68 protein-coding genes and 1 pseudogene (2 of these 69 only partly in view) are annotated in these 52,221 nt (G+C 63.0%); 35 read left to right on the top strand and 34 right to left on the bottom strand.

Going from position 1 to position 52,221, the window contains the following annotated elements:
• Positions 1-646, bottom strand: the 5' portion of a protein-coding gene (locus tag V1279_RS13495) for an ROK family protein (protein ID WP_334436422.1). Its footprint begins 68 nt before the window's first position; only the first 646 of its 714 coding nucleotides appear in the window; its start codon is at positions 644-646; the stop codon falls past the left edge of the window.
• Between the two features lie 221 nt (positions 647-867).
• On the bottom strand, positions 868-1,512 hold the full coding sequence (locus V1279_RS13490) for an FMN-binding negative transcriptional regulator (RefSeq protein ID WP_334436420.1): 645 nt from the start codon (positions 1,510-1,512) through the stop codon (positions 868-870).
• 120 nt (positions 1,513-1,632) lie between these two features.
• Here V1279_RS13490 and V1279_RS13485 point away from each other — a divergent pair, with 120 nt between their 5' ends.
• A complete protein-coding gene (locus tag V1279_RS13485) occupies positions 1,633-2,031 on the top strand; it encodes a tRNA-binding protein (protein ID WP_334436417.1) in 399 nt (132 codons plus the stop codon).
• Between the two features lie 97 nt (positions 2,032-2,128).
• Entirely contained in the window at positions 2,129-2,302 is a 174-nt protein-coding gene (locus V1279_RS13480) for a hypothetical protein (RefSeq protein WP_334436416.1), read from the top strand.
• 150 nt (positions 2,303-2,452) lie between these two features.
• On the opposite strand, the gene V1279_RS13475 is transcribed toward V1279_RS13480, so the two are convergent.
• Positions 2,453-2,722, bottom strand: coding sequence for a DUF2312 domain-containing protein (locus V1279_RS13475; RefSeq protein ID WP_334436414.1), 270 nt, complete (start codon positions 2,720-2,722; stop codon positions 2,453-2,455).
• Positions 2,723-2,832: 110 nt separating this feature from the next.
• Between V1279_RS13475 and pdxY the strand changes: the two genes are divergently transcribed.
• The 3 genes from pdxY to V1279_RS13460 all read left to right on the top strand — a co-directional run bounded on the left by pdxY (position 2,833) and on the right by V1279_RS13460 (position 5,871).
• Positions 2,833-3,681 (top strand): pyridoxal kinase PdxY, encoded by an 849-nt coding sequence (gene pdxY / locus V1279_RS13470; protein WP_334436410.1) that lies wholly within the window; start codon positions 2,833-2,835, stop codon positions 3,679-3,681.
• A gap of 94 nt (positions 3,682-3,775) precedes the next feature.
• On the top strand, positions 3,776-4,840 hold the full coding sequence (hisC, locus tag V1279_RS13465; protein WP_334436407.1) for a histidinol-phosphate transaminase: 1,065 nt from the start codon (positions 3,776-3,778) through the stop codon (positions 4,838-4,840).
• A 104-nt stretch (positions 4,841-4,944) separates the two neighbouring features.
• Complete coding sequence (locus V1279_RS13460; RefSeq protein WP_334436405.1) at positions 4,945-5,871, top strand: ketopantoate reductase family protein; 927 nt, start codon at positions 4,945-4,947, stop codon at positions 5,869-5,871.
• On the opposite strand, the gene V1279_RS37815 is transcribed toward V1279_RS13460, so the two are convergent.
• The 4 genes from V1279_RS37815 to V1279_RS13440 all read right to left on the bottom strand — a co-directional run bounded on the left by V1279_RS37815 (position 5,868) and on the right by V1279_RS13440 (position 9,011).
• The gene (locus V1279_RS37815) at positions 5,868-6,452 is read right to left on the bottom strand and encodes a septal ring lytic transglycosylase RlpA family protein (protein ID WP_442894764.1); all 585 of its coding nucleotides are present in this window, start codon (positions 6,450-6,452) and stop codon (positions 5,868-5,870) included. The two genes, V1279_RS13460 and V1279_RS37815, sit on opposite strands and share 4 nt — an antisense overlap.
• Positions 6,453-6,661: 209 nt before the next feature.
• A complete protein-coding gene (locus V1279_RS13450) occupies positions 6,662-8,068 on the bottom strand; it encodes an adenylate/guanylate cyclase domain-containing protein (RefSeq protein WP_334436401.1) in 1,407 nt (468 codons plus the stop codon).
• Positions 8,069-8,248: 180 nt separating this feature from the next.
• Positions 8,249-8,527 (bottom strand): hypothetical protein, encoded by a 279-nt coding sequence (locus V1279_RS13445; protein WP_334436398.1) that lies wholly within the window; start codon positions 8,525-8,527, stop codon positions 8,249-8,251.
• A gap of 277 nt (positions 8,528-8,804) precedes the next feature.
• Complete coding sequence (locus V1279_RS13440; RefSeq protein ID WP_334436395.1) at positions 8,805-9,011, bottom strand: hypothetical protein; 207 nt, start codon at positions 9,009-9,011, stop codon at positions 8,805-8,807.
• 117 nt (positions 9,012-9,128) lie between these two features.
• On the opposite strand from V1279_RS13440, the gene V1279_RS13435 reads away from it, so the two are divergent.
• A complete protein-coding gene (locus V1279_RS13435; RefSeq protein ID WP_334436391.1) occupies positions 9,129-9,353 on the top strand; it encodes a hypothetical protein in 225 nt (74 codons plus the stop codon).
• A gap of 86 nt (positions 9,354-9,439) precedes the next feature.
• Here V1279_RS13435 and V1279_RS13430 read toward each other — a convergent pair whose 3' ends face one another.
• From V1279_RS13430 to V1279_RS13415, 4 genes are all read right to left on the bottom strand, one after another.
• Positions 9,440-9,622 carry a hypothetical protein gene (locus V1279_RS13430; RefSeq protein WP_334436388.1) on the bottom strand — a complete coding sequence of 61 codons (183 nt, stop codon included), beginning with the start codon at positions 9,620-9,622 and terminating at the stop codon, positions 9,440-9,442.
• Positions 9,623-9,742: 120 nt separating this feature from the next.
• A complete protein-coding gene (locus V1279_RS13425) occupies positions 9,743-10,093 on the bottom strand; it encodes a hypothetical protein (protein WP_334436385.1) in 351 nt (116 codons plus the stop codon).
• A gap of 195 nt (positions 10,094-10,288) precedes the next feature.
• Positions 10,289-10,879 (bottom strand): NADPH-dependent FMN reductase, encoded by a 591-nt coding sequence (locus V1279_RS13420; protein WP_334436383.1) that lies wholly within the window; start codon positions 10,877-10,879, stop codon positions 10,289-10,291.
• Positions 10,880-11,054: 175 nt separating this feature from the next.
• The gene (locus V1279_RS13415; protein ID WP_334436380.1) at positions 11,055-11,411 is read right to left on the bottom strand and encodes a hypothetical protein; all 357 of its coding nucleotides are present in this window, start codon (positions 11,409-11,411) and stop codon (positions 11,055-11,057) included.
• 324 nt (positions 11,412-11,735) lie between these two features.
• Between V1279_RS13415 and V1279_RS13410 the strand changes: the two genes are divergently transcribed.
• The 3 genes from V1279_RS13410 to V1279_RS13400 all read left to right on the top strand — a co-directional run bounded on the left by V1279_RS13410 (position 11,736) and on the right by V1279_RS13400 (position 13,409).
• Entirely contained in the window at positions 11,736-11,969 is a 234-nt protein-coding gene (locus tag V1279_RS13410) for a DUF6894 family protein (RefSeq protein ID WP_334436378.1), read from the top strand.
• Positions 11,970-11,978: 9 nt separating this feature from the next.
• On the top strand, positions 11,979-12,161 hold the full coding sequence (locus V1279_RS13405; protein WP_212418706.1) for a hypothetical protein: 183 nt from the start codon (positions 11,979-11,981) through the stop codon (positions 12,159-12,161).
• A 246-nt stretch (positions 12,162-12,407) separates the two neighbouring features.
• Positions 12,408-13,409 carry a hypothetical protein gene (locus V1279_RS13400; protein WP_334436373.1) on the top strand — a complete coding sequence of 334 codons (1,002 nt, stop codon included), beginning with the start codon at positions 12,408-12,410 and terminating at the stop codon, positions 13,407-13,409.
• A gap of 118 nt (positions 13,410-13,527) precedes the next feature.
• Here the strand turns inward: V1279_RS13400 and V1279_RS13395 are convergent, their stop codons facing one another.
• Entirely contained in the window at positions 13,528-13,713 is a 186-nt protein-coding gene (locus tag V1279_RS13395) for a hypothetical protein (protein ID WP_334436371.1), read from the bottom strand.
• Positions 13,714-13,957: 244 nt separating this feature from the next.
• On the opposite strand from V1279_RS13395, the gene V1279_RS13390 reads away from it, so the two are divergent.
• Positions 13,958-14,191, top strand: a complete 234-nt coding sequence (locus V1279_RS13390) for a DUF6894 family protein (RefSeq protein ID WP_334436369.1) — start codon at positions 13,958-13,960, stop codon at positions 14,189-14,191.
• Between the two features lie 9 nt (positions 14,192-14,200).
• Complete coding sequence (locus tag V1279_RS13385) at positions 14,201-14,365, top strand: hypothetical protein (protein WP_334436366.1); 165 nt, start codon at positions 14,201-14,203, stop codon at positions 14,363-14,365.
• A gap of 34 nt (positions 14,366-14,399) precedes the next feature.
• On the opposite strand, the gene V1279_RS13380 is transcribed toward V1279_RS13385, so the two are convergent.
• Positions 14,400-15,188, bottom strand: a complete 789-nt coding sequence (locus tag V1279_RS13380) for an SDR family NAD(P)-dependent oxidoreductase (protein ID WP_334436363.1) — start codon at positions 15,186-15,188, stop codon at positions 14,400-14,402.
• Positions 15,189-15,349: 161 nt separating this feature from the next.
• Here V1279_RS13380 and V1279_RS13375 point away from each other — a divergent pair, with 161 nt between their 5' ends.
• Positions 15,350-15,784: a hypothetical protein gene (locus V1279_RS13375; protein ID WP_334436360.1), complete on the top strand. Its 435-nt coding sequence runs from the start codon at positions 15,350-15,352 to the stop codon at positions 15,782-15,784.
• A 27-nt stretch (positions 15,785-15,811) separates the two neighbouring features.
• Here the strand turns inward: V1279_RS13375 and V1279_RS13370 are convergent, their stop codons facing one another.
• On the bottom strand, positions 15,812-16,051 hold the full coding sequence (locus tag V1279_RS13370; protein ID WP_334436357.1) for a hypothetical protein: 240 nt from the start codon (positions 16,049-16,051) through the stop codon (positions 15,812-15,814).
• A gap of 495 nt (positions 16,052-16,546) precedes the next feature.
• Positions 16,547-17,296, bottom strand: coding sequence for an SDR family oxidoreductase (locus V1279_RS13365; protein WP_334436354.1), 750 nt, complete (start codon positions 17,294-17,296; stop codon positions 16,547-16,549).
• Between the two features lie 162 nt (positions 17,297-17,458).
• Between V1279_RS13365 and V1279_RS13360 the strand changes: the two genes are divergently transcribed.
• Entirely contained in the window at positions 17,459-19,540 is a 2,082-nt protein-coding gene (locus tag V1279_RS13360; protein ID WP_334436352.1) for a methyl-accepting chemotaxis protein, read from the top strand.
• An 8-nt stretch (positions 19,541-19,548) separates the two neighbouring features.
• Here V1279_RS13360 and V1279_RS13355 read toward each other — a convergent pair whose 3' ends face one another.
• The gene (locus tag V1279_RS13355) at positions 19,549-20,226 is read right to left on the bottom strand and encodes a nitroreductase (protein ID WP_334446373.1); all 678 of its coding nucleotides are present in this window, start codon (positions 20,224-20,226) and stop codon (positions 19,549-19,551) included.
• A gap of 35 nt (positions 20,227-20,261) precedes the next feature.
• Positions 20,262-21,137 carry an MBL fold metallo-hydrolase gene (locus V1279_RS13350; RefSeq protein WP_334446371.1) on the bottom strand — a complete coding sequence of 292 codons (876 nt, stop codon included), beginning with the start codon at positions 21,135-21,137 and terminating at the stop codon, positions 20,262-20,264.
• Positions 21,138-21,296: 159 nt separating this feature from the next.
• On the opposite strand from V1279_RS13350, the gene V1279_RS13345 reads away from it, so the two are divergent.
• Positions 21,297-22,271, top strand: a complete 975-nt coding sequence (locus tag V1279_RS13345) for a glycerophosphodiester phosphodiesterase family protein (protein ID WP_334436350.1) — start codon at positions 21,297-21,299, stop codon at positions 22,269-22,271.
• Between the two features lie 108 nt (positions 22,272-22,379).
• On the opposite strand, the gene V1279_RS13340 is transcribed toward V1279_RS13345, so the two are convergent.
• A complete protein-coding gene (locus V1279_RS13340) occupies positions 22,380-24,002 on the bottom strand; it encodes an ABC-F family ATP-binding cassette domain-containing protein (RefSeq protein WP_334436347.1) in 1,623 nt (540 codons plus the stop codon).
• Positions 24,003-24,241: 239 nt separating this feature from the next.
• Between V1279_RS13340 and V1279_RS13335 the strand changes: the two genes are divergently transcribed.
• The 3 genes from V1279_RS13335 (at position 24,242) to V1279_RS13325 (ending at position 25,707) form a co-directional block, all read left to right on the top strand.
• On the top strand, positions 24,242-24,691 hold the full coding sequence (locus V1279_RS13335; protein ID WP_334436345.1) for a DUF2267 domain-containing protein: 450 nt from the start codon (positions 24,242-24,244) through the stop codon (positions 24,689-24,691).
• A 278-nt stretch (positions 24,692-24,969) separates the two neighbouring features.
• Entirely contained in the window at positions 24,970-25,470 is a 501-nt protein-coding gene (locus V1279_RS13330) for a hypothetical protein (RefSeq protein ID WP_334436342.1), read from the top strand.
• A 12-nt stretch (positions 25,471-25,482) separates the two neighbouring features.
• Positions 25,483-25,707, top strand: coding sequence for a hypothetical protein (locus V1279_RS13325; RefSeq protein ID WP_334436340.1), 225 nt, complete (start codon positions 25,483-25,485; stop codon positions 25,705-25,707).
• A gap of 27 nt (positions 25,708-25,734) precedes the next feature.
• Here V1279_RS13325 and V1279_RS13320 read toward each other — a convergent pair whose 3' ends face one another.
• Positions 25,735-26,112: a response regulator transcription factor gene (locus V1279_RS13320; protein ID WP_334436338.1), complete on the bottom strand. Its 378-nt coding sequence runs from the start codon at positions 26,110-26,112 to the stop codon at positions 25,735-25,737.
• A complete protein-coding gene (locus V1279_RS13315) occupies positions 26,109-26,984 on the bottom strand; it encodes a S1C family serine protease (RefSeq protein WP_334436335.1) in 876 nt (291 codons plus the stop codon). Before V1279_RS13315 ends, V1279_RS13320 begins: the two co-directional genes overlap by 4 nt.
• Positions 26,985-27,275: 291 nt before the next feature.
• On the opposite strand from V1279_RS13315, the gene V1279_RS13310 reads away from it, so the two are divergent.
• Genes V1279_RS13310 through V1279_RS13300 form a run of 3 tightly spaced genes read left to right on the top strand, consistent with a single transcriptional unit; the run spans position 27,276 to position 30,886 of the window.
• A complete protein-coding gene (locus V1279_RS13310) occupies positions 27,276-29,528 on the top strand; it encodes a TonB-dependent siderophore receptor (RefSeq protein WP_334446370.1) in 2,253 nt (750 codons plus the stop codon).
• Positions 29,529-29,555: 27 nt separating this feature from the next.
• Positions 29,556-30,689, top strand: coding sequence for a PepSY-associated TM helix domain-containing protein (locus V1279_RS13305; RefSeq protein WP_334446369.1), 1,134 nt, complete (start codon positions 29,556-29,558; stop codon positions 30,687-30,689).
• A complete protein-coding gene (locus V1279_RS13300; protein WP_334436332.1) occupies positions 30,686-30,886 on the top strand; it encodes a hypothetical protein in 201 nt (66 codons plus the stop codon). The genes V1279_RS13305 and V1279_RS13300 overlap by 4 nt, the downstream gene beginning before the upstream one ends.
• Here V1279_RS13300 and V1279_RS13295 read toward each other — a convergent pair.
• Both V1279_RS13295 and V1279_RS13290 read right to left on the bottom strand, forming a co-directional pair.
• Positions 30,883-31,587, bottom strand: a complete 705-nt coding sequence (locus V1279_RS13295) for a GrlR family regulatory protein (RefSeq protein WP_334436330.1) — start codon at positions 31,585-31,587, stop codon at positions 30,883-30,885. The two genes, V1279_RS13300 and V1279_RS13295, sit on opposite strands and share 4 nt — an antisense overlap.
• 89 nt (positions 31,588-31,676) lie before the next feature.
• Positions 31,677-31,826, bottom strand: coding sequence for a hypothetical protein (locus tag V1279_RS13290; protein ID WP_141686549.1), 150 nt, complete (start codon positions 31,824-31,826; stop codon positions 31,677-31,679).
• Positions 31,827-31,963: 137 nt separating this feature from the next.
• On the opposite strand from V1279_RS13290, the gene V1279_RS13285 reads away from it, so the two are divergent.
• Entirely contained in the window at positions 31,964-32,407 is a 444-nt protein-coding gene (locus V1279_RS13285) for a DMT family transporter (protein WP_334436327.1), read from the top strand.
• A 3-nt stretch (positions 32,408-32,410) separates the two neighbouring features.
• Here the strand turns inward: V1279_RS13285 and V1279_RS13280 are convergent, their stop codons facing one another.
• From V1279_RS13280 to V1279_RS13270, 3 genes are all read right to left on the bottom strand, one after another.
• Positions 32,411-33,097, bottom strand: a complete 687-nt coding sequence (locus V1279_RS13280) for a substrate-binding domain-containing protein (RefSeq protein WP_334436324.1) — start codon at positions 33,095-33,097, stop codon at positions 32,411-32,413.
• 5 nt (positions 33,098-33,102) lie between these two features.
• Entirely contained in the window at positions 33,103-33,807 is a 705-nt protein-coding gene (locus V1279_RS13275; protein ID WP_334436321.1) for a GrlR family regulatory protein, read from the bottom strand.
• Positions 33,808-34,002: 195 nt separating this feature from the next.
• Positions 34,003-35,040: a glutamine synthetase beta-grasp domain-containing protein gene (locus V1279_RS13270; RefSeq protein ID WP_334436318.1), complete on the bottom strand. Its 1,038-nt coding sequence runs from the start codon at positions 35,038-35,040 to the stop codon at positions 34,003-34,005.
• A gap of 571 nt (positions 35,041-35,611) precedes the next feature.
• Here V1279_RS13270 and V1279_RS13265 point away from each other — a divergent pair.
• Positions 35,612-35,809 carry a DUF2735 domain-containing protein gene (locus V1279_RS13265; protein ID WP_334436315.1) on the top strand — a complete coding sequence of 66 codons (198 nt, stop codon included), beginning with the start codon at positions 35,612-35,614 and terminating at the stop codon, positions 35,807-35,809.
• Positions 35,810-35,901: 92 nt separating this feature from the next.
• On the opposite strand, the gene V1279_RS13260 is transcribed toward V1279_RS13265, so the two are convergent.
• Together V1279_RS13260 and V1279_RS13255 are read right to left on the bottom strand one after the other, a co-directional pair.
• Positions 35,902-36,219 (bottom strand): MliC family protein, encoded by a 318-nt coding sequence (locus V1279_RS13260; protein WP_442894763.1) that lies wholly within the window; start codon positions 36,217-36,219, stop codon positions 35,902-35,904.
• Positions 36,220-36,326: 107 nt separating this feature from the next.
• Positions 36,327-37,910 (bottom strand): CYTH and CHAD domain-containing protein, encoded by a 1,584-nt coding sequence (locus V1279_RS13255; RefSeq protein ID WP_334436312.1) that lies wholly within the window; start codon positions 37,908-37,910, stop codon positions 36,327-36,329.
• 294 nt (positions 37,911-38,204) lie between these two features.
• Between V1279_RS13255 and V1279_RS13250 the strand changes: the two genes are divergently transcribed.
• Positions 38,205-38,396, top strand: a complete 192-nt coding sequence (locus V1279_RS13250; protein ID WP_334436309.1) for a hypothetical protein — start codon at positions 38,205-38,207, stop codon at positions 38,394-38,396.
• 395 nt (positions 38,397-38,791) lie between these two features.
• Positions 38,792-39,547: a tyrosine-protein phosphatase gene (locus V1279_RS13245; RefSeq protein WP_334436306.1), complete on the top strand. Its 756-nt coding sequence runs from the start codon at positions 38,792-38,794 to the stop codon at positions 39,545-39,547.
• A gap of 26 nt (positions 39,548-39,573) precedes the next feature.
• Here V1279_RS13245 and V1279_RS13240 read toward each other — a convergent pair whose 3' ends face one another.
• Together V1279_RS13240 and V1279_RS13235 are read right to left on the bottom strand one after the other, a co-directional pair.
• On the bottom strand, positions 39,574-40,260 hold the full coding sequence (locus tag V1279_RS13240; RefSeq protein ID WP_334436303.1) for a hypothetical protein: 687 nt from the start codon (positions 40,258-40,260) through the stop codon (positions 39,574-39,576).
• Positions 40,261-40,335: 75 nt separating this feature from the next.
• On the bottom strand, positions 40,336-40,536 hold the full coding sequence (locus V1279_RS13235) for a hypothetical protein (RefSeq protein WP_057839937.1): 201 nt from the start codon (positions 40,534-40,536) through the stop codon (positions 40,336-40,338).
• A gap of 250 nt (positions 40,537-40,786) precedes the next feature.
• On the opposite strand from V1279_RS13235, the gene V1279_RS13230 reads away from it, so the two are divergent.
• The 3 genes and pseudogenes from V1279_RS13230 to V1279_RS13220 all read left to right on the top strand — a co-directional run bounded on the left by V1279_RS13230 (position 40,787) and on the right by V1279_RS13220 (position 41,979).
• Positions 40,787-41,467, top strand: coding sequence for an SDR family oxidoreductase (locus V1279_RS13230; RefSeq protein ID WP_334436300.1), 681 nt, complete (start codon positions 40,787-40,789; stop codon positions 41,465-41,467).
• Between the two features lie 61 nt (positions 41,468-41,528).
• On the top strand, positions 41,529-41,729 hold the full coding sequence (locus V1279_RS13225; RefSeq protein ID WP_247837877.1) for a hypothetical protein: 201 nt from the start codon (positions 41,529-41,531) through the stop codon (positions 41,727-41,729).
• Positions 41,726-41,979, top strand: a pseudogene (locus tag V1279_RS13220) (ParE family toxin-like protein). The gene V1279_RS13225 and the pseudogene V1279_RS13220 overlap by 4 nt, the downstream one beginning before the upstream one ends.
• Before the next feature lie 147 nt (positions 41,980-42,126).
• Here the strand turns inward: V1279_RS13220 and V1279_RS13215 are convergent.
• On the bottom strand, positions 42,127-42,690 hold the full coding sequence (locus tag V1279_RS13215) for a GrlR family regulatory protein (RefSeq protein WP_334436296.1): 564 nt from the start codon (positions 42,688-42,690) through the stop codon (positions 42,127-42,129).
• Positions 42,691-42,878: 188 nt separating this feature from the next.
• Between V1279_RS13215 and V1279_RS13210 the strand changes: the two genes are divergently transcribed.
• The 3 genes from V1279_RS13210 (at position 42,879) to V1279_RS13200 (ending at position 44,276) form a co-directional block, all read left to right on the top strand.
• On the top strand, positions 42,879-43,556 hold the full coding sequence (locus V1279_RS13210; protein ID WP_334436292.1) for a DUF2161 domain-containing phosphodiesterase: 678 nt from the start codon (positions 42,879-42,881) through the stop codon (positions 43,554-43,556).
• A gap of 30 nt (positions 43,557-43,586) precedes the next feature.
• On the top strand, positions 43,587-43,886 hold the full coding sequence (locus V1279_RS13205; RefSeq protein ID WP_334436289.1) for a putative quinol monooxygenase: 300 nt from the start codon (positions 43,587-43,589) through the stop codon (positions 43,884-43,886).
• Positions 43,887-43,973: 87 nt separating this feature from the next.
• Positions 43,974-44,276: a hypothetical protein gene (locus tag V1279_RS13200; RefSeq protein ID WP_334436286.1), complete on the top strand. Its 303-nt coding sequence runs from the start codon at positions 43,974-43,976 to the stop codon at positions 44,274-44,276.
• A 66-nt stretch (positions 44,277-44,342) separates the two neighbouring features.
• On the opposite strand, the gene V1279_RS13195 is transcribed toward V1279_RS13200, so the two are convergent.
• Positions 44,343-44,963, bottom strand: coding sequence for a GNAT family N-acetyltransferase (locus V1279_RS13195; protein WP_334436283.1), 621 nt, complete (start codon positions 44,961-44,963; stop codon positions 44,343-44,345).
• Between the two features lie 258 nt (positions 44,964-45,221).
• On the opposite strand from V1279_RS13195, the gene V1279_RS13190 reads away from it, so the two are divergent.
• From V1279_RS13190 to V1279_RS13180, 3 genes are all read left to right on the top strand, one after another.
• Positions 45,222-46,175, top strand: coding sequence for a helix-turn-helix domain-containing protein (locus V1279_RS13190; protein ID WP_334436280.1), 954 nt, complete (start codon positions 45,222-45,224; stop codon positions 46,173-46,175).
• 155 nt (positions 46,176-46,330) lie between these two features.
• Positions 46,331-47,344, top strand: coding sequence for a carbon-nitrogen hydrolase family protein (locus V1279_RS13185; protein ID WP_334436277.1), 1,014 nt, complete (start codon positions 46,331-46,333; stop codon positions 47,342-47,344).
• A gap of 30 nt (positions 47,345-47,374) precedes the next feature.
• On the top strand, positions 47,375-48,424 hold the full coding sequence (locus V1279_RS13180; RefSeq protein WP_334436274.1) for a phenylacetaldoxime dehydratase family protein: 1,050 nt from the start codon (positions 47,375-47,377) through the stop codon (positions 48,422-48,424).
• 2 nt (positions 48,425-48,426) lie between these two features.
• Here V1279_RS13180 and V1279_RS13175 read toward each other — a convergent pair whose 3' ends face one another.
• The gene (locus V1279_RS13175) at positions 48,427-48,825 is read right to left on the bottom strand and encodes a PaaI family thioesterase (protein WP_334436272.1); all 399 of its coding nucleotides are present in this window, start codon (positions 48,823-48,825) and stop codon (positions 48,427-48,429) included.
• A 169-nt stretch (positions 48,826-48,994) separates the two neighbouring features.
• On the opposite strand from V1279_RS13175, the gene V1279_RS13170 reads away from it, so the two are divergent.
• Positions 48,995-49,783 carry a cobalamin-binding protein gene (locus tag V1279_RS13170; RefSeq protein ID WP_334436270.1) on the top strand — a complete coding sequence of 263 codons (789 nt, stop codon included), beginning with the start codon at positions 48,995-48,997 and terminating at the stop codon, positions 49,781-49,783.
• A gap of 104 nt (positions 49,784-49,887) precedes the next feature.
• On the opposite strand, the gene V1279_RS13165 is transcribed toward V1279_RS13170, so the two are convergent.
• A complete protein-coding gene (locus V1279_RS13165; protein ID WP_334436267.1) occupies positions 49,888-51,165 on the bottom strand; it encodes an ArgE/DapE family deacylase in 1,278 nt (425 codons plus the stop codon).
• Between the two features lie 56 nt (positions 51,166-51,221).
• Positions 51,222-51,887 (bottom strand): pyridoxamine 5'-phosphate oxidase family protein, encoded by a 666-nt coding sequence (locus V1279_RS13160; RefSeq protein WP_442894888.1) that lies wholly within the window; start codon positions 51,885-51,887, stop codon positions 51,222-51,224.
• 136 nt (positions 51,888-52,023) lie between these two features.
• Here V1279_RS13160 and pdxR point away from each other — a divergent pair, with 136 nt between their 5' ends.
• On the top strand, positions 52,024-52,221 hold the 5' end (the start) of the coding sequence (gene pdxR, locus V1279_RS13155) for a MocR-like pyridoxine biosynthesis transcription factor PdxR (RefSeq protein ID WP_334436264.1). 1,308 nt of this gene lie beyond the right edge of the window; only the first 198 of its 1,506 coding nucleotides appear in the window; it begins with the start codon at positions 52,024-52,026; its stop codon lies beyond the right edge, outside the window.

Raw genomic sequence — 52,221 nt, 5'->3', positions numbered from 1 at the left:
TGGTGTTGACGCCGAGGCGGACCTTGCGCGGCAGCTTGTCGACCTTGTCGGCGTTTCCGCCGCCCAGCATGACGTAATCCGGCTCCAGTGCGGCTAGCAGGTGCGCCAGGACGTCATCGACCGCGCGTTGCCATTTCTTCTTGCCAACGCGCTTGAGGGCTGCGGCGCCGACGCATTGCTCGAACGTCTTGCCCGCGCGGTACGGCAGGTGAGCGAGCTCCATCGGTTCCAGAATGCCATCCACGATCATCGCGGAGCCAAGACCTGTTCCGAGGCCCAGGAACAACATCCGGCCGCCCTGGTAGCTGCCGATCGCCTGCATCAGCGCATCGTTGACGAGCTTCGTCGGGCGGCCGAAGGCCTTTTCGAAATCGAAACCGGCCCACCCGAGACCGAGATTGTGAGGCTCCGCCAAGGGCCGGTTATTGGCCACAGGCCCCGGATATCCGATCGAGATGACGTCATAGGACCAGTCTTTCGTCAGCGCCTTGACCTTCCTCACCATCACTTTCGCAGAAAGATCAGGACCGGACGCAAACGCGCGCCTGGTTCGCTCCCTGTTGGTCATGACCTTCACGCGCGAACCGCCGACGTCGATCGCCAGGATCGTGTGTCGCGATGCACGCTTGCCGGTTTTCTTCACCATGAACTCGCGCCCTGCGCTGTCGGACGAGCACAACTGTAGCCGATACTCTGCCGAGGTCGAGAAACAAACAGCACCACGGCTTTTGTTCTCCATCCGACTCCATTTTGTTCGCAAAGAACGAATCGGAATCGTGCAAATCGGCGCGGGCCAATTCTTAACAACGCGTTTGCCTCGTGCTTGCGTAGCACGGATGCTGTGCTCGAGCCGTTGACTCATCCGCGCTACTGCTCAACGTCATATCCCAGCCCCGGCCGCAGCGCCCGCATCTTCCCGGCCAACCTTCTGCTTCCCGTCTCCTCCGCGCGGGCCAAATGGTTGGCGACCGCCATGTGGTCCTCATCGCTCTTGTGCTGGTTGAGCTTTGACTGGCCCTCGATCTGGTCGACGACGAGATCGATGACGCGGATCGAGGCGAGCATCGTTTCGCGCTTGGTGGGCTCCATCCGGGTAAGGTCCCACGGCTGTTTCGGCAGGCGCGCCTCGGAGACCGCGAGCAGCGCGTCGCCGTGGCTGCGGTTCTCATCGGGCGCACGCAGATGCGCGACGCCGGAGAGATGCACGGCCTCGTAGAGCCAGGTCGAGACGTTGTCGCGCGAGGCATACCAGTCGTTGGAGACATAGGCGTCGTCGCCGGCGACGATCAGGAGGAAGCGCCTGATGCCGTCGGCGAGTTCGACGAGCGGATTCTTGGCCGTCAGATGAATCTGGACGATCACGCGATCGTCGCGCCGCGCGAGCACAAACGGCACGTGCGACCCGCGCGGGCCGCGTTCATCCGCGGCGACGACCACGCCAAAACTGCGGTCGGCCGCGAAGGCGAGCGCGCGGCTCTCCTCGATGCGAAACTGGGGTCGGAGAACATGCATGGCGTGCGCTCGAACGACTGGAGGAAGGCCTCCGTGAGACTAACCCATTCGGCCGGGGATCACCAACCGGCTCCAGGGACTGCACGTTCCAACCGCAAGGCAATTTCGATATGAGGCTTCGTGACGCCTCTCGACTATTCCCCGAAATCCAGTCTACCAACCGAGCCCGACGACATGCCCCCGCTAAAGCCCCAGGCCACCTACGACGATTTCGCCCGTCTCGACATCCGCATCGGCAAGGTCGTGGACGTCCAGCCGTTTCCCCGCGCGCGCAACCCGTCCCTTAAGGTCGGCGTCGACGTCGGCGCTGACAGGATCATGTGGTCGAGCGCCCAGATCACGAACTATGAGCCGGCGGCACTGCTCGGCTCGCTGGTCGTATGCGTCTGCAATCTGGGTGCGAAGAACATCGCGGGCTTCACGTCCGAACTCCTGATCCTCGGCGCAAAGGACGCGAGCGGCAACGTGATCGTGTTGGGCCCGCGCAGCGAGGTTGCGATCGGCGAGCCGATCTTTTGACGCCACGCGGGGCGCGGTGTGGTCTTGTTTGAAGGGACGTCAGCGGGTTACGCTTCGGTGGACTCCAATCCACGCCTATCGCATTTGAGGGATCGCCATGAACGGAAATCGATATTACGGGGTTCGCGTCGAGGGCGCGAAATACGGCGTGGGCTTTGGCTCGGCACTCGCCATCGCGATCTCCTATACCAATAACCACTCGATCCTCTGGGCGATCATCCACGGCATCCTGGGCTGGCTCTACGTGATCTACATCGCGCTGTTCAAGTGATTTGGCTTGCAGCAGCCGGGATGAATCACCTTCCGTCATGGCCGGGCTTGTCCCGGCCATCCACGTCTTTCGTGCTCAACTGGATCAAAGACGTGGATGCCCGGCACAAGGCCGGGCATGACGAGCAAGTAGCTTGCCTCTTCGTTTCGCTCACGCCGCCTTCGCTGCCTTTTCCGGCGGCGCCGTCTCCATCGCGCGCATGTAGAGATCGAGCAGGCTTTCGCGCTCGTCGCGCTCGTCCTGGTCCTGCTTCCTCAGCTTGATGATCTCCCTCAGGATCTTCACATCAAACCCCTCGCCCTTGGCCTCCGAAAACACTTCCTTCTTCTGCTCGTTCAGTTCCGCCAATTCGGCGTCGATGTTCTCGATCCGCTCGACGAAAGAACGAATCCGGCCGCCGGGAATGGTGACGTCAGACATGGTGCCTCCCTGTTTAATGAGGTGGTGAAAATGCCCGCAAACAAATAACCAATGTGTTAACCTCGGCAGGTTCCCGTCCCGACAACCCGCTTATTCCCCAGACAAATCTCATGAACGTGATTTCTATCCAGTCGCAGGTCGCCTACGGCCATGTCGGCAACAGCGCCGCCGTCTTCCCCATGCAGATGCACGGGATCGACGTGGTGGCGGTGCCGACCACGCTGTTGAGCAACCGGCCGGGCTACCCGACCATCCGCGGCCGGGTGCTCGATGCAGAACTGGTTGCCGATCTGCTGCGCGGGATCGAGGAGCGCGGCGCGGTCGATGCCGCGCAAATGATCCTGTCGGGTTATCTCGGCTCGGCCGACAACGCCGCCGTGGTCGCGGACTTCGTCGCGCGCGCCAAGGCCAAAAATCCCGCGCTGCTTTATTGCTGCGACCCCGTGCTCGGGGATCGCGATCGCGGCCTGTTCGTCCACGCCGACATCCCGCCGCTGGTGCGCGATCTTCTGTGCCCGCTGGCCGATATCATCACGCCCAATCATTTCGAGTTCGAATGGCTGTCCGGGGCCAAGGCCACAACGATCGATCAGGTGCTCAAGGCGGCGCGCGCGTTCATGGCGCGCGGGACGGTCGTCATCACCAGCGCCGAGCTTGCCGACACGCCTGAAGGCGAGATCGAGACGCTCGCCGTCGAGCGCGCGAGATCCTTTCGCGTGCGCACGCCAAAACTGCCGATCAGCCCGAACGGCACTGGCGATCTGTTTGCCGCGCTCTTGGTGGCCGCGCGCCTCCGTGGCGCCGACACGCCGGATGCGCTCAGCCACGCCGCCTCCGCCATCTTCGCCGTGCTGGAGCGCACCGCGGCCAGCGGCACAGAGGAAATGCGCATCGTCGAGAGCGCGGAGTGGCTGGTTCACCCGAAGCGCCGGCTCGAATGTATCGCCGTCGGCCAGTAGCCCGGATGGAGCGCAGCGCAATCCGGGATCACTCTAACACCGCCCCGGATTTCGCTTCGCTCCATCCGGGCTACCAGCTTTACTGGAGAGAAAAATGAGCCGTTTCTGGAGCAGCTTGACGCACGACCTAAAACCCTATGTGCCGGGCGAACAGCCCCGCATGGCGGAGCTGGTCAAGCTCAACACCAATGAAAGTCCGTTTGGCCCTTCCCCACGCGCGCTGGAAGCGATTCGCGGCGAGGCGACTGATGCGTTGCGTCTGTATCCGGACCCACAGGCGTCAGCGCTGCGCGCTGCCTTGGCCACCTACCACCAGGTACGGTCAGAACAAATATTCGTCGGCAATGGCTCGGACGAGGTGCTGGCGCACGCCTTCGCCGCTCTGCTGAAGCATGATGCGCCGTTGCTCTTCCCTGATATCACCTACAGTTTCTACCCGGTCTATTGCCGCCTGTTCGGCATCGCCTACGAGACCGTCCCGCTCGATCAGGCCATGCAAATCCGCGTTGCCGATTATCGCCGGCCGGCCGGCGCGCTCGTCATACCCAATCCGAATGCGCCAACCGGGGTTGCGCTGTCACGGGCCGAGATCGTTTCTCTGTTGGAGGAACATCCCGACGCTCCCGTTGTCATCGACGAGGCCTATGTCGATTTCGGCGCCGAGACCGCGATACCGCTGGTCGTCTCCCACCCGAACCTTCTGGTCGTTCAAACCATGTCCAAGTCCCGGGCCCTGGCGGGTTTGCGGGTTGGCTATGCGATCGGCGACGCCGACCTGATCGAGGCGCTCACCCGGGTAAAGGACAGCTTCAACTCCTATCCCCTTGGCCGGCCTGCCCAGGCCGGCGCCATCGCCTCTTTGGAAGACGAAGCCTATTTTCAACAGAGCCGCGCTCGCGTGATCGAAGGCCGGGAGCGGCTGAACCGCGGTCTGGTCGGGCTCGGCTTCGAAGTGCTGCCGTCCTCCGCCAACTTCGTCTTCGCGCGTCATCTGGCGCACGAGGGCGCGGCGCTGGCCACCGCGCTGCGCCAGCGGGCGGTGATCGTCCGCCATTTTCCCACGCCACGTATCTCCGACTATCTGCGGATAAGTGTGGGCACCGACGGGCAAATCGACCGGCTGTTGTCGGCCCTGTCGGACATCCTGGGTAACCCGTAAATAAGTAGCCCGGATGGAGCGCAGCGTAATCCGGGATTCTTGACTCGCGTTCCCCGGATTGCGCTGCGCTCCATCCGGGCTACGCCCGAACTGGAGAGAAGAACATGCGAATCGCGGTCGTCGGTGCTGGAGCTGTCGGATGCTACTATGGGGGACTGCTGCTCCGGGCCGGACATGACGTGACGTTCATCGGCAGGCAACCGCATGTCGACGCCATCAACGCCCATGGCCTGCTGTTGGATACCAGCACTTTCAAAGGACACCTGCCCGCCAAAGCCGCGACCGACGCAACCGCGCTTGCCCCGCCCGATCTGGTGCTGGTTTGCGTGAAGTCGGCCGATACCGAGCAGGCCGGCCGGTCGCTCGCCGGACACTTGCTGCCGGAAACATCCGTTCTCAGCCTGCAGAACGGCGTCGACAATGCGCCGCGTCTTAGCTCCGTCACCGGCCACGCCGTCATTCCCGTGGTCGTCTATGTCGGCAGCGAGATGGCCGGGCCTGGCCACGTCAGGCATCACGGCGGCGGCGACCTCGCCATCGGCGCCTCTGCCGCGAGCGAGGCGCTGGCACAAACGCTTCAAGCCGCCGGCATCCGCACCACGATCGCCGACGACATCGAGGTCACGCTATGGAGCAAGCTGATCATCAACTGCGCCTTCAACGCGCTTTCCGCCGTGGCTGATATTTCCTACGGACCGATGCTGGAAGTCGAGGGCACAAGGGATGTCGTCACAAGCGCGGTGCGGGAAGCGGCATCCGTCGCCCGTGCCTGCGGCGTATCGATCCCCAAAGACCTCATCGATCACATATTGAGAATCCCCGCCGCCATGCCGAACCAGATGTCGTCCACCGCGCAGGATCTTGCGCGCGGCAAGCCCAGCGAGATCGACTTTCTCAACGGCTATGTGGTGCGCAAGGGCGCCGAGTTGGGCGTTGCCACGCCAACCAATCAGGCCCTGCAGGTGATGGTGAAGCTGGCGGAACGGGGCAAGGAGATATCGGGGGACGGAAGTAGCCCGAAGGGTCGCTAGTCCACCACGTCGAGTTTGACCTTGGCAACGCCCTTCCCCACCATTCCCAGCGCGTCGGCCGCGGAATAGGAGACATCGACAACGCGCCCCTGAACGTAGGGACCGCGGTCATTGACCCGCACCGTCACGGACCGGCCGCTCGCAACGTTTGTCACGCGCAACTTGGTGCCGAAGGGCAACGTTGGATGAGCTGCGGTCATTTCGAGCGTGTTGAACTTTTCGCCGCTCGCGGTCTTCGTTCCCTCGGTGTAGAAGCTGGCAACCCCATGCGAGGCCGTTTTGATGCCGCCTGCATTTCTGCGCGACGCGGTGTGCTTTCTCAACGCGGCCACGCGCCTCTTCATCATGGACGATGTCGTTCGATCCTGATCCAGCGACGCCTGCCTGATAGCGCGAAGTTCGGATTTTTGGGTGACGACCGAGGACTGCGCGCAGGCCGCAAGCGATGCCGCTCCGAGCGTGACAGCAAGCAGCCGTATGAATTTCCCTGCACGCGCGGCCGGGACCAGCGGCGCTTCAAGTTGAGTACGGCCTGCTCTGACGTCAACGCACGAAGTACCGGTGCAGCCAATGGAAGACATGTTGCAATCCCCCGCTCGCGCCCCAGCCCAAGCCGAAAACCAACACACGGCAATGGCGGGACCGAATCCGGGCGGAAGCGTGGCCGGACGCGATCAGACACGGCCTCCATCGTACGATTCCGTTCGAGTGTGGTGATTGCGTCACAGGAATTAGCCCGGATGAGCCAACGAGAGACCCGTTGGCTCATCCGGGCTAACAGCCAGCTACGTCAGGAAATCTCGTAGACCGACACCTTGTCCGCGATGCCGCTCAGCGCCACGCGTCGGGGCGCCGGCTTCAGCCCGTTGGTCTCGAGCAGCGCCCGGGCATGCGCGTTCTCCACCACCGATTCCGTCACCACGATCGAGCGTGAGGCCGCAAGGCCCTGGACGCGCGAGGCGATATTGACCGTCTGGCCAAAATAGTCCTGCTGGCCATTGAGGGTGACCGCGAGGCATGAGCCTTCATGGATGCCCATCTTGAGGCGCAGGCTCTGATGCTGACGCTCGGCGCCAAGATCGCTCATTGCCTCGCGCATGCGGATCGCAGCGGCAATGGCGCGGTCGGGCGTCTCGAAGGTCGCCATGACGGCGTCGCCAATGGTCTTCACGATCGCCCCCCTTTCGGACGCGATAATCTCCTGCAGCAGCCTGAAATGCTCGTTGACGAGATCGAAGGCAGTGAGGTCACCGACGCGCTCATAAAGCTCGGTGGAGTCCTTGAGATCGCTGAACAGGAAAGTCAGGCTCAGGATCTTGAGGCGCTGGCCGATGGCGAGCGTGTCGGTCCGGTAGATATCGCGAAAAGTCTGATTGGTGAGGAGACGCGTTGCCGTGAGAACCAACTTTCGTCGCTTCAGAAGGTCGTCCAGCGCCGGGTTCGCCACCCACACCGCCGGCAACACGCGACCGTCGGTGCGGTTGTCCAAGGCCAGGCGCAGCGGCCCGGGGCGCAAGGTAACGGTGTCGACGGGGACCTGGACCCTGTTGAAGATCACCGACAGGTTCTGGCGCTCGCTGGTCTCTTCGCCGCTGACCTCCAGGAACTGGGCCGCATGCGTCACGGGATCGAACATGATCAACGTGCCCTGCGGCACCTGCAAGGAAAGGATGGCCCTTTCACCTGCCGGCAAGTCAACGATTTCGAGCGTGACATCGTCCAGCAGCCGCTCCAGATCGTCCGGAAGATCGATCGCCGAACTCCAGAATATCTGGCGATAATATTCGGCCGCGGACAATTCGTCGGGATTATGGGCCGCGATCTTCCGCACGCGCGGGCTTACCGTGAAGGTCACCTCGACCAGATTATCGAGCGTCGTCTCATAGCCCGCAGCGCAGAAAGCGCAATGATACTGCGCCCGATCCAGGGTCTTCAGGCTTTTGTTGGCGGAAAGAACCCCGGCGCAGCTTGGGCACATCACGTTCCATGTCATCTCGAACATGCCGAGCCCTACTGCATTCAGGAGTGTTGCGATGACCCGCTCTTCGTCGATCCCCTCCATGCCTGCGAGATCAAGCGCGTTCATCTTGTTCAAGGCATGATCCGGCGCATCCCGCACCATACGCTCGAGCACATCCACAACGGCTTCGTCGGACGACTGACGCAAGGCCGCAAACAAAGTCTCGGTTTCACTCATGCGGCAATGCTACCTGAAAGAAGGCAGCGCGAACACCCGCTAACCCATCCGATGGCACGTCGCTCATAGCCCTCGCCGATCGGCTTACGCACGGCGCAATACGCGGATGCTGTCATTCATCAAGACAAAAGCCCGCGACGAAATCGCGGGCTTTTGCTCAAACGGCGATGCTGATGTCGGTCAGCGAATGGCGCGACCGGTGGTTGGCGTTGGCGCGGCCGTCTCGGCCGTCCGCGTCGTAGTACGCGGCGTCAGGACGCTGAGCTGATGCGCAGTGGCTGTGGAGGTCTGCACCCGCGATTGCTCCTGAACGTCAGCGGCTCCCAGCACGCGAACCTGCACCGCCGATATCGGCAAGCTTTTCGCTTCATAGGTCGGCAACTCCGCCGCAAAGCCGGCAGTGGCACCCGCGATCGAGATCAGGGCGGCGGCAGCGATGGAAAGGTAGGTCTTATTCACTTCAATTCTCCGGGGTGGGATCCGAATCTCCGAGGGTAGGATTCGAACCAAGAATCTATACCTCCTTTGCTGCATTGCGATATCGCGATATTGCATTGCAACAATGCAATTCCCCGCACTCAATTGTTGGTGAAAGCCCAATAGGTTAGCAGAAGAGCCTGTTATGCGTTCGTTAGGGCAGATTAGCCAAAGGCGTGATCCGCCGTTCCTTCCCGGCGCCCTCGGCCGGTTACGCGCCGCTAATCCGCCTACCCAGGTCTATTTCGCCGCGTACCGCTTACCCGCCGAGCACGTTTCCCCAGCCGTCGAACACGTATTCCCGCCACGCCACGCTCCCGTCATCGCGCGCGCGGCTGGAGCGCCGGAAGTCGTCGGCTTGCTCGCCGGTCCAGGTCACAATCTGGTCGCTTGTGCGGTCGTGCAGGATGGCGGGCTCGGACGGGTTGAAGCCCGTCATGGGATGCAGGGTTGCGTTGGCTGTCATGCATTGCCAACGCGTTCGCGGTGACGAAAGTTGCGTCCTGGCGCGCAAGGGTCGCACCCGCCCGCAACCTCCTCGCCATAGCGGCGTTGTCGGCGAACAACCACGGAGGCACGCACCATGCGGAACAAGGCTCCGAACTCGCAAAGCGCAAAATCGCGCGCAAAGCCGCAGATGCAGCCGGCCAACTCAATGCTCAATCCCGGTGATGAAGCGGCACGCGGAACGCCCGGCACCGGCGACGACATCTGTCCCGAATGCGGCGGCGAGGGCCGCATCGACGGTTCCCCCTGCCCGAACTGCGGCGGGGGCGGGATAATCACCCGCGCGATCGGCGGCGCGTGAAATGAGCAAGTAGCCGTGGCCAGCGCATCGCGCAAAATGCGCGCGCGGCGACGAGCGTATTTGCGCTCACAGGGTGCTCGGCCGCCTTACGCGACCAGACGCTTCTCGAGGATCTTCCGAAAGTCCGTCGCCAGGCTCGTGTAGTAGCCGGCCAGCACCTCGTAAAAGGTCTGCTGGGCTTTGTCGGTTGCCTCGCGCGCCTGCGCTTCGCAACGCGACGCCCGGCTCTCGTACTTCTCCACCTTGGTCTGAAGCTCCGCCACCACCATGATCATACTCCCCGCCACGCTTACGAGCGACGATGCTAAGCTGGCAGACGTCCAAAAGATGACCGCCTTGGGGAGATTTCGCAGCGGTGCCGTGAGCAAGCGATGGCGTATCGTTTCCGGCTACCGCGCCGGCACCGGCGCCGGCGGGCGCAAGGACGATCGCGACGCGCCGGTCGCCGCGGGCTTCGCCGCGACGCGCTTTCCGCTGTCGATGGATTCCAGATAGGACGTCAGCGCCCAGGACGAGCTCGAGCCGCTGGAATAGTGCTTCTGCAGGAACAGATAGAGCGTAAGATGAAAGCGGCCCTTGGAGAGCCCGCGCGGGCTGCGATGGCAGGACGCGCAACTTTCGGCAAACAGTTTTGGCGCCGGCTTGCCCTGATCGAGATTCTGCGCGCTGGCCACCGATCCGCTCAGCGTAGCCATGACGGCAATAACAAGCAGACCGCAGCGCGCTTTCGTTGGCGACATCAGTTTTTCCGGTACACGGAGGGGATGAGCGGCGGCTCGGCGAGGAAGGCAGGCAAAGCGCAATCTGCTGTCCAGGCGTGGCGAAAAGTTGGTGTCCTTCCGCCATCATTGCGTTCCATTCGGGGCATGGAGCAGCCGCGCGATCGCCCGCTCAAAGCTCCGCGACTATCCGGGGCGGTGTTGGAGCGATCCCTCTCAATATGGCGGCTTCTTGCGCTCCCGCTGCTCTCTTGCCGCCTCCATCCACCACACGAGATCATCGGCAAAGCGCGGAAACGCGTGTGACAGCGCCTTGCCGCCCTCGCCGGTCGGTTTGCCGTCTTCCGTCAGCGTCTGCGCGATCGGCCCGACGGCGATCGAGCTCGAAATCACCACCATGCCCATTTCCGAAAGCGTGCCGTGCCATGCCAGCGCGGCGCGCGCACCGGAGAAGCGGCCGGCCGAATAGCTGGCGATCGCCGCAGGCCGCCAGAACCATTCTTCGAGGAAATGGTCGGTGAGGTTTTTCAGCCCCGGCTGTATGCCCCAATTGTATTCGCCTGTAACGAAGACAAAGCCGTCAGCGGTGCGGATCTGCTCGGCCAATTTTTCGAGCGCCGCCGGCGCGCCGCCTTTCGGATATTCCTTGTACATCCGGTCCAGCATCGGCAGGCCGATCGCCTTGGCGTCGATCAGCTCGACATCGTCGCCGCGCGCGGCAAACCCCTCGACGACGAATTGCGCGAGCCGGATGCCCATGCGGTCGGAACGGTAGGAGCCGTAAAAGACGAGAATGCGGTAGCTCATGACGCCTGCCTCTTAAGACATTGGATGATGCACTCGAACCATGCGGGCTCTTTCCGTGCAAGGCCCGCTTTTTCGCAATGAACCTGAATGACGCCGTGGCCAGCGCTGAAGCGCTAGGCAGCCAACAAAAAAAAAGCGGCCTTGCGGCCGCTTCGTTGCAGTTACGCGTTCGTCTCTACCAATAACCGGGCCCGTCATAATAGGCATAGGAATCAACGTACGGCGCGCCCGCAATGGCGGCCGCCGTTCCGACCGCACCGGCGGCTACGCCGGCCGCAAGCCCGACGGGGCCGGGCCCGTAATACACACGAGGCCCGTAATACACGCGAGGCCCGTAGTAGCCATGGTAGTAGCTATAGTCATAGCGGCTCGGCAGGCGAACACCGTATCCGCCGCGCAGATAGTCGGAGTTCGGGTAAGTAAACCCGATCATGCCGGGTTCCTGGGTTGCTTCCTGCGACATGGCAGGTGTTGCAACCGCCGTCGCCGTCGCAACGATCGCGGTCGCGCCAAGCAGTGTCAGTTTCGTCATTGCGCATCTCCATCTGAATATGAAGAGCGAACCGACGAGCCGAGATGCTTGTTCCGAAGGTCGATTCACAGCGCCGTGATTTTCAGAGACGATTGCCTCTCGCCGGCAAGATAAAAGGCCGGCGGGCATTACGCCGCCGGCCTTCTCTTGCAACTGCCGGCTCGGGAGGTCCGGTTCCGTTGCGATTCCATGCCTAAAATTTGACCACTGCAGCATTAATAAAATCTTAACGACCGACTGTGAGGTGCATCACGGATGGGCAAAACCTTCTGGGGCTAGCTTCGTACCAATAAGAGTAGCTTCGCCTAAGTCCAGGAGGCCAACATGGCCCAGGTTTATTTCCACTGCTCGAATTCCCGGGAAGTCCGGATCGATCGATCCGGCGAAGCGGTGAGCGACCTCGCCGAGGCACGCGACCGCGCGGCCTGCATCGTCCGCTCGCTGATCATGGGACGCGACGCGGAAGACTGGCGCGACTGGGTCGTGCATGTCAGCGACGATTTCGACGAAGAGATCTTCGTTCTGCCGTTCGCCTTCGTCCTCGGCAAGCCGCATTGAGAGGTCGCCATGCTGCCGGCGCGACCGCCCTTCATGCCGCTGCTCCGCCGCCTCGATGCGATCGTGGCGCGGTGCCACCGCCTGATCGAGCGCGCCCGCGACCCCTATCGTCCCGAGCGCCACTACATGCGCGGCCCCGGCCCGAAATGGCACGCCAGGCATCGCGCTGACGTCGCAGGCGTAGCCCTCTAAGACGCGGCCGACCGCACCGCAGACGCGTTCGGCGCCAGATCCGAAAAATCCCTATTCGTCCCTTCTCCAGTTCCAGCCCCTGGAACCCGCAGCCCCAACCTCTCCACGAGATTGCCTTGCTTTGGTCAAACCTCGCTGGCCGTGTGACGGCACAGGCAGGGGTTTTACGGGCAGAGGTTTTTCGACCCTGCCAAAGCATGCTCGCCGCCCGATGCGGGTGACATTGGACTGAGCAAGGGACCGCCAATGCAATCCACGCCAACGTTGAAAGACACCGATCCACACGACGTCTTTGCGATCGAATCGCTGCTGCACGCGCATGCCGAGAAGACGCCGCATGCCGAAAAGGCGCCACCGCTGGCGCACGATCCGGCCGCCCCTCCAGCGGCGCCGCAAGTTCACGTTACGCCGCCGATCTCGGCCGGCGCGCCGATTCCGCAGGTCGAACCGACATTTCGGGCCAGCGATGTCCGCGATATCCAGCTTGAGAATATCAGGCCAAGCGAGATCAAGGTGGATGGTCTCAAGCCTCCCGGCGAACGGCCGACGGCCAAATGGGTGAAGCGCGTGGTCATGGCGCTGCTGGCCCTTTGCGGCGCCATGGCTGCCGCCGCGTGGCAGCACTATGGCGATCAGGCCAAGGCGATGGCCGCCGAGTGGGCGCCGCCCTTCGTGCTGGCTGCATTACCTTCGGCAACCAAGCCTGCCGGCGCGGAGCAGCCGAGCGCCCCGGCCACTGAAGCCGCCGCAACAGATCAGGCCGCCGTGCAACCGGCGGCAGCGCAAGCACCGGCCCAACCCGAACCCGCTGCCACCGCCGCCGCGCCCGCTCCTTCTGCTGACACTGCCCAGTTGCAATCGATGGCGCAGGATCTCGCCACGATGGGCCAGCAGGTCGAGGAGTTGAAAACCGCCATCGCGCAGCTCAAGGCGAGCCAGGCGCAAATGGCGCGTGAATTTGCCAAGGCTTCGGAGGCCCGAGCGGCCGAAGCCAGGCCCCCCGAGCAGAACCTGCGGCCCAGGGTGTCGGCGCTGACGCCGCCGCGGCCAGCCGCGCCGCCGCCAGTGCGTAAGCCGAAGCCGGCCTATTCCTATTCGCCTTCCTATTCGCCCGCGCCGATTGCGGCCGCTCCCGCAGCGCCGCTTCCGCCGGCGCAGACCGCCGCGCCGTTGCCGCCAGCACCGCCGCAGCAAACGATAGCCGAGGACGGCGCACCGGTGGTGCGCCCGCCGATGCCGCTGCGGTAGCAAGCCGGGATTACACGAAACCTGTTATCACTGCGCGAGCGCAATTTGCGTTGCGCTCGTCGCGGGCGCGCATTCGCGTGCCCCGTTGGCTCCCTCAGGCCTTCGGATTGCGCGGAACTTAGCTCTGATGCGGTCCCCGCATCAGCTTCATCGCGTCCTCGATATGACGCCACTCCCTGGCTTCCTCGGCATCGCCCTTGCTCTCGCAAGCCTGTGCATTATGGGCGGCTTCCGCGATCGCGGTGAGGCCGTGCTTCTCCATCATCTGACGCGCAATCGTGTGGATCTGCATTTCCGACATCATGTCGCTCTCCCAGGGTTCCACCAGTCCACGCCGTACGTTTCGCTCGTCGCGGCTTCCTCGTGAAACTGCCGAACCGAAAGTCTCGTTCCTCGCGCTGCGACAGATAATTTTCCGACAAATTTACGGACCGGTTCCACCTGAGGTCGCTGGCCCCCGTAGTATCCCGTCCGCAATCTCCCCGAATATCAAGTCGATGTCCCGCCTGCTATTTTTTCAGCGTGAATCGCAATCGCGGGAGTCGGATATGGCCAGAGTCTATTTCCACTACTCCAATTCCGAGGGCGTATGCGTCGATCGGCGCGGCACCGCCGTCGGAAACCTGACCGAGATGCGCGACCACGCCGCCCGCGTCGTGCAGTCGCTGATTACGGCGCAGGGCCCCGAAGACTGGCGCGATTGGACGCTGCATGTCAGCGACGATCTCAACGATGAAATCTTCGTCCTGCCGTTTTCGTCCATGCTCGGCAAACTGCATTGAGGGGTCGCCATGCTGGTCATGCAACCGCTGCTCCGACGCCTGACAGAGATCGTGATCCATTGGCACAGGCTGGTCGACCTTGCCCGCAATCGCTACCGTCCCGAGCTGCACTACATGCGCGGCCCCGGCCCCGAAATGGCACGCGAAGCATCAGGGCATTCAGTAGCCCTGTAGGCCGTACGATGGGTAGAGCTTCGCTCCACCCATCCTACAAATCCCCCAAGTCCGGCGGCTCGAACCAGTTCGTCAGCGACAGGCCGCCGTCGATCACGATCGCGGCGCCCGTGACGTAGGCCGATATCCGGTTCGACAGCACCGCCAGCGCCAGCGGCGCAAGATCGTTGGCCTCGCCGAGCCGGCCGAGCGGAATGTGTTTTGCGAGCGCGGGATCGGCGACGAAGCCGCCGGCCGCGATCGCGCCGGGCACCAGCGCGTTGACGCGGATGCCGAAGCGCCCGAACGTCTTGGCCAATTCTTTCACCAGCATCGAAAGCCCCGCCTTCGACGTCGAATAATGCGGCAGGTTACGCGGCGTGCCGGCATGCAGCGAGGTCAGCAGCAGGAACGAGCCGGGCTGTTTGTCGGCGATCAGCCTTCGCGCCAGTTCGCGCGAGAGATGGAATCCGGCTTCAAGATTCACCGCATGCATCTGCGCCCAGGTCTCCGTGGTGACGCCAAGCACGTGATCGGCTTCGCGCCGCGGCGGAGAGGCGCTGTGCACGAAATGCGTCACGCGCCCGACGGCGGCGGCTGCTTCCGCCAGCAGCGCTTCGCGCGCCGCTGGGTCGGCGAGATCGCCGACCCAGGGCACCGCCAGTTCCGGCCGGGCCGAGGCTTTGACGGCCGCCGTCACCGTCTCCCGGTTCACATCGACGAACACCGTTCGCACGCCCTCGCCGACCAGGGCCTGCGCGATCGCGCGGCCGATCCCGTTGCCCGCGCCGGTGACGAGCGCCACCTCGCGCGCAGGATCGAATGGCGTACTTAGCAGGCTCATGTTCGCGTCTCCCATCGAAACAGATCTTATCAAGCCAGGGCACATCTCGTTGCCGGTTGCATCTTGCGCTATCCATCCGGCGTACCATCTGCACTGCTAGGTTGCTTCCACCTTGCTGGAAACCGTCCTAATCTCCTTCTGTAACCGGCGGGCTCACCAGCATGCAAACCCGCGTTCGAACAGTCGCCCACGTTCTGGAACGCGTTGGGCTTGCAATGGCAGGCGCGGCGAGCGGGTTATTTGTGGCGGCTCTGGTGGGAACGAGCCATTCCGCACTCACCAATCAGGCCTTCCTGCTCCTGATGATGGTCGGCGGCGCCGTTGGCTTTTACCTCGGCATCGATACGCCGGCCTCACATTCCACCGCATCGAACGGCCGGCCCGCCGATGGCGCCTGGGTCGGCAAGATCGACACGCCGGAACTGCTCAGCGCGGTCGGCACCTTCCTTGCGGCGTTCTCGGCGTTCGCTTGCGTCGGCGTGATCGTGCTGCGCCACGATCCGCATTTGGCATGGATATCGATGATCATGGCCGGATGGGTGGTCGGCGTCGCCATGCAGATCATCGCCGGCGCGATCGCCCGCCTGCGCCGCTGATCAGCAGCAGGAGTCCGGCATTCGCCGTCAGCTCTCCTCCTCCAGCGTCAGCACCAGCCCGGTCAGCGCCGCGCCGATCCCGAACATCAGGCCGTAGGTCGTGACCAGCATCACCGTGGTCTGAACCGGTGCGCCGCTTTTGGCAACGAGGTCCCTGACATGAAAGGCATCGGTCAGGCCGAGCACCAGCACCAGCGATAGCCCAAGGGCCACGCCCATCAGGAAATGGGTGAGCAGCGCATTGAAGAGTGACTTTTGCGGACGCATGGACGCCGGGCCTTCGGCATGATGCCAAGCCAACGCACGGCCGAAGGAACTGGTTCCTCGGTGAGAGAACAGAATTCGTTCTGTCCCGCGGCGCATCAGCGTCCCCGGCCGTTTGCAAAGCGTTAAGCAAGCGCTGCCAATGCTCACCCGCATTTCCAAAAATTTCCACAATCCTCTTTAGGAAGAAGGCATTCGCTTTCGAGATAAGGAGAATTCCCATGCGGTTAGGGCAAGCGATCTTCTTCGGTTCGGCGGCCGCCCTCCTCACTTTGGCAGCGCCGACGCTCGCCAGAAATTCCACCACGAATTCGCACACGGCGAAAGCAACCGAGGCGCCCGCGTCTGCCTCCTGCCATGCTTATCAGCAGGCGGCCGACGGATTGTGGACGCAGCTACCCTGTCAGGCGATGGGTTCCAAGGCGCCGACCCAGCCTCGCTCCGCCGCAAAGAGCGCGACCGAAGAAACGCAGTAACCGCAGCAGGAAGCGCCCACACCTACGCCACCGACCTGCCCAGCCAATCGTCGAAACGCGTCGGCATGATCCGCGCGCCGTCGTTCGGCACCAGCGTGCGCAACGCGAGCGGCGCGCCGAAATACGGCACGTCGGCGCCTGCCACGATCCTGCTGGTGTCGCCCTGCTTGCGGAGCCAGCGGCCGACGAAGTCCGCAAGTGGCGCCGCTTCGGGACCCGCAACCTCGCGGATGCCGTTGGCGGGCTCGCCGAGGGTCACGTCGGCCAGCGCAATGGCGACCTCGTCGGAAAGCAACGGCTGCATCAACTGGCTGGAGGCATGGACCGCACCATCCCCGCGCCCGGAATCCGCGATCGCGCCGACGAATTCGAAGAATTGGGTAGCGCGCAGGATCGTGTAGGCCAGGCCGGAATTCGCGATCAGCCGCTCCTGTGCCAGCTTGGCACGGAAATAGCCGCTGCTCTCGAGCCGGTCGGTGCCGACGATCGACAGCGCGATACAGTGCCGCACGTCGGCCTGCTTCGCAGCCGCGATCAGGTTGCGCGTCCCCGTCTCGAAGAATTGCAGCACCGCCTTGTCCTCGAACGAGGGCGAATTCGACACGTCAACGACGACGTCGGCGCCCGCAAGCGCCGGTTGCAGGCCCTCCCCGCTCACGGCGTTGACGCCCCGGCTCGGCGACGCCTGCAGCACCTCATGGCCGCGCGACCGGAGCAACGGGGCCAATTTCGAGCCGATGAGGCCCGTACCGCCGATGATAACGATCTTCATTTCCTGCGCTCCTTTCCCTGAAGCCACGGCGCCCCGCGCTACGTCACCAAAACGAAATGCAACGGGCCGGTGTGACACGCCCCACCGTAAACCCTGGATTAATTTGCACCACCTATACTGGTGGCCCGCACGTCCGCACCAGCGCAAATGGCCCAAAATCCCATGAAAATCGGTACCCTCCTCACCGCTGCCATCGTCTCGCTTTCCGCCGTCGGCGGCGGGCTCGCCGTCTATGTGGCGGTTTCGAAATATCAGATCATGGACAAGGTCTCGGTCGCGCAGAGCCGGCTGGAGGTGGTGCGGGCGGTCGGCGACATCCCGCGCTACATGAATCCCGAGCGCGGCTTTGCCACCAACATCATGTTCGGACCTCCCGCCGTGGATCCGAAACTGCTCGCCGAACTCGACAAGTATCGCAAGAACACCGATGGCGCGCGCGACAAGATGAACCGGGTCAAGGCGACCCTGGCGGGCGCGATCGAGGACAGTGCTGCCGTCGGCAGCAGCATCGATGCCCTCAATACCCAATTCGCCGGGCTGCGCGCAACCATCGACAAGGCCCTCAGCGGTCCGGCGGAAGCCCGCCGCGATGTTGCCAAGAAAATCGTCGCCGACAACTCGGCCTTCAACAAGGCTGTCACGACGCTGCTCGACGAGCAGGTGCGCAAGATCGCGCTGCTCGACGGCACTGCCTACCGGCAAGCGAGCTACGCCAATATCGCCTGGACGCTACGCGACGTCGGTGGGCTCAACTCCAGCCTGCACAAGAATCTCATCGGCGCCAACCGGGTGGCCACCGAAGCCGAGAAGATGGAGATCAGCCGCTCGCAGGGGCGAAACGATCAAATTTTGATGTCGCTGCAGGAATTGCGTGGCAATCCCTCTACGCCGGCCAATGTGGCCGCAGCGCTGGACAAGATGAACGCGGCCTATGTCGATCGCTTCGGCAAAGAGCTGAAGCTCGTCAAGGATGGCGCCATCAGCGGCAAATATGAACACGATATGGAGACCTACTATGCAGAGACGCAACTCGGTCTTGCGTCCATCATTACGGTCCGCGATGCTTTCTACGACAACGCCGAACAGGTGCTCGGCGAAGCCTATTCCTCGGCGCGTCTCAGCTTTCTGATCGCGCTCGCGGGTCTCATTGCAGTCGTCGCCGCCAGCGCCGTGCTGATCGTGATGGTTCGCCGCCGCGTCTGCAAACCGATCGTCGATCTCACGGCGCGGATGTCGCGGCTGGCCAACGGTGACCTTGCGAGCGAAATATCGGGCAGCGAACGCAACGATGAGATCGGCGCGATGGCTGCTGCCGTTGGCGTCTTCAAGGACAGCATGATCGAGGCGGAACGGCTCGCCGCCGAGCAGGCCGCCCAGAACGACGGCAAGATGCGCCGCGCCCAGGTGCTCGACGAGCTCACCCGCGTGTTCGAAGCCAAGGTCACCGAACTCGTCGGCGGGCTGTCATCGGCATCGTCAGTCATGGAGGACACCGCACAGTCGATGTCATCGACCGCAACCCTCACCAATCGTCAGGCGGCCATCGTCGCCGCCGCTTCCGAACAGACTTCCGCCAACGTGCAGACGGTTGCGAGCGCTACCGAGGAACTGGCTTCCTCGATCTCGGAAATCGGCCGCCAGGTCGCGCAATCGACCGAAATCGCCGCCCGTGCGGTCGACAATGCGCGGCGCACCGGCGACAGCGCCCGCTCGCTCGCCGAGGGCGCGCAGAAGATCGGCGACGTCGTGACGCTGATCCAGAGCATTGCCGCGCAGACCAACCTGTTGGCGCTGAACGCGACCATCGAAGCCGCGCGCGCCGGCGATGCCGGCCGCGGCTTTGCCGTCGTCGCGTCCGAAGTCAAATCGCTGGCCGGCCAGACCGCAAAGGCGACCACCGAAATCTCCGAACAGATCGCCTCGATTCAGGCGGCGAGCGACCAAACCGTGACGGCGATCCAGAATGTCGCCAACGTCATCGCCGAAATCGACCAGATCGGCACCGCGATTGCGGCGGCGATCGAGGAACAGGGCTCCGCGACCAAGGAAATCTCGCGCAGCGTGCAGGAAGCCGCGCGCGGCACCCAGGAGGTCAATTCCAACATCACCGGCGTCCAGAAGGCCGCCGACGACACCGGCGCCGCTGCCAATCAGGTGCTCGGTGCGGCCGAGCAATTGTCCTCGCAGTCGAAGGATCTCGCCGGACAGGTCAACCGCTTCCTGTCAGAGGTGCGTGCGGCGTAGCTATCCCGTCAGTCGGAGAACCCGACAAAGCGGACGAAATCGCCATTCGGCTCACGGTCCGACCGCACCGCATTGGCGGGAAAGCTGTCGTCGGGATAGCCCATGGCGACGCAGGTCATGATGACCTCGTCCTCGGGGATATGGCCGACCTCGCGCACGATGTCCGAGCGCATGATGCCCTGCCCGTTGATGACACTGCCAAGCCCGCGGTCCCAGGCGGCGAGCACGATGCCATAGCAGAGCGCGCCCAGATCGAAGTGGCACACCGCGCCGGGATCGAGAATTTTGTCATAGGTCAGGACCAGCGAGACCGGCGCGTCGAATTGCCGGAAGCCGCGTAGCACCCAGTCCTGCCGCATCGGCTTGTCATCGCGCGCGATCCCCATCACGGCGAACAGTTTTTTCGCGATATCGACCTGCCGGCCGCGGTGCACCCCCTGGTATTCGCCATGGCTGACGATGTCGCGCTTCGGCTTGGCGCCCGCGATCATCTCCTCCATGTTGCGACGGCGCACCTCTTCCAGCGGCTCGCCGGTCAGGACGTGGATATGCCAGGGCTGGGTGTTCATCGACGACGGCGCGCGCTTGGCGACCTCGATGATGTCCTCGATGACGGCGCGGGAAATCGGCTCCTTGGTAAAACCGCGCACGCTCTTGCGGGTCTGAACCAGCGTCTCGAAATCCATCCGTTGCATTCCGTCCGTCCGTTGCATTCCCATGGTCAGTCCCTTTTGAAACGATAGTCGAAGCGGTCGCCATCGGCGGTAATCAGGCCGACGGTGGGTGTCGGAAAATGAATTGGCAGGATCAGCGTGTCGGTGCCGGCGACGGAAGCAAAGAATTTCCGCCGCGAGATTGCCGACTGCTTCGGATCCCAGTCGGGCTTCGCCGACCATTCCGGCTCACGGCACTGGATGACGTGATGCATGAGGTCGCCGGCCACCACCGCGCGTTTGCCCCTTGAGAGGATGTTGACGCAGCAGTGACAGGGCGAATGCCCCGGCGTCGGCGTCAGCGTGACGGTATCGTCGAGCGCGTAGTCGTCGTCAACCAGCACCGCCTGCCCGGCTTCCATGATGGGCAGGCAATTGTCGCGAAAGACCGTGCCCGGCGGGTTGGCGCCCTTGGCGTTCTCCGCCTCCCACGCTGCATATTCCCTCTTGTGAAATATGTACCTGGCATTGGGAAACGTCGGCACCCAGCGCCCGTCACGCAGCGTGGTATTCCAGCCGGTATGGTCGATGTGCAGATGGGTGCAGAACACGTAATCCACCTGCTCGTAGGATATGCCGAGCGCGAACAGCTCGTTGCGCCAGCGCTCCTTGCCGGGAAAATCGAATGGCGGCGGATGGCCCTTGTTCTCGCCGGTGCAGGTATCGACCAGGATGGTGTGGCGCGGCGTGCGGACGACGAAGGTCTGATAGGTGATCACCATCAGCCCCAGCGCCGTGTCGAACACCTCAGGCTCCATGCCGGCGAGGTGACGCTTGAACACCGTCTCATCATAGGCCGGGAAAAAATCCTGCGGCCGCCGCCACGGCCCCTCGCGCTCGATCGCCGCGTCGATGGTGATGTCGCCGATCCTGAGCTGCTTCATCCTCGCTTCGTCCCTTTTTCGAAGCAGCGTAACGGGCGAGTTCAGCGTCGACAAGCCGCGCACAAGTTGTAGCGCCATGCGTTTCGGCTTTCCGACCCTCCGCCGCAAATCGAACAGAAATGCTGCCTAGCGAATGCGTCCTCTGCGCGGGGGCAAGCCTTGAACAAGAAACTCAAATATGCCGTGGTGGCGATCGTCGTCTTCGCCGCAGCCATCTACATCAACAACACCAACCATCTCGCCACCCATCGGGAAGGCAAGCCTGTCCTGCTGGCGCATCGCGGCATTGCCCAACGCTTCGACGAACGCGAGCTGAAGAACGACACCTGTACGGTAGCGAGAATGCTGCCGCCCAGCCACAAGTATCTGGAGAACACGATCGAATCGATGCGAGCCGGTTTTTCGGCCGGAGCCGACATCGTCGAGCTCGATGTTCATCCCACCACCGACGGCGAGTTCGCGGTGTTTCACGACTGGACGCTGGATTGCCGCACCGACGGGCGCGGCGTCACGCGCGAACACTCCATGGCCTATTTGAAGAAGCTCGACATCGGCCATGGCTATACCGCTGACGGCGGCAAGACGTTTCCGTTTCGCGGCAAGGGCATCGGCCTGATGCCGACGCTCACTGAGGTTCTGGCGGCATTCCCGCAACAGCGCCTCCTGATCAACGTCAAGAGCCGCGATCCGTCGGAGGGAGAGAAGCTCGTGGCCGTGCTGAGCGAGATTGCCGCCGAACGCCGGGCGCAGATTATGGTCTATGGCGGCGACGAGCCGGTGGACGTCGTGCGGAAGCATGCGCCCCATATCAGAACCATCTCGCGCGCCACCATCAAGGGCTGCCTGCTCGGCTATATCGGCTATGGCTGGAGCGGCGTGGTGCCGAAAGCCTGCCGCAACGCGATGGTGATGCTGCCGATCAACGTCGCCCCGTGGATGTGGGGCTGGCCGGACCGTTTCCTGAACCGCATGAAAGCGGCCAACAGCGAGGTCTTCGTGCTCGGCCCCTATCGCGGCGGCGAGTTCTCGAGTGGGATAGATACGCCTGAGCAGTTTGCGCGCATGCCGCAAAACTATTCCGGCGGCATCTGGACCAATGAGATCGAGGCCATCGCGCCGCTCGCACGCAAGTAGTTTGTGGTTTGTAGCCCGGATGGAGCGAAGCGCAATCCGGGGTTCTCTCCGTCAGACTGAACTATTCCCGGATTACGCTTACGCTCCATCCGGGCTACGATTTCCGGACTAACTCCGTAACCCCGGCGCTTCCTGTCCGGTGCGCGCGACATATTCGGTGTAGCCGCCGCCAAATTGGTGGATGCCCTCCGGCGTCAACTCGAGCAAGCGATTGGAGAGCGCGGCCAGAAAATGCCGGTCGTGGGAGACGAACAGCATGGTGCCCTCGAACTCGGAGAGCGCGTTGATCAGCATTTCCTTGGTCGCGAGGTCCAGATGGTTGGTCGGCTCGTCCAGCACCAGGAAATTCGGCGGGTCGTAGAGCATTTTTGCCATGACGAGCCGTGCCTTCTCGCCGCCCGAGAGCACCCGGCATTTCTTTTCGACATCGTCGCCGGAAAAACCAAAGCACCCCGCCAGCGCGCGCAGCGAGCCTTGGCCTGCCTGCGGGAAGGAATCTTCCAGCGACTGGAACACCGTGCGCTCGCCATCGAGCAGATCCATGGCATGCTGGGCGAAGTAGCCCATCTTGACGCTGCCGCCGACGGCAACTGTGCCGTCGTCGGGCTCGGTCGATCCTGCCACCAGCTTCAATAGCGTCGACTTGCCCGCGCCATTGACGCCCATCACGCACCACCGCTCCTTGCGGCGGATCATGAAATCGAGCCCCTGATAGATGGTGCGGCTGCCATAGCCCTTGTGGACGTTCTTCAGGCTGACGACGTCCTCGCCCGAGCGCGGCGCCGGCAGGAATTCGAACGCGACCGTCTGGCGGCGCTTCGGTGGCTCGACGCGCTCGATCTTGTCGAGCTTCTTGACCCGGCTCTGCACCTGGGCGGCATGCGAGGCGCGCGCCTTGAAGCGTTCGATGAACTTGATTTCCTTGGCCAGCATCGCCTGCTGCCGCTCGAACTGGGCCTGCTGCTGCTTTTCGTTCAGCGCGCGCTGCTGCTCGTAGAATTCATAATCGCCGGAATAGGTCGTCAGCGTGCCGCCGTCGATCTCGACGACCTTGTTGATGATACGGTTGATGAACTCGCGGTCATGCGAGGTCATCAACAGCGCGCCTTCGTATCCCTTCAGAAATTGCTCCAGCCAAATCAGACTTTCCAGGTCGAGATGGTTGCTCGGCTCGTCCAGCAGCATCACGTCGGGCCGCATCAGGAGAATGCGCGCCAGCGCCACCCGCATCTTCCAGCCGCCCGACAGCGCGCCGACGTCGCCCTCCATCATCTCCTGGCTGAAACCGAGGCCCGACAGCGCCTCACGCGCCCGGCCATCGAGGGCATAGCCGTCGAGTTCCTCGAAGCGGTGCTGCACCTCGCCATAGCGCGCGATGATGTCTTCCATCTCGTCGGCCTGGTCCGGATCGGCCATCGCGGTTTCGAGCGATTTCAGCTCGCCCGCCACGACGCTGACGGGACCGGCGCCGTCCATGACTTCCGCCACCGCGCTGCGGCCCGACATTTCGCCGACGTCCTGGCTGAAATACCCAATGGTAATGCCCCGATCGAGGGAGACCTGGCCCTCGTCGGGAGGTTCCTGGCCTGAAATCATCCGGAAAAGCGTGGTCTTGCCGGCCCCGTTCGGGCCGACCAAGCCGATCTTCTCGCCCTTCTGAAGGGCCGCGGAGGCTTCGATGAAGAGGATCTGGTGGCCGACTTGCTTGCTGACGTTATCGAGACGGATCATAGGGGCCTGAAAAGGAGGAAATCGTTGCGGCCCGCTGCTTAGGACATCCGGCGCGCTTGTGGAAGCGGTTCCGAATAGCACCATGCGGAGCGATCATTCTACCGGTAGGCGTGGGCTATTATGTCCGCAACTGCAGCTTCCGATGCCAGAAGCGGTCGCGGCAAACCTTCGAGCGTCGCGAACCGATCAGAGGAAACCTCGTTACTTCGTTATCTCCAATTGAAGGACGGAGTAGTTCCATGAGTGCAACAGGCCTGGAAGTATTCGACAGAACGCTCCAAATCACCAACACATGGTTGGACGAAATGATGGAAACGCTGCCGCGCGATCGGAAGCTGGCGTGGCATGTATTGGGCACCGTGCTGCGAACCATTCGCGACCGGGTTCCGGCCAATCTCGCCGCACATCTTGGCGCGCAGCTGCCGCTGTTGGTGCGCGGCATCTACTATGACCAATGGCGGCCGAGTGAAACGCCGAAGGCATGGCGATCGGCAGACGAATTTCTCTCGATCGTTGCAGCAGAACTGAGTTCCGTGAAACCAGTGGGCGCCGATAATGCGGTGCGCGCAGTGTTTCGGGTTCTGAACCACCATGTCGATCCCCATCAGGTCGAGAAGGTCCGGCACGCACTCCCCGAAGAGGTTCAGGCGTTGTGGCCCGCCAACAACCAGGTTTCCTCGGCCGCTTGACGTGGGAATGTGATTACGGTTCCGCGAATCGACAAGAACCCTCGCATCCACTGCGCGTTGTCTTGTTGGCACAAAACCAAGCAACAACAGAGCCAAGCAATGACAAAGCCTCCGCCCGTTCCGCCCGATAATCAAAGCCACAAGGTACCGGTGATCTAAATCCGGCAATACCCACGAGGCCCGGAAGTGTCGGGCGGTGGCGGTGAGCACGATACCCATCATACTCACCACGCGGAACGAAAGGGCGGCGGCGCTCATCCAGCTACGAAGGGCACGCCATGAGTACCAAGCACGTGAAACTGAACAGACCGACCAACGTCGATCTCTATCGCAATCCGCTGATCGGCGGATCGAAGGGAACGACGATGGCGCAGGTAACATCAGACGAATTGGAGGAGTTCGAAGGCGCCAACACCTTCGAGGGCGATATAGAGAATGACACCAATCCGCAGGGCGGTATCGACAAAGCTGAGGTTCGCCACAGGCGCCGCGGACCGCCACAAGACGATCGAGACAGCGGCCCACGGAAAATGGCGCTGCAGGGAAAGATGACGCACGAGCAGCAACTGCGCATCCTTGAACGGAAGCCTGATGTGCCCGATGCGAGGCAGATTCAGCAGGAGATTGCGCGCACCCAACACGATGGCGGCGCAAAAGCCGCAAAGCGCGGCGGGCGCCAATCGGAGTTTGCGGTGAGCCGCGCCGGCCTCAACCAGGAAAGCCAGCACAACAAGCACAATCATCCGGGGCAGTCGGGCCATAAGCCTCAAAAGCCATAGGGATTAGAAATCATGACACGTGGAGCACATGGAGACGGCAAGCATCTCGGGCCCGGAGCGAAGGGCAAGGGCGCGGGGACCGGTGGCATGACTGACGTTCAGAACGACCTGATCGGCGACAACATGGTGCTCTCAAACCGCGACAAAACCGAGCACTCCCGAGATCGGGGTCAAGACAGCAAGTGGACCCAAACCGAACAGTTGAAAGACCACGCCGCCAACAAGGGCCGCGGATAGGGCGAGATGTGGCTGGCGGGCGCGGCGTTACAAGTTGATCACTCCGATTCGCGCCGCGTGCGCCACGGCATCGGTTCGGCCGGTGGCGTCGAGCTTGTCGAGCAGCGAGCCGACGTGAAATTTGGCCGTGTGAACGGATATTCCAAGTTGTCTCGCAATAGCCTTGTTCGATGCGCCTTCCGCCATCAGCGCGAGCACATCGCGTTCGCGCGGCGTAAGTTCGACATCAGCCGGCTCAAGCGCGGCTCGCGCCTCACGTGACACGAGCGCGACCGCGGCGGCCTCCCCCGGCGTCACGAGGCGAATACCGGCAACGCCGCCGAGCAGCGACGCAAGCCGGTCCGCCAGCTCCGGATCGGAAATTTCGATGGCGACCACAACGACCGGTGCAACCTCCTCGCTCACGCGTCCGCCCTTTCGCCGATCGTTAGCTTGACCCGCACCGGTTCGCCGCCGCGCCGAATCTCGACGTCAACCACCGAGCCGACGCTGTCCGGCCCGAGTGCTCGAAGCAACGAGCGTACGCTGGAGAGGTTCTCGTCGTTCCAGCCGACGATAATATCGCCTTGCCGGATACCGGCGGCGGCCGAAGGGCCCGACTTGTCGACACTCATCACCATGGCGCCGACGCCATCGTCGAGCTTGACGGGTTGCAGCCCAACGCCGAGATAGCCCCGTGCGATCCGGCCATGGGTTTCAAGTCTTCCTGCGATCCGGCCGATCGTCGCGCCGGGAATGACAAGAACGCGTCGCACCCCCTGGACAGCCATGCCCATCGCTTCGCCGGAGGCATTGACCGCGAGACCTCCCTCGTGGCTGGGGCGCAGCCGCACGTCGAGTTCGATCCTGGCGTCGATCTCGCCGCCGCGAAGGCTGCGCCAGCTTCTGCCGACCAGCGACACCGCACCAAGCGCTGCCGTGGGCACGCCGTGCTCGGCGGCAACCACGACCGACAGCGAGCCGAGGTCTGGAACAGCCGACGACAGTACGACGGGCGCCATATCCCTGGCATCGAATCGCAGCAGGGCGATATCGCTCGTGTGGTCGCGGCCCGCGATGCTGGCCGGCCGCGCCGTTCCGTCGGCGAACTTGATCGAGACTTCGCCTTCGTCGGCCAACGCCTCGTCAGCCGTCACGATCAGGCCGGGTTTCCAGACGAATCCCGAGGCCCGTAAGCGGTGCGAATGCACCGAAACGATCGCGGGCGTCGTTCGGGCAACGACATCGGCAAGGGCGGAGGAGAACGAGGTGAGGATGGCTGCGGTCGGCTCGGTCATGACGGGAACTCCTGGATTGGTTGAATCCAATCTGGGAGTTCGGATGGCGTTCGGGAACTAGCCTGATGGGCAGGCCGCGAGATGTATTTCGACTTCGAACGTCTGTGCCGCGCTGCGTGTCGATGCTGCGCTGTGCAATCGCTTGCATACATTTTTGGAGTCGCTCTAAGAACGTTTCTATTAGAGAAACGCCCCTCCCTCGCGTATGCGTCCGAGCGTTGCGCTGCTGAATTTGGCAGAGGGCGCGACGAAGTGCTCGCAGGTTGGGGTAACGTTGTGAAGTCTCGTGATTTGTTGCGGATCGCCGCGTCGGCGACGGCGTCCGTATTGGTATTGTGGCCGCAGGCGCCGTTCGCGCAATCTTCGTCGCAACCCGGCGCACAGTCGCTGCCTCCCGTCGTCGTCGGAGCCCCGGAGGCCCGCCGCCGCGCGGCGTCGCCGGAGCGGCGCCAAGCGCGGCGTGCAACGCAGACGGCGCAATCGAATAAGCCGCCAACACAACGCGAGAGCACTACCGTCGTCGAGAATCCGCGCGGCGCGGTCCAGGGTTACGTCGCCGGCCGCTCGATGGCGGGCACCAAGACCAATACCCCCATCATGGAGACGCCGCAGTCGCTGTCGGTGATCGGCAGCGAACAGATTCGCGACCAGAAACCGGGCAAGTTCGACGAGATCCTGCGCTACACGCCGGGCGTTCTCGCCGGAACGTTCGGTGCCGACAACCGCAACGACTGGTTCCTGATCCGCGGATTCAAGTCGGAGGACGTCGGCCTGTTCCTCGATGGATTACAGCTCTTCTACACATCTTATGCGAGCTGGAAGCTGCAGCCGTTCAATCTCGCCCGCGTCGAGGTACTGCGCGGTCCCTCCGCCGTGCTGTATGGCGGCTCCAGCCCCAGCGGCATCGTGAACGCGGTCAGCAAGACGCCTCCGGCGGAGCCGATCCGCTATCTCGAGACCGGCGTCAATAATTTCGGCAATGCTTATCTGGGGTTTGATTTCGGCGGCCCGGTCGCAACCGCGCCCGAAAACGGCAAGCTGTTCTACCGTGTGGTCGGCCAGATCCAGAACGGCGGCACCCAGGTCGATTTCACGCCCAACAATAACTACTTCATCGCGCCGTCGCTGACCTGGAAGCCCGACGCCGATACCACCTTCACCGTGCTGGCGTCCGCCTCGAAGTACGAGACCCGCAGCCTCAACTTCCTGCCCTATGTCGGTACTGTCACCGCCGCGCCATGGGGTCGGATTCCGACCAGCCTGTTCGCCAGCGATCCCAGCGTCGATACGTTCAAGCGCGAGCAGGAAATGCTCGGTTACCAGTTCGAGCGCAATCTCTCTGACGACGTGACCTTCCGCCAGAACGCCCGTTTCGCCCATGTCGACGTCACCCTCTCGACGTTGTATGGTCTCGGTTATGTCAACGGGGACCCCGCTACAGCGTCTCTGGCGCGCGGCAATTTCCTCACCCACGGCATCGCCAATCAAGGCAACCTCGACAGTCAACTCGAATACCGCTTCAACACCGGCATTCTCCGGCACACTGCGCTGTTCGGTCTCGACCTCAAGCATTACAGCATCGGCGACTGGCAGGGATTCGGCGCCGCCACGCCGCTGAATCTGTTGAATCCGGTGTATACGCCCACAGCGCGATTCAACGGTACACCGTACCAGGACGCAACGCTGACGCAGAAACAGGCCGGCATCTATCTGCAGGATCAGATCAAGCTCGGCCGCTTTACCCTGGTGCTGAGCGGCCGCAACGACTGGGTTGCAACCACGAACGACAATCACATCGGGCTTGGACAGAGCCGCGAAGACAGCCAATTCAGTGGCCGCGCTGGACTGATCTATAATTTCGATTTCGGCCTTGCGCCCTACATCTCTTACGCCACCAGTTACAATCCGGTCATTGGCCTCAATTCAGCGCAGCAACTGCTGTTGCCGGAGACGGGTAAGCAGACCGAGATCGGATTGAAGTTTCAGCCCAATGGCTTCAACGGTCATTTCGGAATCGCGCTGTTCGATTTGAAGCGTCAGAATGTACTCACGACCGATCCAAATAGTGTGCCTCCGAATCAACAAATGCAGAACGGCGAGTGGACCTCACGCGGTATTGAGCTGGAGGCCGTCGCCAATCCGATGCCCGGACTCAAGCTGATCGGCGCGTTCACGAGCTACGATTTGTTCGTCAGCAAGGATCTGGATCCGGCGCTGATTGGCAAAGTCCCGACCGCTACGCCCCGGACACTCACCTCGGGCTGGGTCGACTACACTTTCCAGAGCGGTCCATTGACTGGATTCGGCTTGGGCGGGGGCGTGCGCTATATCGGCGGCTCCTTTGCCGACAATCTCAACACGAAGCCCGTTCCCTCCGTTGTGCTCGGCGATGCCGCCATCCACTACGAATGGCAGAACTGGCGCGCGGCGCTCAACGTCATCAACGTCGCCGACACGATCTATGTGGCGAACTGTTCGTCGGCGAACGCCTGCTTCTATGGCGATCGGCGCCGGGCGACGGCGAGCCTGTCGTACAAATGGTAGCGCGGGCGTAGTCGGCAGGAGGCAGCACTGAAAGCCAGAACCGTTCGCATCTGGTCGGTAGTTCACACCTGGAGCAGCCTGATATCGACGCTGTTCCTGCTGCTGTTGTGCGTCACCGGCCTGCCGCTGATCTTCCATCACGAGATCGACGAGCTGCTCGGCTACGATCCGAAGCCCGAGATCGCCCGGCCGGGTGCCGTGAAACAGAGCATTGACGAGATCGCCCGCACGGCGCTTGCGCACGATTCCGGCCGCGTCCTGCAGTATATTCTGTGGGACAAGGACGAACCGAACACGGTGATCGCCTTCACCAACAACAAGGTTGACGGCGACCCGGATGCGGCGACGCTCAGGGCGTACGATGCACACACCGCCAAGCCGCTCGGCTCGGTCGGTGGCGGCCCGATGCTGATATTCCTGAAACTCCACGTCGACATGTTTGCGGGCCAGCCCGGCAAGCTGTTCCTCGGCGCGATGGGATTCCTGTTCCTGGTCGCGATCATCTCCGGCGTCGTGCTGTACTGGCCGTTCACGCGCCGCCTGAGCTTTGGCACGCTGAGGGACAAGTCGCGCCGTATTGCCTGGTTCGACTGGCACAATCTTTTGGGCGCCATAACCATCGCATGGGCGCTAGTGGTCGGCGCCACCGGCGTCATTAATACGCTCGCCGAGATAATGCTGAGCCAGTGGAAGGCTACCGAACTCGCTGACATGGTCAAGCCCTATGCGGGCAAGCCGCCGCCGGTGCATCTGGCCTCGCTTGACGCAACGCTCGATAAGGCGCGCAAAACCGCGCCCGACATGAATGTCTCGTTCGCCGCCTTTCCGGGCACGCCGTTCACGAGCTCGCATCATTTCGCCGTCTTCATGCGCGGCGACACGCCGCTGACATCGCGGCTGCTCAAGCCGGTGCTGCTGGATGGCGAAACCGGAGAAGTGTCCGATGCGCGCGACCTTCCCGTCTATCTCAAGGCGCTCCTGGTCTCGCAGCCGCTGCATTTCGGCGACTATGGCGGCATGCCGCTGAAGATCATCTGGGCGCTGCTCGATATCATGACCATCGTCGTGATCGGCAGCGGGCTCTATCTATGGATCGTCAAACGCCGCAAGCACCGCAGCCACGCCATCGTGGGGCAACCTTCGTTACAGCCGTCCGAATGACCGCTGCACGCAAACCGCGATCCAGTGGCAATTGGTGGACTGTGTATGGCGGCCCGCTCCTGCTCGGCGTGCTCTCGATCGCGGGGCTATTGACAGCGCTACTCTCCGAAGGCGCCGGCCGCTATTTTTCCTGGCTCGCCGTTGGCGCGCCCGTCGCCATTGCCGCGTGGTTTTTCGCGCAGCGCAAGCGAACCTAAGCCGGCCGCATCAGTTTCAGCGTGGCCGCCAGCCGCAGGCTGCGCTTGCCCGCCAGCGCAATGGCTTCGAGTTCGGCGCCCGCCTCGTCGCAGGTGCCGGCAAAGCCGATGCCCACCTCATGGCCGCCGAACACGGGGTTTTCGCCTTTCGCCGGCGTGTGCTCCTGGTTGAGGATCTCGCCCTTCCAGCGGCCGTCAGCCGAGGAATAGGCGCCGAGGTAATAGAAGAAGGCGTCACCGCCGAGGATGCGGCCGTCCAATAGCAGCATGACGCCCGATAGACCCGCGTCGATACCGTCAAGCGCGCGGAGATGGAGGGAATAGAGCCCGTTGACGATGCCGCCCTGCCCGACGGTGCCGACCGGCGGCAATCCCTCGTCGTCGAGCCGCGTCAGCTCGGCCCAGAACAGAGCGCCGGGCCGCGGCGCGGCGCTGCCTTCAAAACGAATCTTGTCGCCTTGCAGCTTGCCTCGCACGCTGATGACGGCGACGTCGGTGTCCATCAGCGGCTTGTAGTAGGGATCGTCATTGTGGCGCTGGGTGATGACCTCGCCGACAATCTCTTCGCCGCTCTCCTGATAGGTGCCGAGATGGGCAAAGGCCGAATTACCGCCCAGCAGCTTGCCATTGTGCATGCACATGATGCTGCGGCCGAACGCGTCGTTCACGCCATACTCGACCTTGTAGAGCCCATTCAGCAACAAAGGTGTCCCGCACTCGATTGAACCATCTCGCGGGGGCGGGCTTAGCACCGCCCAAGGCCCGGAACCAGCCGCGTTTTAGGACAGGTTCAGTGCCGTTTAAAATACTGCACGGCGCGCTCATGCTTTTCCGCCGCTGCGCGAGATTTGAAAGTTCCAAGGTTACGGCGCTTGCCCGTTTTCGGGTTGATTTTGCGGGAATAGAGCCGGTATTCACCCGATTGCAGTTTTCGGATCATGGAAAGCACCGCTGTTTGCGAGCCCTGTCCGCAATAATTGCGCCGCGGGCCCTCTTGTTCCGGTCCGGCTATTCGCGTTGTCTTTAGGCCTTGCGATGCCGGATCACTGCGCCGGCACGGAATGAATTGGGGGCCTCGTGCAACATTTCTTCCTCTATCTCCTCGCGCTTGGCGCCGGTGTCAGCGTAGCGACCCAGCAAGTGTTGAACGGTAGCCTGCGCACAGCGCTGGGATCGCCGGCATGGGCAGGATTGGTCAGCTACGCCGTCGGCCTCATCACCATGATCGTTGCTGTGATCGCGCTCCGCGAACGTGTGCCGGCGTGGAAGACGGCGGTCGATGTGCCCTGGTATGCGTGGTCGGGCGGCGTGTTCGGCGCCGCCTTCATCCTGCTGGCGATCTTGTTGTTACCCTCACTCGGCGCGGCGACACTGTTTGCACTTGTCATCGCCGGCCAGGTTCTCGCCGCGGTGACGCTCGATCATTTCGGCGCGTTTGGGCTAACGCCGCACCCCATCGGCGCGGCGCGGCTGGCGGGCGCGGCTCTCCTGATTGCCGGCGTCGTCTTGATCAGGGAGTGAAATTCAAGGTTCCAGTCCGCTCTCGCGCAACGCCGGCGCGACCGCGGGCGACGCGAGAAACCGCAGCAACCGGTCTGCTTCGTCCGGCTGGTTCGTCGCCGCCATTCGCCCCGCTGAAAACACCGCAGGCGTTTGCAGCTCGTGTGGAATGGGTCCCACCACCTCGATGCCTCCGACCTGCTTCAACTCGCTGATCTGCTGGACCGCCAGATCGGCCTCGCCGCTCACGAGCCGCTCGGCGGTAAAGCCCTGCGGAATGATCACCGCCCGGGCGTTGATGTCGGAGGCAATGCCGAGGCGCTCGATCAATTTCGCAAACAGAATGCCGCTGGCGCCGAGCCGCGAATAGGCCACCGAGCGCGCGCCGCGCAGTGCCGCATGCAACGCCGCCTCGGTTGATATATCCGGATGGGCCGCGCCGGCTTTCACGGCGATGCCGACAAAGGATCGCGCGAGATCCACGCAACTCTCCGCCGCCACGCGCCCCTCGCGTGCGACCTCGTCGAGCCCCTCGCGGGTCAGGATGACGACGTCGGCGGCCTCACCGGCGCGCAACCGCTCCAGCAGCGCCAATGTCGGAGCGAAATCGGCGTCGATGCGCGCGCCGCCGACCGCTCGATACTGGCCAGCCAGGCTGTGGACGGCGCCCTTCAGCGCCAGCGTCGAGAGCACGCGCACGGTATCGCTCATCGCCGCTACACCCGGTGCATCAGCTTGAGCACTGCGGTCATGCGAAGGCTGCGCTTGCCGGCGAGCGCGGTCGCCTCCAGCAGCGCGCCCCCCTTGTCGCAGGTACCGGAAAAACCGATGCCGACTTCATGGCCGCCGAAGATGGGGTTGTCACCCATCGCGGGCGTGTGCTCCTGATTCAGGATCTGGCCCTTCCAGCGGCCCTTCTCCGAGGTGTAGGTGCCGAGATAATAGAACGAGGCATCGCCGCCCAGGATGCGGCCTTCATTGAGCAGCATGACGCCGGTCAGGCCGCCCTCGACACCGTCAAGCATGCGGATGTGAATGGAATAGAGGCCGTTGACGATGCCTCCCTCGCCGACGCCGCCGGCGATCGGTCCGGCATCCTGCTCGATCGGCGTCATCACCGAGTGAAACGCCACGCCGGGCAGCTCCTTCAAGCCCCCTTCAAAACGGTAGAGGTCTCCGTCAGCCCTGCCCTTCGCCAGCAGAGTGGCATCGTCGGTGCCGGCCATCGCGCGGTAATTCGGGTCCGGGTTATGGCGGACGGTCTGGATCACGATGTCGACGCCGTCGTCCCGTTTTTCGTACGTGCCGATATGGGCAAAGGCCGAATTGCCGCCCAGCATCCTGCCGTCGCGCGCGTACATCACGCTGCGGCCGACCGCAGCGCCAAGCTGAAACCTGACTTTGTAAAATCCCTCAAACAATACCGCGTCCCCGGCAAGCCCACGGCCGTTGTCTAGCGCGCTTCACAACGCAGGGAAACGGCCTTGAACCGGCGGATTTGAATCAAAACGCATCAAGACGCCGTGTCATCAAAACGCAATGATCCGCCAAGGCGGTTTCGCCCTGGCGGATCAGCGTTGCAGCCCGGGCGCCCCCGGGGTCATATCGTAGGTCCCTTAGGCCGCAGCCGCCTTGGCGCCGGTCGGGACTTCCGCGATGGTCTTCAGGATCTGGGACGCGATCTGGTATGGGTCGCCTTGGGAGTTCGGACGGCGGTCTTCCAGATAGCCCTTGTATCCGCTGTTGGCGAAGGAGTGCGGAACGCGGATCGACGCACCGCGGTCGGCAATGCCGTAGCTGAAGGAGTCGATCGAGGCCGTCTCGTGCTTGCCGGTCAGGCGCATGTGGTTATCAGGACCGTAGACGGCGATGTGATCGGCGCGGTTCTTCTTGAAGGCTTCCATCAGCTTCTCGAAGTAATCCTTGCCGCCGGTTTCCCGCATGAACTTGGTCGAGAAGTTGGCGTGCATGCCGGAGCCGTTCCAGTCGGTGTCGCCGAGCGGCTTGCAGTGGAATTCGATATCGATGCCGTAGGTCTCGGTGAGACGCAGCAACAGGTAGCGGGCGATCCACATTTCGTCAGCGGCCTTCTTGGAGCCCTTGCCGAAAATCTGGAATTCCCACTGGCCCTTCGCCACCTCGGCATTGATGCCTTCGTGGTTGATGCCGGCTGCGAGGCAGAGATTGAGATGCTCTTCCACGATCTTGCGGGCGACCGAGCCGACGTTCTTGTAGCCGACGCCGGTGTAGTACGGGCCCTGCGGCGCGGGATAGCCACTGCTCGGGAAGCCGAGCGGACGGCCGTCCTGATAGAAGAAATACTCCTGCTCGAAGCCGAACCAGGCGCCTTCGTCGTCGAGGATGGTCGCGCGCTTGTTCGAGGGGTGCGGGGTCTTGCCATCGGGCATCATGACTTCGCACATGACGAGCGCGCCGTTTTCCCGCGCGGCGTCCGGATAGACAGCGACCGGCTTCAGCACGCAATCGGAGCTGTGGCCTTCGGCCTGCATGGTCGACGAGCCGTCAAAGCCCCACAGCGGAAGCTGCTCCAGCGTCGGGAACTTGTCGAATTCCTTGATCTGCGTTTTGCCGCGCAGATTCGGCGTCGGCGTATAGCCGTCGAGCCAAATATACTCGAGCTTGTACTTGGTCATTGAGCCTCTCTTGAGTTGCTAGTGGAATGCGGAAGACCGAAGCCTTGAAATCTGGATTTTGACGCCCAGCCCCCTGGAAGTCTCCGCATACGTGTACCCGGCCACGTCAGGCCACGGCTTACTAAGCATTTAACGTGCCAATCGCTGCACTGCGGCAACAGCCGTCCACAGCCTGCTGACCGCGCCTTCTCAAATAAAAGGTGCGACATACGAGCGCGGCAGGCCCCGTAAACGGGCATCCGGCCGCTTTATCGGGATGCCGAATCCAGCCCATTTCTCCGGCATTTTCGCCTGCGTGCCGTTCCGCGATTAAAGCTGCGGCAGCCCCCCAGTGCATCCGCCGGGAAGCCAGGCTTTCGCCGGCAACCTTCCGGCCGGCCCACGCGTTGGTCATTCGTTCGCTGCCCCGCAGGATGCAACGCCAAAAGTGCCTACGAAATAGACATTATGTGCCACTACCTTGGTCATCTTGCGTCCACGGAGGGCACCGACGATATCCCGGATTGTAACGACTAGAGAACGAGTCGGGCGCACCATAGAGGCTCGCGCCACGGCAAAAGGAGAGATTGGGATGATGAACAGGGGTGTGAATCAGGGGTCCGCAAGGATCTACCAATTCCCGACCGGGGGCCGTGCCGCTCTCGGGGAACGTCGCTATGGCGAGGCCAAGGCCGAGTTTGTCGCCCCGCCGGCCAACCTCGCGGATTGCAGCGACAGCTGGTACCACGCGGCCGCCATCGAGGACGAAAAGACCGGGCGTGACCACTGATGTCCGAGAGGTGTTTGGCAGCGACGCGCCCGATCAGTGAGGCGCGGACGGTGAACTGAAAAGGGTCGGAACGATATCGTTTCGGCCCTTTTTCATGTCTGCTCGCATGTGGTGACCGGCCGCCTGGCATGCTTGAGCGTCGTGATCCCGGCCCTGGTGATCCTCAGGGTCACGCCCTTCCCCTGATAACGCGATCCCGACAGCGCCACGCGCTTGGGCAGTGTCAGCGCCTTGCCGTCGAGCTGCAGATGGGCGCGGGAATCGTACCGGAAAAACCCGACGATGAATTGCGCCCCGTCGGCGCAGCGATAGTTCCGGAAAGTCGACTGCGCGAATGCGGCCGACGGCGCGGTTGCCATCGCCGCGGCGCATAGCGCAGCACCAATAATCGTATTCCCGTGACAATTCATGCTTCGCCCCCCCCCCCGCAGAGTTCAGTATAGACGAGACCGGAGCGGACGACATGCCCTTCCGCCGCTTGTCCGCAGCGCGGAATCGCCGATGCAAGTGACGGACTTTACCGGCCCCAGAATGCGGGCGTCGCTTTGAATCGCCGCCATCTCTTGCGCAGCGTTTTTGCCACCGCAATCTGATCGCGGGCTTGCCAACCGGCCACTGCGCCGATGGCGAGATCAAGCGCAGACTGGTTGTCCTGTCTGATGGCATCGAGCAGAATGCGGCTGCTTGCGATGTCGCGCGCGCGTCCGAGACTGGTCTGGAGCCTGGCGAGCCGCCTCGCGTAACGCCTAGCGGGCCCATGCGTGGCATAAAGTGGCAGGAAGAACTCCGCCGCATAGCGCAGCTTCTTGAGGTCGATTCTGAGATCGTGCTGCGCATCGACGTTGAGCTGCCGGAAATGCGCGCCACGCCTGAGCGCCTTGCGATGCAAGCGCGCCACAATTTTATCGACGAGCGCCTGAATCGGTTGCGACAGGATGGCCAGCACTTCGCCGTCGGTTTCATTGCGCCAGCCGCGGCGTTCTACCAGGTGGCCGAGCGAGAGCAGGAAACGGCTGCAACGGGCATCGGCGAGAACGGCCTGCAATGCGCCGTAGCTCGACTTGCGCTGCCGTTCGACCGCATCGCGCAGGCCGACGAGGTCGACATCCGGAGCCGCCGTGACCAGGCGAGTGATGATCCCCTCGGCGAAAACATCCCAATCCCGCGCCGGGCCGAGCTGCTGCATCAGCCACCGCGCTTCGCCGTTGATCGCCTGGAATGCAGGAGAAGGAATATCGCGCCGGAACAGTGCGCAGATCGTACGCAAACGGCGCAGGCCAACGCGCATCTGGTGCACGCCTTCGGGATCCGATCCCTTTTCGGCTACCGTGTGATTTTTCAGAAGGTGATGCCAGCAGGTCCCCATCAGGAGTGCGATGACGTCGTCGACCACATGCTCGGCGCTGATGCCGACTACTTCGGCTTTCGTCGCTGGTTGCACGACGTCGAACGCGAGCGCATAGCCGCGTTCCGCCTTGCTGCGCGTGCCAATCTGTAGCGGCGCGGCATCAACCAACTGCGTTCCGAGATCGAACAGGACGTCTGCGTTGCCGCTCTTCAATTCGAGTTCGATTTCGGACAGGACTTCCTGGCGCGCACCGGCCTCGATCGTCCCCTCGTCGAATACGATTTCAACGGAAGCATCGGGCAGGTCGAGCTGCCGTACGTGCCGGCGAACCTTCGTCGCGAAAACCGGCACCAGCGCGTCGTTGGTCAGCGTCGTCACTGGATCGCCAACCTCATCGGCGGGAAGCCGCGCCAGATCAGGGGTGACGCCGTCAACCGGTGCTTCCCACTGCCGTCGCATCAGAGGTTGCCCGCTGTTGGGTAAAAGCTTCAGAGTCTGGATGAAGTGTTTGCCGCTGCGCCGCACGCGCAGCGACATGCCATTTTGGAAGAGCAGTCGCTCTGGCGTGTCGTAATACACCGTTTCCAGCCGGTGAAACGCGCCCCGGTTGCGCGCGTGCTGCAGGATAACGGGCAGTTCGCGCAGTTTTTCGAGGGACCCTTGCGGCGCAAGCAGCTTAAGTTCGATTTCCGCACCCGGCCGCACGGCAATGGCCGCACCGGAATCGCTCACGACTGGCTGCCGCGCGTTCAACGATATCTCCATTGGGATTGCGTATGAAGATTTTATGACAATGACATGGCATGTCCAAGTTATCCAAGGGCAAGTTATCCCAAGGATGAGTCCGCGAATAAAAGCGAAGATCACCCGACGGGGTTGTGCGACAACAGGGGTGCGCGTCTCGCGGCGCCGCAAGCCAAAGCGAGAAAACCAGGGCACCCTCCATATTTAAGCCCCGGCGTCGTGAGTTGACTTTGGGAGTGTGTGCCCCAAGTACCGCCTGAACGTATACTGGGGTGCTGGCTGGGATTTTTTGCGGGTGGGCGTATGAAAAAGGACGATGTGACGTGTACCAAGTGCGGGGCTGGTTTCCGCCGTCTCGAACTGACGTCGCGGTCGGGCAAGACGGGCGAATATCGCTGCCCAGCGTGTGATGCGGTTCTGGAGAAATTCGACGGCGGCGCGCTGGTCGCCTACCGCCTCACCATCCAGCCGTTGATCAGGGCTGTACGGGACTAGTTGCGGGCCGCGCCGGTGGCGGCCTCAGCCTTCCTAAATTGTATGGTCCCCGCCTTGCAGCGGTGATAATCTGTATTTCAAATCAACTAGCCGGAGGAGGTCCCGCCATGCTTGCGGAGAAATTCTTCCTGGTGCTGGAAACGCTCAGGAGTTTTGCTTCGGATGGAAGCGTCAAGGTGGTTAGCACCACGCCGCATATCCCGGTCAAGGTGCCACCACAGAAGTAGCCCAGAGGCCGCCTCAGTTGGCGGCCTCTTCCGCTCTCGGCAGCGCCAAAAATCGTAGTCGTCCGGCAATTGACGTTTCGCCTCCCGACAAGTTCAGTGTAGACGAGACGGGGCGGGCGACATGCCCTTCCCTCGTTTGTCCGCAGTACGAGATCGTTCGAACCGCCGATGTCAGATTCCCCTGCCTCCCCCGCCCGCCATCTCAAGCTCTCCGGCGCCAGCAATTTCCGCGATCTCGGCGGCTATCCCACGAGCGACGGCCGGACCGTGCGCTGGCGGCAGATCTTCCGCTCCAACCATCTCGGCCATCTCACTGACGACGATGTCTCCGTGCTGCGGGAACTCGGCGTCCGCAGCGCGTTCGACTTTCGCGGTACCGAGGAGCGCGCCGCCGCCCTGTGCGGCATGCCTGAAATTACCGTCCATTCGTTGCCGGTCGAACCCACGGTGGTCGCGGCATTGCGCGCCATCGTGGCCGGCGGCACGTCGCTGTCGACGGACCACGCCGTCGAGGTAATGCGCGATTCCTACCGCGGCTATGTGCAGAGCAACACGCAGCATTTCCGCACGCTGTTTGCGCATCTCCTGGAAGATCGTGCGCCGCTGGTGATCCATTGCACCGCCGGCAAGGACCGCACCGGTTTTGCGTGCGCGCTGATCCTGCATGCGCTCGGCGTTTCCGACGACATCATCGCGGAAGACTATCTCCTGACCAACCGCTTCTACCGCAGGGATCCCAATTCCAGCAGCGACCTGCCCGACGAGGTCAAACAGGTGCTGGGTTCAGTACAGGAATCGTTCCTCGCCGCAGCGTTCGAGGCCATCGATGCCGACTATGGCGATCTCGAAAGCTATCTGCGCGATGGCCTCGGTCTCGGCAAAGCCGAACGCGCCCATCTCGAAGCGCGCTACCTGCAAGGCTGAAGCAGCAAGGCTGACCTAATCCGCCTTCACCTCACCCGCTGCATCGACACGACCTGCGCGGACAGCTTGCCGCCTCTCGCCCTGACGTTGACCTGCACCTTGTAGTCGTTGCTGGTTTCGCCCTTGGGCACATAGAGCATCGCTGTAAAGCGCACGCGACCGCGCGCATCGAGGGTCACCGGAAGATCCTCATGCACTCGGAAGGAATTACCCTGGCGATTTCGCGGCGGCAGCCTGGCCGTCATGACAGACTCGACCAGCGCACGCAGATCGAGCTTGGTCGCCGTAGCTCCATCAATCCGGTAATAGGCAAAGGAATCGCTGTTCCAGCGGCTGTTCGCGACCTCGATGACGGCCTGGCTGTCCGGTGACCAGGCCGCAATCAGTTCGTAGCGGTCCGCCCGCGTCTCGCCTGTCTCCCAATGGGTGCCGCCGAGTGTGGCAAGCACCGCGCCATCGGTGACACGGATCAGGACGTTTTCGACGTTGTTGGGAATCTCGTCGCCTGACGGCAGGCCCTGCGAGGTCCGCCAGGCGAACGCATAATTCCTGGACGGCGAGGTGGTGTTGGCGAACACGCGCAACGCATCCTTGCCTGCACCGCAGACAAGGCCGCCACGTTGATCGGCGATGCAGGCCTCGCCCCGCACCGCGGCCGTTTGCGACGCGTACAATGCGAGAAGCACGACCGGAAATGTCAAAGCGCTGCGCACGGGTCGATCCTAACCTACGGCCGCCTGCTCCGTAAAGCGGCGGACGATTGGGCGGCCGTGCGGCTCGCTACGGGCTCAGGCCGCCGCTTCCATTTCCATTTCGGCATCGAGATCGGCGATGACGTCCTCGAACGCCGAGATCGCCTGCTGGATCGCGGCGATCTGCATCAATTCCCAGCTCGAGACCGGACCGCTGCGATTCTGCAGCGCTACGACCAGGTCGCGCCGCTGCTCCTTAAGCTGAACAAGCGGTAAACCATGATCCGGCAAACCCATGACAAATCCCCCTGCCTTTTGTTGGTATCCGGTTGTACCGAACGGATTCTGAAAACGGCTTACAGAACTCCGGCAAATTTTATCGATTCCGCCCCATTCCGTAGTCCTGCGTAGCTCGCGTTCTCCGAACGGGCGCGGCCCGCGGCAATTTGGGCGCGTGGGACAGATCGTTCCATGCAGAAATTCGCCGCATTGCCAGTGACAAACTCCTGATAGGGTGCGCTCCCTTCCCCGGCATGCGGAGGCCCTCATGGACGGAAAAGTCATTGTCGTGACGGGCGCGCTGGGTGCGCTCGGCCGGGTTGTCGTGGACGAAGCGCTGGCGCGGCGCGCCAGGATTGCGAGCGTCGATCATGCGCCAACGCAAGTCCCGGCAACAGTGGATCTGTTCGAACTCGGCGGCGTCGACCTCACCGACGCGGCTCAGGCCGGCAAGGCGATCGATGCGGCTGCATCGCATTTCGGCCAACTCGATGCGCTGATCAATATCGCCGGCGGCTTCGCCTTCGAGACGGTGGCCGACGGCAATCCCAAAACCTGGCAACGGATGTACGCGCTCAACGTCATGACCGCGCTCAACGCGTCACGCGCGGCGATTCCGCATCTCGCCGCCTCGGGCGCCGGACGCATCATCAATATCGGCGCGATGGGCGCGCTGCAGGCGGACAGTGGCATGGGCGCCTACGCCGCCTCCAAGGCCGGCGTGCATCGCCTTACCGAGGCGCTTGCCGCCGAGCTGAAGGGCAGGATCACGGTCAACGCCGTGCTGCCGTCGATCATCGACACCGCGGCCAATCGCGCCAGCATGCCGAAAGCCGATTTCACCAAATGGGTGACGCCGAAGGAGCTAGCCGACGTGATCCTGTTCCTCGCCAGCGACGCCGCGAGCGCCGTCACCGGCGCGCTGCTGCCGGTGAACGGGAGGGTTTAGTCGCGTCCGAGCTGCCACTCGCACACTTTTCGCGGCGCTTCCGGGATGCTATATTGCTGAAATGACAACAGCCGAAGACATTGAAAAGGCCGTCGAGCAATTGCCGCCCCGGGAATTGGCGCGATTTCGCGCCTGGTTTGAAGCGTTTGATGCCGATCAGTTCGACGCAGCCATCGAACGCGATGCGCGTGCCGGCAAGCTCGATGCATTGGCAGAGGAAGCTATAGCGGCGCATCGGGCCGGGAAATCCCGGGACTTGTGAGACACTCGGCGTCGCCAGCGTTTTGGGCCGCCTACCGACGTTGCCGTCCTCGATTCGGAAGTTGGCTGACGCCAACTTTGCACTGCTCAAGCGCGACCCACGCCATCCCTCCCTCCAATTCAAAAGGGTCGGTCGGTACTGGTCGGCTCGCGTCGGACTACGATATCGCGCCTTGGCTGTTGAAGTCGACGACGTCTATGTTTGGTTCTGGATCGGCTCTCATGCCGAGTACGATCACTTGATCGGCTAACCCTCTACATCCACCAGCTTTCGTAGCACCGCCTTGAAGCGGGTGCTGCGCTTGCCGGCGAGTGCGGTGGCTTCTCCCTCCGCGCCCTCGCCGTCATACGTGCCGGAAAAACCGATGCCGACTTCATGGCCGCCAAACAGCGGTCGGTCACTCCTGGAGGGCGTATGCTCGCGGTTGACGAGTTCGCCCTTCCATCTGCCGTTCGCCGCCGAGTAGGCCGCCGATATAGTCGAAGAACGCGTCGCCGCCCCTGATGCGGCCGTCTTGCAGCAGCATGACACCGGTGTTGCCGGCATCGATACCGTCGAGCATGCGGATGTGGATGGAATAGAGCCCGTTGCCGATCCCGTCAGGGCCGACCGCACCGGGCGGCGGAGCGTCGGCATCGTTGATTGGGGTCAGAACGGTTGTGAACCGGACTCCCGGCAAGGCCGCGCTGCCACCCTCGAAATGAACTTCCTCTCCGCGGCGCACGCCGGTGAAATTCATCGCAATATTGTCGACGCCGAACATCGGGACATATCCGGGATCGTGGTAATGGCGCGACATCATGCATTCGACGGAGATGACGCCTTCGGCCTCGGCAAAATGGCCGACGAATGAAGAGCCGGAATCGCCGCCATAGAGCCTGCCGCCCGCGGTCGCGAACATCACGCCGGAACCTTCCCCGCGCTCCGTCGTGAAACGGAATTTGTACAGACCCTGCAGCACGCCCTGCTCACTCCGGAAATTGGCAAAGACCAGTGCCCCGCGAACGATCGATCGCAGGTTCCCTCGATTGCCGGTGGCCTTGTCCCCGCTCCGACAATAGCCGCTGAGGCGCTATCCGATCAAACGCTTTGCCGGAATTCGGCTAGAGTCGGCAGGTTGAGTCGCGGTCGCACGCGCCGGAGCAAATTTTGGAAACCGCGCTATATCTTCCCGTCAAACGCTTCCTCGAAAAGCTCGGCTTCACCGTCAAGGGCGAGGTCGGGGGCTGCGATCTGGTGGCGCTGAGCGGCGATGATCCGCCGATCGTGGTGATCGGCGAACTGAAGCTTGCCTTCAATCTGGAACTGATCCTGCAGGCGGTCGATCGCGCAGGCGCCGCCGACGAGGTCTGGCTCGCGGCCAAATTATCTGCCCGCGGCAAGGGCCGCGAGAGCGACGCGCGCTATCGCAATCTCTGCCGCCGCCTGGGTTTTGGCATGCTGGCGGTCACCAACACGGGCGATGTCGAGGTGATCGTCCAGCCTGCAACGGCAGCCCCTCGCCGCAATCCAAAAAAGCGGTCGCGGCTGGTCGCCGAACATCAGAAGCGCAAGGGCGATCCTGTCCTGGGCGGCTCGACGCGCGCGCCGATCATGACGGCCTACCGCCAGCAGGCGCTGGCCTGCGCCTCGGCACTATCAGGCGGGCCGCGCCGCGTCAGGGATTTGCGCGTGGATATTCCCGACGCCGGAAAGATTCTGCTGCACAACGTCTATGGCTGGTTCGACCGCGCCGAGCGCGGCATCTACGTGCTGACGGACGCCGGACATGCCGCGTTGAAACGCTGGCCGCAACAGCCGCTGGATCTGAGCGCCACGGCATCATAACGACGGTGATAGTAACGACGGGAGGATGTCATGATCGTGGTGACCGGCAGCGTGACGGCCCGTGCGGACAGCTTTGACGAGGTGCGGAAACTGAGTCTCGAGCATGTCCGGCGTTCGCGCACCGAGCCCGGCTGCATCTCGCATGCCGTGCATGTCGATTGTGAAAACCCGATGCGGCTGGTGTTTTTCGAGCAATGGGCCGATCGCGCCGCCTTGCTGGCGCATTTTGCCGTCCCCGCCTCGCGCGATTTCGTTCGATCGCTGCGGGCCCTTGCGGAAAGCGCCACCACCATCGAACTGTATGACGCTACCCGGCTGGAGAAATTGTAGGTGCATGGCTGTATTGCCATGCGAAATGCGTATTGCAATGCAACATAAGGGCACCTAGGTATCTCGGCAGTCAGTTGCGAGGCCCCTATGAGCGAAGACTGGAACACGAAATACGGCACACGACGCGTCCGGCGGGATCCGCCGACGCTGGAGGAGGCAATCTTCGCCGCGGTCGGGATCACCGACGATCAGCAGCAGCAGGCGGAAATCGCCGCCGCGCTGATGGGGTTGCCCTACGAGGAAGTGCTGGCGGAAGTGAAGAAGACCGGCCGCGCGCTGGCTCGATCGGCTACCCGCGTCATCGCCGGCGAACATGGCGCGCAGCGCTCGATCGTGGTCGAGCGCCGTGTCATCAGGCGCTTCGGCAACGACAAGCGTACCGGCACCTGAGCAATCAAATTTTTGGGCAATTCGCTGGATCAACAGGCAGCGAATTGCCCTGATCGAACGCGCTACTCAGGCGGCGCGGCCCCAGCCATACATCCGAAGCAGCATCCGCCAATAAGCACGGTTGAAGTTCGCGGCCGTGCGGGCGGCATTCACCGCGCTATCCGCCCAGGTGGTCGCGAGTTCTGTGTGATCCTGTTTCGTCAGATCGATGGTGCCGGTGGATTCGCCATGGCGGAACACAAGCTGCGCGCCGAACTTGCTGGCGAGCTTCCGCATCGCCTCGTTCTGCGCGCCGGTAGTGATCCGCAGGCTCCTGTAGCCCTTGGCGCGCGCCTCCGTGATCAGCTTGCGGAACAGGATGCTGCCGACGCCCCGCCGCCGCACCGATGCTTCGACGCTGAAGGCGATCTCGGGGAGCGAATCCGGTGAGTGGTCCGGCGGATGCAGTTCCGCCGCGCCCCGAACCTCGCCGTTTTCAAAGAAGGCAATAATGGTCGTGCCGTCATTGGCGCATTTCTCGGCGTAGCGCTCGATGAAGCTGTCGTCCATGAAACCATGGAAGCGGTCGCGGCGGCTATTGCGGTCGAGCCGCAGCAGGTGATCGCGCAACAGCGGCAATTCTTCCTGCTGGCTGAGCGTGCGCACGCTACTATTGGCGAGCGCGGCCGCAATCACAGTGAGGTACATATCCTAAACTCCTCTGAGAGAGGCCCTCGAGGAGGCGTCGAATCCCTAGACCATCTATATTGTGCATCGCAGTATGAAATTCAAGCCCGATTGTCCGTATACTGCCTTAAATAATGGCAATAACTCCAGCGGCTTAGATCAATCTTTATCAACCAATTGTTAACGCCCGCCACCCGGCGCAGACTGGGCATCGGGCTTGCTTATTTTTGAATGGGCCAGGCTTAGGCAACACATCCGGATGGTTCGTGGAGGTCCGTCGTGGCTGTCGTGCTCGACACGAGTTCGTGCCTTCCGGAGCGCCGGCTTGCGGTGTGGCAGGACATCGTCTGCGACACCTTCGTCGGGTTAGACTGCAAATCTGACATGCGCGGCGCGTTCTGGGGCGCGGTGTCGCAATCCAGAATCGGGCAGGTCGCGCTCACGCAGGTCGATTCCACCGCCCAGCGGGTATTCCGCACGCCGTCGCGAATAGCCCGCGCCAGCGAAGATTACGTGCTGATGGCGCTCGGCAACAACGGCGTGAATGGCGTCTTCCAGGACGGCCGCGAGGCCATCGTCTCCGCCGGACAATTCGTCATTTACGACACCACCCGCCCCTACGAGCTGCGCTTCGCCGACAGCTTTTCGCAGACGATCTTCCAGATGCCGCGCAAGCTGCTGCAACAGCGCGTCGGCTCGTTCGATGCTTTGACCGCGACCACGTTCGCAGGCGATCGTCCGCTCGAACGGCTGACCTATGATTTCGCGCGCAATGTGAGCCGGACGATCGAGCTGGTCGCTCCCGCGGCCGCTAGCCGCCTGCTCGACCAGGCGCTCGACCTGCTCGCGATGACGCTGGCCGACCGGCTGCACGCGCGCCTGCCGGACCAGTCGGTCCATCGCTCGGCGCTGCTCTATCGCCTCAAGAATCATATCCTGGCGCATCTCGCCGATCCGGAATTATCGCTGCCGCGCGCTGCGGCGGCGACAGGAATCTCGCCGCGTTACGCCAGCGATCTGATGGCCGCCGAACAGACCTCGTTCCGCGGCTACGTCCAGACGCAACGGCTGGAGCGCTGCAAGCGCGATCTTGCCGATCCTGCGCACCAGGCCCGGCACATCGGCGAGATCGCCTTCGCGTGGGGCTTTAACGACCTCGCCCATTTCAGCCGCATCTTCAAGCAGCGGTTCGGCGCCTCGCCACGCGAATGGCGCGAGCGGCCGCGCCAATAACGCCTTTCGCTCGGCCCCTTCCTGCCACGCCACGGGCATCCATCTGCGCGTTAAGACAAGTTTTCGTTCCGCTGCAGACAAGCGGCGCGCGTTGCCATGGCTGTAGGCTTGCGACCCAGCGATTGTCGGTTCGCCAACGCGAAAGGATTGATGCGATGGGTCTGGTTCATCAGAAGTACAAGGTGGCGGTGGTTCAGGCGGCGCCGGTCTTTCTCGACCTCGATGCAACCGTGGACAAGACCATCGCGCTGATCGAGGAAGCTTCCGCGCAAGGCGCCAAGCTGATCGCGTTTCCTGAAACCTTCATTCCCGGATATCCGTGGCAGATCTGGCTTGGCGCGCCCGCCTGGGCGATCGGCCGCGGCTTTGTGCAGCGCTACTTCGACAACTCGCTCGCCTTCGACAGCCCGCAGGCGGAAAAGATCCGCCAAGCCGTCAAGCGCGCCAAGCTGACCGCCGTGCTCGGGCTGTCCGAACGCGACGGTGGCAGCCTCTATATTGCGCAATGGCTGATCGGACCCGACGGCGAAACCATCGCCAGGCGCCGGAAACTGCGTCCGACCCATGCCGAACGCACTGTGTTCGGCGAAGGCGACGGCAGCGACCTCGCGGTCCACGACCGCGCCGACGTCGGACGGCTCGGCGCGCTGTGCTGCTGGGAGCACCTGCAGCCGCTGTCGAAATACGCGATGTACGCCCAGAACGAACAGGTGCATGTCGGCGCCTGGCCGAGTTTTTCGCTGTACGACCCGTTCGCGCATGCGCTCGGCCATGAGGTCAACAACGCCGCCAGCAAGGTCTATGCGGTCGAAGGCTCGTGCTTCTTCCTCGGTCCCTGCGCTGTCGTCTCGCAGGCAATGATCGAGGAGCTCTGCGATTCCCCCGAAAAACATGCCTTCCTGCATGTCGGCGGCGGCCACGCCGTGATCTACGGGCCGGACGGCAGTTCGCTTGCCGAGAAGCTGCCGCCCGACCAGGAAGGCATTTTGTACGCCGACATCGATCTCGGCATGATCGGCGTGGCGAAGAACGCCGCCGATCCGGCCGGGCATTATTCGAGGCCGGACGTGACGCGGCTATTGCTCAACACCACACGCGCCAACCGCGTCGAGCATTTCTCGCTTCCCGTCGATGCCGAGGTCATGAGCGAAATCAGGCTGCAGGCCTGAGGCGCTTCAATTCGGATAAGGAGCAGGCCGATGGAATCCGCGATCCCGGAGCATCTGCAAACCGTACGAACGCGTCACCGCCGGGTCGGCGACGATTATGCGCCGCCCTACCCGTCCTTCGTGGCGCGACACAGGCCAAGCGTGACGCGGGTGGTAATGGCCTATTTCGGCGTCCAATCCCGCGGCACGCTCAACGCCGCCGCGGAACAGGCGTTGGCGCGGCTCGCTTCGGATTTCGCAACGGCCGATGGTCCGGCGTATTGGGACCGCGCGAGCTATGTCGACGAAGCCGGTTTCACCAACATTGTCACGGTGGCCTATTGGGACGACCGGCAAAAATTCGACCGCTGGTTTCCGGCCGCGCGAGAGCGCTGGACCGGCGACCAGCGGATCAACAGCGGGTTCGGGACCTTCATCGAAGCGCTTTACCCGTCCGTGGAAGGCTATGAGACGTTGTTCTCTTCCCTCGGAAGGCCCGAAGGCGTCGCCGTTCTGGCCGACGGCATGAGCGGTGAGATCTTGGAGCACGCCTATTGGGGCGGCATGCGCGATCGCATCCCGTTGTCCCAGATCAGCGAGATGGCGCCTTCAGGCTCCGCACGCGCGATCCGCGACGGCGCGTGCATCCGGATCATCCCGCATGACAACCTCTGCCTGATCCGGTCGGGTCAGGATTGGGGCGATACCGAAGCCGCCGAGCGCAAGATGTACCTTGGCGATGTCGAGCCGGTGCTGCGCGAAGGCATGGATTTCCTGCGCGACCAAGGACGTTCGATTGGCTGCTACGCCAACCGTTACATGACGGTCATTGGCCCCGACGGCGCGACGACGGAGAAATCCTACGGCATGAGCTGGTGGAAAAGCCTGTCGGCGCTGGAGCGCTGGGCGGAATCGCACCCGGCCCACGTCAAGATTTTCGGCGCCGCCATGAAATATCTGTCGACCCTGGGGCCGGCCGCAAAACTGCGGCTCTACCACGAGGTCACCGTCGCCGGCGCCGACGAACAGCTTTTCGAATACGTGGATTGTCATCCGAAAACCGGGATGCTGAACGCGGTGCAGACGGTGGACGCGGCGTAAAGCTACAGCACCATCTGCGTCTGGGTCACGATCGCCACCAGCTTGCCGTCCTCGGTTTCCAGCCGGGTCTGCCAGACCTGAGTGCGGCGTCCCCGATGCACCGGCGTGGCGGTGGCGATCACGGTCGACCCTTCCTTGGCGCCGCCGATGAAATTGGTCTTGCTCTCGATCGTCGTGGTGCCCTTGGCGTCGGCGGGCAGGTTGATGACGGTTGCCGCAGCGCCGACCGAATCCGCGAATGCCATGATCGCGCCGCCGTGAATCGTGTTCCGCAGCGTGCAGAGGTCCGGCCGCACCAGCATCTTGGCCACCACCCGATCCATACCGGCTTCCGTGAAGGTCACCCCCTTCAATTCGGCAAACGGCATCTTCATCGACTGGATTTTCTCAAGCGGCGTCATTCGTCCTCCGGCTTTTCTGTAATCTGTCATACGCGGGCTTGACCCGCGTATCCATCCATCTTCCAAAAGAGATGTTTTTGTGAGGATGGATTGCCGGGTCAAGCCCGGCAATGACGTTCCAGGTAATGGCTGCCGTGACAATGCCCTGTTAATTCGGCATATCGTCGGCATGCGCCAGTTCCCACCTCGCCGGATCGTCTGCCTGACCGAAGAGACCGTCGAGACGCTGTATCTGCTCGGCGAGCAGGACCGCATCGTCGGCGTCTCCGGCTATGCGGTGCGGCCGCCACAAGTGCGCCGCGAGAAGCCGCGGGTTTCCGCCTTCATCTCCGCGGACATTCCGAAGATTTTGGCGCTCGAGCCCGATCTCGTGCTGGCCTTCTCCGACCTGCAGGCTGGCATCGTCGCCGATCTCGTGCGCGCGGGCGTCGCCATTCACGTCTTCAACCAGCGCGACATTGCGGGCATTTTCGCGATGATCCGCACGCTCGGCGCCATTGTCGGTGCGGCGGAGCGGGCTGATCAGCTCGCGACCGGATTCGAAGCTCGCCTCGCGCATATCGCGGCAACGCCCCGCCTCTCACCCAAGCCGAAGGTGTATTTCGAGGAATGGGACGATCCGCTGATCTCCGGCATCGGCTGGGTATCCGAACTGATCGAGATCGCCGGCGGCGACGACGCGCTGCCGAAGCTGCGGTTTCAGCAGGCGGCCAAGGACCGGATCATTGCGCCCGACGTGGTCCGCGAGGCCGCCCCGGACGTGATCCTCGCGTCATGGTGCGGCAAGAAGGTGGTGCCCGATCGCATCCGACAGCGTCCCGGCTGGAGCGATATCCCGGCGGTGCGCAACAACCGCATCGTCGAGATCAAATCGACGATCATCCTGCAGCCGGGACCGGCGGCGCTAACGGATGGGCTGGATGCGATCGTGAAGGCGTTGTGGCCGGAGCAGCCGTGAACTCTCCGCCGTCATTGCGAGCGAAGCGAAGCAATCCATCTGTCCACGCACGCTGAAGCATGGATTGCTTCGTCGCGTTGCTCCTCGCAACGTGGAGAGAGCGTCTACACCCTCTCCACCCCGCACCATTCCGCGATGAACAGCGCGGTCGCTTTGGTCGACTTCCGCAGCGACTCCAGTTCGACATATTCGTTGAAGCCGTGCATCGCCGCGCCTGTCGCGCCGAAGCAGAGGCTCGGGATGTTGTAGTTCAGGCCGTAGAACCGCGTATCGGTCAGCGCGGTGAACGCGCGGTCGGGCACCGTGCCGCCATAGATTGCGCCAAACGCTTTTGCAAATGCGGCTTCCGGCTCGGCGGAATTCGTCAGCTCGTAGCCCTCCGACAGGAAGCCCGACCACTCGACCTGCGGCGGGTTGTTGGAGAGAAAGCGATGGTCGCGTGCGGCCGCCGACACGCAGGCCAAAATCTCCTTCTGGCATTCGGCGATCGACCAGCCCGGCAGGATGGCGATGCGGCAATCGACGTCACACCAGGCCGGCACGCTGGAAGCCCAGTCGCCGCCCTTGATGATGCCGGGATTGAAGTTCAGCGGATGGGCGACCGCCTGGAAGTGACGATCGGCCTTGGCGCGCTCGTTCCAGTCGGCCTCGAGCTTTTGCAGCGCATGAATCAGATGATACGCCGCCATGATCGCGTTGGCGCCGGCGCCGGCCTCGAACACATGCACCGGGAAGCCGCGCACCTTCAGGCGAAACCAGATCACGCCGACCTGCGAGCGCACCATCGTCTCGCCGGTCGGCTCCGGGATGAAGCAGGCGTCCGCGCGGTAGCCGCGCTGCAAGGTCGACAGCGCGCCGACGCCGGTGCTCTCTTCCTCGATCACGGACTGGAAGTGGATGCGCGCTGTGGGACGCAGCCCTGCGGCCTTGATCGCATCCAGCGCATAGAGCGCGCCGATGGTGCCGGACTTCATGTCGCAGGCGCCGCGGCCATACATTTTTCCGTCTTTCACCACGGGCGAGAACGGCGGCGTCTCCCACATATCGAGGGGGCCGGCCGGCACGACGTCACAGTGGCCCTGCAGGATCAGCGATTTGCCGGCGTTGTTCGACGGCCGGTAAGTGCCGACCACGGTGCGCGCTTTGGAGAAGTCGTGCTCGATCGGGCCGAAGCCACGCAGATCCTTCAAATCCCCGACGTCGATATGCCAGTCGTCGACCTCATAGCCGCGCTGGCGCAGGAGGTCGCCGATCATGTCCTGGCACGGCCCTTCGGCGCCGCGGGTCGAAGGAATCGCAACGAAATCCCGCGTCGTGGCCAGTTGCGCATCAAAGCCGGCGTCGACGGCGTCGAGGATTTTTTGTTGCGTATCGGCAGTCATGCGGCGGCTCCAGTCGAGAATTCAAAGAGATCGGGAGCGCACACCCTACCCCGATCTCAGCCGCCCGTGTAATGCGCAAAATGTGCATCCCGCAATGCATCTTCGAGCAGGCGGCCTTCCGAATAGCCACGCAGCGACGCCGGACGCTCGACACCATCGAGAAGCCGCGGACAGGGTTCGGGCGCGCCCAGCACGGTGCGCACCGGAATGCGCTCGGCATAGATGGGCAATTCGTAGTCCTCGTCGTCGTCGGCGACGCCCTTCGACCTGATCTTGGCGGACGCCTGCTCGATTTCCATCGCAATCACCGACGTCGCCTTGATCTCCTGTACCGTGCTTTGCCGCAGACTCGCGGTCCGATCCGGAAAGAAGCGGTCGACCATGGCAACCAGCGCGCGCTCCTTCTCCGCCTCATCGCCTACGAGGTAGGCCGTGCCGAAGGCCATCACGGCGCGGTAATCCGCCGAATGATTGAAGCCGCAACGCGCCAGCACGAGGCTATCGAGGTGCGCGACCGTGAGGCAGACCCGCTGGCCGCCGGACTGGTTCCTCAGCATACGGCTGGCGCTGCTGCCATGCCAGTACAGCCGGCTTCCCTCCCGCCAGAAGAAGGTCGGCGTGCAGTAGGGTTGGCCGTCGACCACGTAGGAAACGTGGCAGAGCATCGAAGCATCGAGCAGGCTGTGAATCGTCGCTCGGTCGTAAGAGCCGCGCTCATGCATGCGCTTGACCCGGTTGCGTGGTGACAACGGGTAGGAAGTGGTGGTTTCGCCTTCGGTTATCACGTCAGTTCCTCTCGGGATTGGCTCAGTAGAAGAAGTTGTACCGGCGAATTTGGTCTGCGATAGTGCCAATTCCATGCGAAAAATTCCGACCAATTCTCCGCCGTCGCGACGCAAGGCCGAGCTGGCGCTCGACCTTTCCGGTCCGCACGTGACGCCGGGCGCCTCCTCGCAGCACCGGCTCTATCAGGCGCTCTGCCACGCCATAACGGGCGGGATCGCAAAACCGGGAGAGCCGCTGCCGCCGCAGCGTACGCTTGCAAAACAGACCGGC

The sequence above is a fragment of the Bradyrhizobium sp. AZCC 1610 genome (assembly GCF_036924515.1).
Taxonomy (GTDB): Bacteria; Pseudomonadota; Alphaproteobacteria; order Rhizobiales; family Xanthobacteraceae; genus Bradyrhizobium.
The sequence above is the reverse complement of the archived record's forward strand: the minus strand, read 5'-3'. Positions and strand labels throughout refer to the sequence as shown.

What these genes read in the sequence shown, in the direction of transcription:
- V1279_RS13235 (WP_057839937.1), bottom strand. Translation starts at nt 40,536, where the DNA reads ATGGGTTTGCCGGATCATGGTTTACCGCTTGTTCAGCTTAAGGAGCAG.
- V1279_RS13245 (WP_334436306.1), top strand. Translation starts at nt 38,792, where the DNA reads ATGTCAGATTCCCCTGCCTCCCCCGCCCGCCATCTCAAGCTCTCCGGC.
- V1279_RS13260 (WP_442894763.1), bottom strand. Translation starts at nt 36,219, where the DNA reads ATGAATTGTCACGGGAATACGATTATTGGTGCTGCGCTATGCGCCGCG.
- V1279_RS13185 (WP_334436277.1), top strand. Translation starts at nt 46,331, where the DNA reads ATGGGTCTGGTTCATCAGAAGTACAAGGTGGCGGTGGTTCAGGCGGCG.
- V1279_RS13330 (WP_334436342.1), top strand. Translation starts at nt 24,970, where the DNA reads ATGAGTACCAAGCACGTGAAACTGAACAGACCGACCAACGTCGATCTC.
- V1279_RS13375 (WP_334436360.1), top strand. Translation starts at nt 15,350, where the DNA reads ATGCAAACCCGCGTTCGAACAGTCGCCCACGTTCTGGAACGCGTTGGG.
- V1279_RS13325 (WP_334436340.1), top strand. Translation starts at nt 25,483, where the DNA reads ATGACACGTGGAGCACATGGAGACGGCAAGCATCTCGGGCCCGGAGCG.
- V1279_RS13195 (WP_334436283.1), bottom strand. Translation starts at nt 44,963, where the DNA reads ATGTACCTCACTGTGATTGCGGCCGCGCTCGCCAATAGTAGCGTGCGC.
- V1279_RS13440 (WP_334436395.1), bottom strand. Translation starts at nt 9,011, where the DNA reads ATGACAGCCAACGCAACCCTGCATCCCATGACGGGCTTCAACCCGTCC.
- V1279_RS13380 (WP_334436363.1), bottom strand. Translation starts at nt 15,188, where the DNA reads ATGAGCCTGCTAAGTACGCCATTCGATCCTGCGCGCGAGGTGGCGCTC.
- V1279_RS13460 (WP_334436405.1), top strand. Translation starts at nt 4,945, where the DNA reads ATGCGAATCGCGGTCGTCGGTGCTGGAGCTGTCGGATGCTACTATGGG.
- V1279_RS13180 (WP_334436274.1), top strand. Translation starts at nt 47,375, where the DNA reads ATGGAATCCGCGATCCCGGAGCATCTGCAAACCGTACGAACGCGTCAC.
- V1279_RS13315 (WP_334436335.1), bottom strand. Translation starts at nt 26,984, where the DNA reads ATGACCGAGCCGACCGCAGCCATCCTCACCTCGTTCTCCTCCGCCCTT.
- V1279_RS13480 (WP_334436416.1), top strand. Translation starts at nt 2,129, where the DNA reads ATGAACGGAAATCGATATTACGGGGTTCGCGTCGAGGGCGCGAAATAC.
- V1279_RS37815 (WP_442894764.1), bottom strand. Translation starts at nt 6,452, where the DNA reads ATGTCTTCCATTGGCTGCACCGGTACTTCGTGCGTTGACGTCAGAGCA.
- V1279_RS13415 (WP_334436380.1), bottom strand. Translation starts at nt 11,411, where the DNA reads ATGACGAAACTGACACTGCTTGGCGCGACCGCGATCGTTGCGACGGCG.
- V1279_RS13355 (WP_334446373.1), bottom strand. Translation starts at nt 20,226, where the DNA reads ATGGATTTCGAGACGCTGGTTCAGACCCGCAAGAGCGTGCGCGGTTTT.
- V1279_RS13435 (WP_334436391.1), top strand. Translation starts at nt 9,129, where the DNA reads ATGCGGAACAAGGCTCCGAACTCGCAAAGCGCAAAATCGCGCGCAAAG.
- V1279_RS13395 (WP_334436371.1), bottom strand. Translation starts at nt 13,713, where the DNA reads ATGATGTCGGAAATGCAGATCCACACGATTGCGCGTCAGATGATGGAG.
- V1279_RS13165 (WP_334436267.1), bottom strand. Translation starts at nt 51,165, where the DNA reads ATGACTGCCGATACGCAACAAAAAATCCTCGACGCCGTCGACGCCGGC.
- hisC (WP_334436407.1), top strand. Translation starts at nt 3,776, where the DNA reads ATGAGCCGTTTCTGGAGCAGCTTGACGCACGACCTAAAACCCTATGTG.
- V1279_RS13490 (WP_334436420.1), bottom strand. Translation starts at nt 1,512, where the DNA reads ATGCATGTTCTCCGACCCCAGTTTCGCATCGAGGAGAGCCGCGCGCTC.
- pdxY (WP_334436410.1), top strand. Translation starts at nt 2,833, where the DNA reads ATGAACGTGATTTCTATCCAGTCGCAGGTCGCCTACGGCCATGTCGGC.
- V1279_RS13265 (WP_334436315.1), top strand. Translation starts at nt 35,612, where the DNA reads ATGATGAACAGGGGTGTGAATCAGGGGTCCGCAAGGATCTACCAATTC.
- V1279_RS13405 (WP_212418706.1), top strand. Translation starts at nt 11,979, where the DNA reads ATGCTGCCGGCGCGACCGCCCTTCATGCCGCTGCTCCGCCGCCTCGAT.
- V1279_RS13290 (WP_141686549.1), bottom strand. Translation starts at nt 31,826, where the DNA reads ATGATCCGAAAACTGCAATCGGGTGAATACCGGCTCTATTCCCGCAAA.
- V1279_RS13370 (WP_334436357.1), bottom strand. Translation starts at nt 16,051, where the DNA reads ATGCGTCCGCAAAAGTCACTCTTCAATGCGCTGCTCACCCATTTCCTG.
- V1279_RS13475 (WP_334436414.1), bottom strand. Translation starts at nt 2,722, where the DNA reads ATGTCTGACGTCACCATTCCCGGCGGCCGGATTCGTTCTTTCGTCGAG.
- V1279_RS13205 (WP_334436289.1), top strand. Translation starts at nt 43,587, where the DNA reads ATGATCGTGGTGACCGGCAGCGTGACGGCCCGTGCGGACAGCTTTGAC.
- V1279_RS13175 (WP_334436272.1), bottom strand. Translation starts at nt 48,825, where the DNA reads ATGACGCCGCTTGAGAAAATCCAGTCGATGAAGATGCCGTTTGCCGAA.
- V1279_RS13230 (WP_334436300.1), top strand. Translation starts at nt 40,787, where the DNA reads ATGGACGGAAAAGTCATTGTCGTGACGGGCGCGCTGGGTGCGCTCGGC.
- V1279_RS13430 (WP_334436388.1), bottom strand. Translation starts at nt 9,622, where the DNA reads ATGGTGGTGGCGGAGCTTCAGACCAAGGTGGAGAAGTACGAGAGCCGG.
- V1279_RS13225 (WP_247837877.1), top strand. Translation starts at nt 41,529, where the DNA reads ATGACAACAGCCGAAGACATTGAAAAGGCCGTCGAGCAATTGCCGCCC.
- V1279_RS13280 (WP_334436324.1), bottom strand. Translation starts at nt 33,097, where the DNA reads ATGAGCGATACCGTGCGCGTGCTCTCGACGCTGGCGCTGAAGGGCGCC.
- V1279_RS13300 (WP_334436332.1), top strand. Translation starts at nt 30,686, where the DNA reads ATGACCGCTGCACGCAAACCGCGATCCAGTGGCAATTGGTGGACTGTG.
- V1279_RS13250 (WP_334436309.1), top strand. Translation starts at nt 38,205, where the DNA reads ATGAAAAAGGACGATGTGACGTGTACCAAGTGCGGGGCTGGTTTCCGC.
- V1279_RS13335 (WP_334436345.1), top strand. Translation starts at nt 24,242, where the DNA reads ATGAGTGCAACAGGCCTGGAAGTATTCGACAGAACGCTCCAAATCACC.
- V1279_RS13400 (WP_334436373.1), top strand. Translation starts at nt 12,408, where the DNA reads ATGCAATCCACGCCAACGTTGAAAGACACCGATCCACACGACGTCTTT.
- V1279_RS13425 (WP_334436385.1), bottom strand. Translation starts at nt 10,093, where the DNA reads ATGTCGCCAACGAAAGCGCGCTGCGGTCTGCTTGTTATTGCCGTCATG.
- V1279_RS13390 (WP_334436369.1), top strand. Translation starts at nt 13,958, where the DNA reads ATGGCCAGAGTCTATTTCCACTACTCCAATTCCGAGGGCGTATGCGTC.
- V1279_RS13410 (WP_334436378.1), top strand. Translation starts at nt 11,736, where the DNA reads ATGGCCCAGGTTTATTTCCACTGCTCGAATTCCCGGGAAGTCCGGATC.
- V1279_RS13270 (WP_334436318.1), bottom strand. Translation starts at nt 35,040, where the DNA reads ATGACCAAGTACAAGCTCGAGTATATTTGGCTCGACGGCTATACGCCG.
- V1279_RS13365 (WP_334436354.1), bottom strand. Translation starts at nt 17,296, where the DNA reads ATGAAGATCGTTATCATCGGCGGTACGGGCCTCATCGGCTCGAAATTG.
- V1279_RS13360 (WP_334436352.1), top strand. Translation starts at nt 17,459, where the DNA reads ATGAAAATCGGTACCCTCCTCACCGCTGCCATCGTCTCGCTTTCCGCC.
- V1279_RS13450 (WP_334436401.1), bottom strand. Translation starts at nt 8,068, where the DNA reads ATGAGTGAAACCGAGACTTTGTTTGCGGCCTTGCGTCAGTCGTCCGAC.
- V1279_RS13340 (WP_334436347.1), bottom strand. Translation starts at nt 24,002, where the DNA reads ATGATCCGTCTCGATAACGTCAGCAAGCAAGTCGGCCACCAGATCCTC.
- V1279_RS13385 (WP_334436366.1), top strand. Translation starts at nt 14,201, where the DNA reads ATGCTGGTCATGCAACCGCTGCTCCGACGCCTGACAGAGATCGTGATC.
- V1279_RS13160 (WP_442894888.1), bottom strand. Translation starts at nt 51,887, where the DNA reads ATGCATGAGCGCGGCTCTTACGACCGAGCGACGATTCACAGCCTGCTC.
- V1279_RS13420 (WP_334436383.1), bottom strand. Translation starts at nt 10,879, where the DNA reads ATGAGCTACCGCATTCTCGTCTTTTACGGCTCCTACCGTTCCGACCGC.
- V1279_RS13170 (WP_334436270.1), top strand. Translation starts at nt 48,995, where the DNA reads ATGCGCCAGTTCCCACCTCGCCGGATCGTCTGCCTGACCGAAGAGACC.
- V1279_RS13200 (WP_334436286.1), top strand. Translation starts at nt 43,974, where the DNA reads ATGAGCGAAGACTGGAACACGAAATACGGCACACGACGCGTCCGGCGG.
- V1279_RS13350 (WP_334446371.1), bottom strand. Translation starts at nt 21,137, where the DNA reads ATGAAGCAGCTCAGGATCGGCGACATCACCATCGACGCGGCGATCGAG.